The organism is Planomonospora antibiotica (assembly GCF_014647955.1).
Classification (GTDB): Bacteria; Actinomycetota; Actinomycetes; order Streptosporangiales; family Streptosporangiaceae; genus Planomonospora; species Planomonospora parontospora.
The window spans coordinates 1-55,043 of sequence record NZ_BMQE01000022.1 but is presented as its reverse complement, the minus strand read 5'-3'; the positions used below and the strand labels follow the sequence as shown (position 1 = coordinate 55,043).

Below are 55,043 nucleotides of genomic sequence, written 5' to 3'. Positions count from 1 at the left end.
TGCCCCGCCTGTCGCCGTCGGAGGACGTGCGGATCTGGGCCAAGCTCGAGGACCGCAACCCCACGGGGTCGATCAAGGACCGTCCGGCGCTGTGGATGATCGAGCAGGCCGAGAAGGACGGGCTGCTCACGCCCGGCTGCACGATCCTTGAGCCCACCAGCGGCAACACCGGCATCTCGCTGGCCATGTCCGCCCGGCTCAAGGGCTACAGGCTGATCTGCGTGATGCCGGAGAACACCTCCGAGGAGCGCCGCCAGCTGCTGCGCATGTGGGGAGCGGAGATCATCTCCTCCCCGGCGGCGGGCGGCTCCAACGAGGCGGTCCGGGTCGCCAAGGGGCTGGCGGCCGAGAACCCCTCCTGGGTGATGCTCTACCAGTACGGCAACCCCGCCAACTGGCGCTCCCACTACGAGACGACCGGCCCGGAGATCCTCGAGGACCTGCCGTCCGTCACCCACTTCGTCGCGGGCCTGGGCACCACGGGCACGCTGATGGGCGTGGGCCGGTTCCTGCGCGAGCGCGTGCCCGGCGTGCGGATCGTCGCCGCCGAGCCGCGCTACGGCGAGCTGGTGTACGGCCTGCGCAACGTGGACGAGGGCTTCATCCCCGAGCTCTACGATCCCGAGGTGCTGACCACCCGGTTCTCCGTCTCCTCGGGCGACGCCCTGCGCCGGACCAGGGAGCTGCTGGCCGCCGAGGGCATCTTCGCCGGGGTCTCGACCGGCGCCGCCCTGCACGCGGCCCTGGGCATGGCCGCCAAGGCGGTCAAGGCCGGAGAGCGCGCGGATATCGTGTTCGTGGTGGCGGACGGCGGCTGGAAGTACCTGTCCACCGGAGCCTACGAGGGCACGCTGGACGAGGCCGAGGAGCGCCTGGAGGGCCAGCTCTGGGCCTGACCTCCGGTCGGTCGGCCGCCCGCGGGGCGGCACCGGGAAACGGAGGAGGGGCGGGCGTCCTGTCCTGGACGCCCGCCCCTCCGCATGTGCCCTCAGCCGGATCCGTCGGGGATCCGTCGGGGATCAGTCGAACAGGACCCGCACGGAGAAGTCCGCGTCGCCGCCGGACTGCGTGCCGCTGACGCCGACGGCGCGCAGGACCTTGAGGTTGGCCTGCTCGTCGCCCTGCACGTTCTGCAGGTAGAGCTTCTCGAGCTTGTTGAGGTCGACGTACGCGGCGAAGGTCGCGTCGCCGGCGTTCGGGATGGCGAGCTGGAAGCTCTCGCTGTCGGCCAGGGTGCCGTCCTTGGCGAGCTCGGCCGCGTAGTCCTGGGCGCTGGCCAGGACGAGGAAGCCGTCGCCGGGGACCTTGGCGATCTGCGGGGCGGCGGTGCCGGAGTCGGCGAGGAACCGCTCCAGCTTGCCGACGACCTCCTGGGCCTTGGCCGGGTCGGTGGTGATCCGGGCGCCGACCTTGGGCGAGTTGGCCTCCAGGCCGTTCTCGTCCAGGGCGACGGTGAGGTTCTTGCCGAGCAGCGTCACCAGGTCGGCGGGGAGCGCCAGCCCGTACTTCTGCTGGGCCTGGTCGACGAACTGCTGGAAGGACTGGCCGCCGCCGGCCTGGTCGGCCGCCTTCATGAGCTCGGTCCACTGCTTGCCGATCGCGTCGCCGAGACCGGAGACCGAGATCGCCGCGGCGGTGGAGGCGGGGAGCTTGCCGATCTGGGAGGGCTCGGCGTCGCCCATGCCCACGTCCTTGGCGCCGCGGACGATGGCGGCCAGCTCGACGTAGCCGCTGTCGAAGCGGAGCGCGCCGGCCACGCGGGCGTTCTTGAGCTGCGCGAGGGTGGCGGGGTCCTGGGTGGCCAGCTCCGGAGCGAGCTCGGCGACCTTCCCGGCGTCCATCCAGAAGGACATGACGCCGGTCTCGCCGAGGTCGCCCTGGTCGGCGGAGAAGTTGGCGTTCTGCGACAGCGGGGCCGCGGCGGCGGCCTGGTCGGCCTGCTCCTGCTTCTCGGCGAGCAGCGCGTAGTCCTCGCGGAACGCGATGCCGAACTTGCCCTCGCCGGCCAGCTTGGCGATGCCGGCCTTGGCCTTGTCCTGGTCGGTGACCTGGACGGCCACCACGACGCCGGGCTCCTCGCCGCCCTGCGCGGGGGGCAGCACGGCCACGCCGACGCGGGAGCCGAGCCAGGGCTCGACGTCGGCGGCGTAGTCCAGTTTGCTCAGGCTCTGGTCGTCCTTCTTGATCATGTCGAAGAGGGACTTGCGCGGGTCGTCGCCGGTGAAGGAGTCCTTGGTGACGGTGAACTTCTTGGCGATGTCGAACAGCGCCAGCTTCTGGTTGGCGGCCGGGTCGAGGTCGACGCGGACGTAACCGAGGGCGTTGCCGGGCAGCACCTCGTACGGCTGGGTGCCGCCGCCGCTGAGCAGGCTGACCGCGGCGTAGCCGCCGCCGCCGAGGAGGGCCACGACCAGCGCCGCGATCAGCGCCACCAACCAGCCCTTGCCGCCCTTGCGGGCCGGCGGGACGGGCGGCTGCCCGGCGCCCAGGAACTCGGGGCCCTGCTGCTGCCAGCCGGGCTGGCCGTACGCCTGCTGCTGGCCGTACGCCTGCTGACCATAAGCCTGCTGGCCGTGGGCCTGCTGGCCGTACGGCGGCGGCTGCTGGCCGTACGCCTGCTGCTGGCCGTAGGGCTGCTGGGGCGCCGCCTGCTGCGGGTAGGGAGGAGGAGCCTGCTGGTACCCGCCCGGGTTCTGGGGGTGTCCGCCGCTCTGCGGGGGGTGGCCGGGCTGACCCTGCTGCGGGTAGGCGCCGCCCGGCTGGGGGTACCCGCCCGGCTGGGGATAGGCCTGGGTGTGGGGCTGGTCGTGCTGCTGAGGACGGTATGCGATCGTCCTGTCCGGACTCTCATTCGGATCAGGGAACTGTCCCGGAGGGGTGTTGGCAGACATGCTCACTCACAAGGTGGACTTCGGGGATATGTAGAAGTTAGTGCATCTTCCTAGCGAACCGCTTGCATTGAACTAACTGCGTCTTTGCTGCGTCTAAGGATGAATTGCTGCGCACAGTGCTTCTGACCGGTGCTCTTGTCCCTCTGTCGGAGGCCTCACGTCAAGGGCCGTGGAAATCGCCCATACGGGCGACCCGGGAACGATCGGCCCAAAAACAATCTTCCAACGGCCGGTCCGATGAAGTCCTCCGTCCCGCCGCTCGAAAGCCGGCCGGAAGTCGTCCGGAGGCCGTCCGGAGTGCGCCGGGGCCGGTCGGGCGGGATCGGGGAAGGGCGGGGGCCGCGCGGGATAGTAGAGTGAGCCCACTAGAACAAGGTTCGGGAGGCTGATCCGGCGGACGCCGCCGGACCGGACGTCAGGAGCGAGGGAACGCGACGGCCCGGCGCCGGCCGCGGACGCCCGAGCCGCCGGGTGAAGCGAGGTAGTGGACACAGATGACGAAGTTCGACGAGGCGACGCAGGCCATCCGGGTGGACGAGAACACCTACGACGTGTGCCTGGACCCCGGATACTCGATCGGCGGCCCCCTCAACGGCGGCTACCTGATGGCGGTGGTCCTGCGCGCCGTCGTCGACGCCTCCGCGCACGAGCACCCGGTGACCACCAGCGCCCAGTTCCTGCGCGCGGCCCGCCCCGGCCCCGCCCGGGTACGGCTGGAGCGGATCAAGACCGGCCGCACCGCGGAGATGACCCGCGCCACCCTGCTCCAGGACGGCCGGGCGTTCATCGAGACCCTCGTCACCACCGCCACCCTCACCGCCGGCGCGGTCCCCGACTGGACGGACGGCCCCTCGGCCGCCATGCCGCCCGTCGAGCGGTGCGTCAAGCTGCCCGACCCCAGGCCCGAGTCGAACATGACGCTCAACGCCCAGGTGGACATGCTCTTCGATCCGCCCACCGTCGGCTGGCTCGACGGCGCCCCCAGCGGCCGGCCGGAGTCACGCGCCTACTTCCGGATGGCCGAGCCGCAGGACCCCGACCCCTTCGTGCTGGCCTTCGCCGTGGACGCCCTCCCGCCGGTGGTCTTCTCCGCCGGAGCCCGCGGCTGGGCTCCGACCGTCGACCTCACCTGGCACCTGCGGGCGCTGCCCGCCCCCGGCTGGCTCACCGTGCTCGGCAGCGGCCGCATGATCGGCGACGGCTGGTTCGACGAGGACGTCGAGGTCTGGGACTCCGCCGGGCGGCTCGTCGCCCAGTCCCGCCAGCTCGCCCGCGTCGGCCGCGGCTGACGCGGGGCCCCTCCGCGCGCGGTCCCGCACGCGGCGCGGCACGCGGTCGTTGTGAGGATTCTTACCGTGAGCGGTAGTCCCAGGTCGCCTAACCTTGGGAACCGTGTCGCAAGCGAGCATTGGAATCTTCGACAGCGGTGTCGGCGGCCTCACGGTGGCCAGGGCGATCATCGATCAGCTGCCCGGCGAATCGGTCCTCTACGTGGCCGACACCGCGCGGCAGCCGTACGGCCCCCTACCGATCGCCCAGGTCCGGTCCTATGCGCTGGAGGTGATGGACCACCTCGTCGAGCACGAGGTCAAGATGCTGGTGATCGCGTGCAACAGCGCGAGCGCGGCGGTGCTGCGCGACGCCCGCGAACGCTACGACGTGCCCGTCGTGGAGGTGATCCAGCCGGCCACCCGGCGGGCCGTGCGGGCCACCCGCAACGGCAGGGTCGGGGTCATCGCGACCCGCGCCACCATCCAGTCGATGGCCTACCACGACGCGTTCGCCGCGGCCCCCGACGTCCGGCTGACCGGGGTGGCCGCACCCCGGCTGGTGGAGTTCGTGGAGCGCGGCGAGACGATGAGCGAGGAGCTCATCGAGGTCATCCGCGGCTACCTGGAGCCCGTGCTCGACGACGGCTGCGACACGCTCATCCTGGGATGCACCCACTACCCGCTGCTGACCGGCGCCATCTCCTACGTCGCCGGGGACGGCGTCACGCTGGTCTCCAGCGCCGACGAGACGGCCAAGGACGTCTTCAGGATCCTGCACGACCAGGGTCTGGCCGCCCTCCCCGGCACGCTGCCCCGCCACCGGTTCCGCGCCACCGGCGAGACCGGGCTGTTCGCCAGGCTCGGCCGGCGGTTCCTCGGCCCGGAGATCGAGGCGGTCGAGGCCGCCCCGGTGGGGGCACCGGTGTCAGCACCCGCCCGCGACGCCGGCGTCGCGATGACCACGCGGTCGGGGACCCCGGCCTGAGGGCCGGACCCCATGCCGGAGGCAATCGATGAAACAGGAGGCCGCGTTGAAACTGACGATCGTCGGATGCTCGGGAAGCTTCCCCGGGCCGGACAGCCCCTCGTCCTGCTACCTGCTGGAGGCGGAGGGCTACCGGATGCTGCTGGACTTCGGCAACGGCGCGCTGGGCGCCCTCCAGCGGCACATCGGCCTGTACGACGTGGACGCGATCTGCCTGTCCCACCTGCACGCCGACCACTGCCTGGACCTGTGCCCCTACCACGTGGTGCGCACCTACTCCCCGGACGGCCCGCGGCCGAGGATCCCGGTCCACGCCCCCGCCGACGCGCCCAGGCGCCTGGCCGCCGCCTACGGCATGCCCGACGAACCCGGCCTGGAGACCGCCTTCGACTTCACCGCGCTCGCCCCCGGCACCTTCGAGGTCGGGCCGTTCGAGGTGACCGCCGCCCGCATGAACCACCCGGTCGAGACCTTCGGCTTCCGCGTCTCGTACGGCGGGCGCTCGATCGCCTACTCCGCCGACACCGGCGAATCCGCCGAACTGGTCAAACTGGCCGCCGACGCGGACCTGCTGCTGTGCGAGGCGTCGTTCCTGGACCGGCCCGACCTCCCCGCGGCCCTGCACCTGTCCGGCCGCCAGGCCGCCGAGCACGCGGCGAAGGCCGGAGCGGGCACGCTCGTGCTGACCCACCTCGTCCCCTGGTACGACCCCGCGGACATCCTCCGGGACGCCTCCCGCGGCGGCTTCGGCGGGCGGATGGAGCTCGCGCGGAGCGGGGCCGTGTATGACCTAGGGTGATGTCCATGGCTCGTGCAGACGGACGCAATCCCGATCAACTCCGCCCGGTGACCATCACCCGGGGCTGGCTCGCACACGCGGAAGGCTCGGTGCTCGTCGAGTTCGGCGGCACCCGGGTGCTGTGCGCCGCCTCCGTGCAGGAAGGCGTGCCGCGCTGGCGCAAGGGGAGCGGCCAGGGCTGGGTCACCGCCGAATACTCCATGCTGCCCCGGGCCACGAACACCCGCAACGACCGCGAGTCGGTGCGCGGCAGGATCGGCGGCCGGACGCACGAGATCTCCCGTCTGATCGGCCGCTCCCTGCGGGCCTGCGTCGACTACAAGATCCTCGGCGAGAACTCCGTGGTGATCGACTGCGACGTGCTCCAGGCCGACGGCGGCACCCGCACTGCCGCCATCACCGGCGCGTACGTCGCGCTGGCCGACGCGGTGAGCTGGATGCGCGAGCGCAAGATGTGCAAGGGCGACCCCCTGGTCGACTCGGTCGCGGCCGTCTCGGTCGGCGTCGTGAAGTCCACCCCGCTGCTCGACCTCTGCTACACCGAGGACGTCGCCGCCGAGACCGACATGAACGTCGTCATGACCGGGGCCGGCGAGTTCGTCGAGGTCCAGGGCACCGCCGAGGGCAGGCCGTTCGACCGCGCCGCGCTCGACCGGCTGCTCGACCTGGGCGTCGCCGGCTGCGCCGAGCTCACCCGCCTGCAGAAGGCGGCGCTGGCGTGAGGCGGGTCGTCCTGGCGACGCGGAACACCGGGAAGATCGTCGAGCTCCGCCGCATCCTGGCCGAGGCCGCGCTGCCGGTCGAGATCGTCGGCCTGGAGGAGTTCCCGCAGATCGGCGACGTCCCGGAGACCGGCCTGACCTTCGCGGAGAACGCCCTGCTCAAGGCCCACGCCGTCGCACGGGCGTCCGGCCTGCCGGCCGTCGCCGACGACTCCGGGCTGTGCGTGGACGCGCTCAACGGCATGCCCGGCATCTTCTCCGCCCGCTGGTCCGGGACCCACGGCGACGACAGGGCCAACCTGGACCTGCTGCTCGCCCAGGTCTCCGACGTGCCGGACGGCCGGCGGGGAGCGCACTTCGCGTGCGCCGCGGCCCTGGCCCTGCCGTCGGGGCAGGAGCGGGTGGCCGAGGGCGCGCTGCACGGCTCGATCATCCGCGCCCCGCGCGGGACCGGGGGGTTCGGCTACGACCCGGTCTTCGTGCCGGAGGGCGGGACCCGGACGACCGCCGAGCTGACCCCGGAGGAGAAGGACGCGATCAGCCACCGGGGGCGGGCCTTCCGCGCGCTGGCCCCGATCCTGGCCGAGGTGCTCGCATCAGCGTAAGCGGCGGGTAAGGACTCCGGCCCTCCGGCGGGCGTAGCGTCGAGCCATGGAGAGCAACGGGCGCGCACCCGCATGGGCCGCGGCACTGATCGGGCTGGTCGCCGGCGCGGTGGCGGTCGGGGTGTCCCTGCCGGTCGCCGCGCTGGTCAAGGCCTCGGCCTTCCCCGTCGTCGCGGTCGGGGACGCCGCCGTGGACCTGGCCCCCGCGTGGTTGAAGGAGTGGGCGATCCGCGCCTTCGGCGAGAACGACAAGGCCGTCCTGCTCGCCGGCGTCCTCGCGGTCCTCGCCGCCGTCGCCGCCGGCACGGGAGCGCTGGCGGTCCGCGGCCTGCGGTACGGCCTGGCCTGCCTGGCCGCGTTCGGCGCCGTCGGCCTCCTGGCGGTCCTCACCCGCCCCGGCGCGGGGCCCGGTGACGCCGTCCCCACGCTGCTGGGAGTCGCCGCCGGGATGTCCGCCCTGTCCCGGCTGCTCCGCCGCGCCCGCCTCGGTCCCCCGCCCCGCCTCGCATCCCTCCCCGCGGCCCGCGGTGGGGCCCACGGTGAGGCCCGCGGTGAGGCCGGGCCGCGGCCGGAACCCGGAACGGCCCCGGGGGCCGAGGCGGGCCCGGAGACGGTGGAGCGGCACGGCGTCCCCGGCGGCGTCCCCGGCCCGGCGGTCATGCGCGCGGGGGAGGACCTGCGCTCCTTCGACCGGCGCGGACTGCTGACCGCGGCGCTCGGCGGAGTGGCCGTGGCCGGGATCGGCGGCGCGGCCGGGCGGCTGCTGTCCGGAGGGGCCGAGGCGGACGCGGCCCGCAACGGAGTGGCGCTCCCGCGTCCCGCGGTCCCCGCCCGGCCGGTCCCCGCCGGCAGCGATCTCAAGATCAGCGGGCTGTCGCCGTTCTTCACCCCCAACCACGACTTCTACCGGGTGGACACCGCCCTGCTCGTCCCCAAGGTCGACCCGCGCGACTGGACCCTCACGATCACCGGCATGGTCGACCGGCCGGTCGAGCTGACCTTCGCCGACCTGCTGGGGCGGCCCCTGGTGGAGGCCGACGTCACGCTCTGCTGCGTGTCCAACGAGGTCGGCGGGCCGTACATCGGCAACGCCCGCTGGCTCGGCGTCCGCCTGGCCGACGTCCTGCGCGAGGCCGGCGTGCACGCCGGCGCCGACATGCTGCTCAGCACCTCCACCGACGGCTGGACCTGCGGCACCCCGGCCGACGTCGTCCTCGACGGCCGAGAGGCGCTCCTGGCCGTCGCGATGAACGGCGAGACGCTCTCCGCCGACCACGGCTTCCCCGCCCGGCTGGTCGTCCCGGGTCTGTACGGCTACGTCTCCGCGACCAAGTGGGTGACGGAGATCAAGGTCACCCGGTTCGACCGGGACGAGGCCTACTGGACGCCGCGGGGCTGGTCGGCGAAGGGCCCGGTCAAGACGCAGTCGCGCATCGACCTCCCCAGGCCCGGAGAGGTCCTCCCGCCCGGCCGCACCGTGATCGCCGGGGTGGCGTGGGCGCAGCACAAAGGGGTGGACGCGGTCGAGGTGCGCGTCGACGGCGGGCCGTGGCGGCGGGCCCGGCTGGCCGAGGCGCCCACGGCCGACACCTGGCGCCAGTGGGTCCTCGATGACTGGGACGCCACGGCGGGCGAGCACACCATCGAGGTGCGGGCCACCGACGCCACCGGCCGCACGCAGACCGCCGAGCGGGCCCCGGTGGCCCCGGACGGCGCCACCGGCCTGCACGCGGTCACCGTCAGGGTCGGCTGAACCTCGGGCCTGCGCGCGGTCACCGCCGGGACCGCCCGAACCCCCGGCCTGCGCGCGGTCACCGTCAGGGCCGGCTGAACCTCGGGCCTGCGCGCGGTCACCGCCGGGACCGCCCGAACCCCCGGCTGAGCCCTCGGCCCGGAGGAAGTCCACCGGCCCGGATCTGGTCAACTCACCCGCACCGCCGCGGTGACCGCCCTACGATCGGGGCTGCGAAACGTGGAGCGAGGGGGGATTCATGTGACGCGATGGTCCGTGCCCGCAGGTGTCTACAACCCGGTCGTGACCGCCGACGGGAAACGGTGGCGCGACTTCGAGCTGGACGGAGCCGTCTCGGTCGTCGTGGCCGCGCCCCGGGAGCCCGAACGGGAACCCTGGAGGCCGCCCCGGCTGGACCGGTGCAGGCCGTACGGCACGGCGGGCGGGCTGTCGAGGCCGGAGCCGCAGGCCCAGGCCGACATCGAACAGGCCGTCCCGGTCGACGAACGGGGCGCGCCGCGGCGCTTCCCCGATCCCCGGGGCATGTGGATCCGGCTGATCAACGCCACCGGCCCGGCCGACGACCCGTTCCGCGCGACCAACGCGATGGACTGCGCGATGGCGGTCCTCGCCACCTGGTACGGCATGCCGACCGTCGCCGCCCCCCGGCACGCCGAATACGACCGGATCGGCAAGCCCGTGCTCACCGGCGAGACCGGGGGACCGGCCCGCGCCGAGCGCTGGCTGGGCCACCGCTTCCAGCTCGTCGGCCAGGGCCGCGGCGCCTACGCCCTGGTCGCCCAGCGGCTGCTGGCCGGGGGACACGGCTCCGCCGCGCTCCTGGTGACCCGCTGGCCGACCGGCGGCAGCCACGCGTGGAACGCCGTCAACTCCGGAGGAGAGGTGATCTGGATCGACGCCCAGCGGGGCCACATGGCGGTCGAACCGCCGTACGACGCGGTGACCGGCGTCTTCTGCGTGGCGCTCGACCGCGAGGGACGGCCGCTGTGAACCTGGACCAGGCAAGGGCCGTGGCGGAGGAGTACTTCAACGGCGTCCGCCCCCTCGACGCCGCCCTGGAGGTCAGGGTCCACGCCTTCAAGGAGGGCTACGTCGCCTGGACCAGGGAACCCGGGGAGGACGACCCGGCCGCACTGCCCGAGACCGTCGGCGCCGGCTGCATCGTGATCGACAGGGCCACCGGCGAGGTCTTCATCCGCCCGCTCCTCAACCCCGAGACCGTGGCCGAGCAGTGGCCGGGGCGCCGCCCCCGCTAGTGCGCTGAGTCGGTAGTCCGCCTCCGTTCGCCCGTCAGCTCCGCGAACCACCGCTCGACCAGGTCGAGCCAGGACGTGCCGCTCACCCCGGCGTGTGAATCCGGCCGGTACCGGTCCGGAGAGAAGGCTCAGAGGCCTGTCTCCACCCGCGTATCGAAAGCGTCGCGTGCGCGCTCGATGGCGGGCATGTGCTCCGAGGCCCACGTCAGCAGTACGTCAATGGGCTGCCGAAGGGTCTTGCCGAGCGGCGTGATCCGGTACCTGACCGCCACCGGGCGCGTGGAGACGACCTCGCGTTCGATCACCCCGTTGCGCTCAAGGCGGCGAAGAGTGGCGGTCAGCGACTTCTGAGTGACCGCAGGAATGGCCCGGCGGAGCTCGTTGAAGCGGCAGGGGCGTTCGCAGAGCTCGTTGAGCACGCCGAGGGACCACTTGTCGAGCACCTGATCGAGGAGCTCGCGGTGCGGGGCGTCGATGTGGAGCCGGCCCTCGGTATCCATGGTGAAACCTGGTCTCGTTGAAGTGTCCTTTATGTACTAGATATCTTACGGGTACCTACTTTGAGAAGGAGAAACGGCCATGACTGTTCAGCACTTCACGCCGGAAGGCATGATGCAGCCCGTCCCCTACCATCACGTGGCCGTCGGCAAGGGCACCACTCAGGTACATGTCAGCGGGCAGATCGCCCGCCGGGCGGACGGAACCCCGGTGGCCCCCGGCGATCTCGCCGGGCAGGTCGCCCAGGCCTTGCGGAACACCGCCCTCGGCCTGGCGGGCGCGGGCGCCTCGTTCGCGGACGTGCTGCGCCTGACGTTCTACGTGACCCGGTGGAGCCCGGAGAAGATCGGCGACTTCATGGCCGGAGTGGAGGCCGTCGCCGAAGAGATCGGCCTCCCGCTTCCCATGCCGCCGGCCAGCCTCATCGGTGTCGACTACCTCTTCGAGCCGGATGTGCTCGTCGAGGTCGAGGCGACCGCACTGCTCGACTGATGCGGTACACGTGGCCCGGGTCACGTCCGAACTCTCCCGTGCGCGTCCGGGAGAGCCGCCCGCCGGGCGTCGCCGGCACCGGCCCGCCGGACGCGCCGGTGGGCCCGGCTGTGCCAGGCGAAGCAGAGCGCGGCCAGCACCTGGACGCCGGCCGCGGCCAGGAGCGCCCCGGGGAGCGACCGGTCCGCGACCGGTCCGGCGACGCCCGCCCCCAGCGCGAAACCCGTGATCTTCAGGCTCGCGCCCGTCGTGAAGACCTGACCGCGCAGCCGCCCGGGCGCTTCACGGTGGCGCACCGCGAACAGCGCGGTGAGCTGGGGGCCCTCCGCGATGCCGACGATCACCATCGCGGCGATGAGCAGGGCCGGCCGGCCGGTCGCGAGGAGGACGAGCGCGACGGCGAGGACGATCGTGCTGCACCAGATGACGGTGTCCGGGGCCAGGAGCCGGGGGTGGCGGGCGAGCACCGCGTTGGCGGCGAGCGCGGAGGCGGCGGCGACGGAGAGAAGGATCGCTCCGTGGCCGGCCGCGCCGAGGGACTCTCCGAGCAGCGGGACGCATGCGATCAGCATGCCCTGGCCCGCGCAGGAGACCACCGAGGTGGTCGTCGCTCTGGCCAGTCCCCGGCTGCGGAGGATGACGCGGACTCCGGCGACGAGATCGGAGGTGATCGGGGGGCCCGACCGGCGCTCCGCATCGGAGGCGATCGAGGGGCCCGACCGGCGCTCCGCCGGCTCGGGGACCGCGGGGAGCGTCAGCGCCGAGGGCAGCGCGGCACAGATCAGCGCCGCGGACGCGACGACGCCGGCCGGGGCGCCCCACACCCCCGCGACGACCCCGGCCAGCGCCGGGCCCACCAGGCTCGCGAGGTCGAACGTCATCGCGTCGAGCGCGCCGGCGCGGGGGAGCCGCCCGCCGGTCGCGACGCGGGGCAGCTGGGAGGTCCATCCGCCGGACAGGGCCGGTCCCAGCAGTCCGGCGCACACGGCGATGAGGATCGTGGCGACGAGCGGGACGCGCCCCAGGCCGGCCAGGACGGCCGCGAGCCCCGCCGCGTAGAGGCCGAGCGCCCAGGCGAGCAGGCGGCCCGGCCTGGCCGCCCTGTCGATCAGTACGCCGAAGACGGGACCGCCGACCGCCGCCGAGACCGTGATGCCCGCCAGCAGCCAGGAGGCCGTGGAAGCGGATCCGGTCACCGCCAGTCCGGCGAGCAGCAGGGCCGGTCCCGACATCTCGTCTCCCGTGCGGGCGGTGACCGCCCCGACGGCGTACCACCGCATGGCGTAACGCTTTTTCACGAGGGTCACGTTACGCAGGTAACTCAAAACTCGACCAGATGCGTTACATTCAACCGGTGACCGCTTCGAGTCGTGAATGGTCCACCCGTCATTCGGTGCAGGCCGTCGCCCGGCGGACCGCCGCCCTCCTCAACGCCCTGTCCGGCGAGGACCCGGCCCCGGGTGCGATCGCCGACCTGCTCCGGGAGCACGGAGAGGCCGGCTCCATCGATCTCTCGCCGAGCGATGTCGCCGAGCTGCGCGCCGCCGCCGTGCAGCTGCGGGAGGTCTTCGCCGCCGCCCACGTCGACGCCGCCGCGTCCCTGTTGAACCGGCTGCTACGGCAGAGCCCCGGAGCCCTCCGCCTCACCTCGCACGGCGGCCTCACCCCCTGGCACCCCCACCTCGACAGCGACGACGACGCCCCCTGGGGGGAGTGGTTCCTCGCCTCGTCGTGCATGGCCCTGATGGTCCTCATCTGGGATCGCCAACGTCCACCGGGCGGCCTGTGCGCATCGCCCGGCTGCCGGAACGTCTATCTCACACAGGGAAGCGGCCTGCCGCGCCGTTACTGCTCACGCCGCTGCGCGACGCGCGAACGGGTGGCCTCCCACAGGCGCTCGCGAGCCGCCGGCCCCGCTGCGCGAGGGTCGCGCCGGGAGCTCGACGACTAGGGTCTGTTTCAGAAGTCGATCACACTAGTACCTCAGCCGGAGACCGGCGGTGCCGGGAGGCAGGCCGCAGGCTTCGAGACCGTGTCGAGAGGTCCCGCCCCACGGCCGTGAAGCGGTCATGTCCGTGGTCGGGCGCGGGGATCCCGGTGCCCGTCGAGTCCGGCACACGGGGTTCTGTCGTCCGCCGGTGATATTCATGGCCTCCATTGCGATCTTCGAGACGTGTGAGGCGATGAAATGGCGACGGTCATCTTCCGTGACGAGACGGCAACCGGGAAACCGCTGACCGAGTTCGCCCTGCCGGATCTGCCGGAGAGCATCTCGGCCCGGGAACTGGTACGGCTGCGCGTGCGCGAGGAGGTGGCCCGCCACAACGCCGCGCCCTCCCATCACTTCCGCGGCCTGGTCAAGCCCACCGACGCCGAGGCCGAACTGAACGGCTACCGGATGCGGACCGCGCGCAGGCTCGACTGGGAGAGGCAGGCCGACGCGGCCGAGGCCGCCTTCGCCCGCAACGGCTTCCTGCTGCTCGTCGGCGACCGCCAGATCGAGGACCTGGACACCGAGATCGACCTGATCGCCGACCCGGTCGTGTCGTTCGTCAAGCTCGTGCCCCTGGTCGGCGGCTGACGTGGGGGTCATCGACGGCCTTCCGGTTGAGCTCCACGGCTGGCTCGACGAATTGGACGAGGCGACGCTGGCCGTGTTCCGCCGCCTCGACGCCACCCTCCGTCCCCAAGACGCCCACCGTTTCGTCGACGACGCGCTTCTGAGGGAGCTCTCCTCCGGGTGGGGCGAGGCCGAATGGCGGACAACGGCATTGTGGGCGCAGCTGCTCACGCGGACCACCGACGGCAGCGTCGCCGGTCAGGTGCTTCTCACCAGGCTGGCGCAGCGCAAGCTGCGCTGGACCCCGCAGGAGCGAGAACTGCTGTGGCGGACCACGCTCACCCCGCCGGCGCAGTACAGGACGGACGTGTACTACCGCATCCCGATCTCCTCGATCAGGGGGCTGCCGCCGAGCGAGCGCGAACCGCTCCTGCCCCACCTCATGCTGGCCCGGCAGGAGATGGAGGCGGTCCCGTTCTCGGCCGGGTGGGCGGCCAAGCGGCTGCTGGACGACCTCCTCGCCGAGCACCTGGCCGGCGACCCCGCCGAGGCCACGCGTTCCCTGGTGCCCGAGTGCGACGGCTTCGCCGTGCTGCTGCGCGAGGAGTACGGCGAGCGCCTGGGCGAGGCCGACGCCCTCCCGCTCCTGAGGCACTGGACCACCGCGACATCCGCCACCCCGGCGCCGCAGTGGACGGCACGCGCAGCCGAGCTGCTCACACCCCGTACGATCGAACTGATACGGGAGATCTTGGGCCGCGTGCCGGCGTACCGTGAAGGACCCTGGCACAACGGCTACCGGGAGGTCGTCACCTATCTCCGGGAGCGCACCGCCGAGCTCCTGCGCGGCATGATCTGGACCTGCGAGCTGATCGACGAGCCCTGGGTGACCGGGCTCCTGGGCGACGTGGCCCTGGCCACCGGCACCGGGATCGGCGGATCAGGCCCGAACTCACGAAGCGAGCGCATGGCCAACGCGGCCCTCGGCGTGCTGGCCCGGCGAGGGGGCACGGAAGCGGTCGCCCAACTGGCCCGCGTCCAGGCCAAGGTGCGGAGGAAGAGCATTCTGGCCAAGGTCGAGCAGATCCTCGAGTCGATCGCCGTACAGACGGGCCTGTCCCCGGAGCAGTTGCTCGAACGCACCGTCCCCACCTTCGGCCTGGACCACGACGGCACGCGCACTGAGCAAGGACTGACCCTGTCACTGACCGGCGCGATCACCTACAACGGCCGCAAGACCATTCCCAGGAGCGTCGAGCGGGAGTTGCTGGCCGACTTCAGGGCCACGGCCAAGGAGCTGAAGAAGGCGATCCTCGCCGAACGGTTCCGCGTCGAGCACGCCCTGGCGTCCGAGCGGACCTGGTCATGGCAGGAGGCGTGCGAGTTCTACCTCGACCACCCGATCACCGGCGCCTTCGCCCGGAACCTGATCTGGGAGATCCTCCAGGGCCCGGCCGGACTCCCCGTCCGCGTCGACGGAACCTGGGAGCTGACCGACCCGGCCGGACGCCGCACCCAACCGCGCCCTGACACCCCGGTTCGCCTGTGGCACCCCATCTCCCACACCGCCGACGAGGTCCGCGCCTGGCGGGACCACCTCCTGGCGATCGGTCTGCGCCAGCCGTTCAAGCAGGCCTTCCGCGAGGTCTACCTGCTCACTCCCGCCGAGGAGGAGACACACGACCACTCACGCCGGTTCTCCGATCACCTGCTCCGCTACGGCCAGGCCAAGGCCCTGCTCACCGAGACCGCCCGCACCCGGCGCGACGCGCTGGCCCGCCTCCTGCCCCGGCTGAAGATCGCCGACCGGGCCGAGCTGACCGACCGGTTCCTGCGCGTCCGCGGCGACCTGCGCACCTACCGGATCCATCTCGGCTCGGGCAACATCCTGATGGAACCCAACGACGCCCACCTGTGCATCGTCCCCGGCCGCGACCGCGACACCGGCTCCGTCTTCCTGCCGTTCGAAGAAGACGGCGGCATGCTCTCGGTCATCCTGTCCAAGGCGTTCCTGCTCGCCGCCGACACCGCCATCACCGACCCGTCCATCACCCGGCAGCTCACCGGATGAGACACGCCCCGCCGGTGACGGGCCCCTCGCGGGACCCCCACCGGCGGGCACGCCCCCAGCGGCGGGACCGGGGCACCGCCCCCGTCGAGGGTGCCCCGGTCTCCGTCTCGGCCCGGCCTCCGTCTCGGCCCGGCCTCCGTCTCGGCCCGGCCTCCGTCTCGGCCCGGCCTCCGCCTCGGCGCCGGACCGCGCCCCGATCAGCCGCTCGCCAGCGAACCGACGATGGACGCCCGCGCCGCCCTGCGCGCGGGCAGCACCGCGGCGACCACCCCGGCCAGCCCGGACAGCGCCACGAACGCCAGGATCTGCAGGACCGGCACCTGGAAGGAGACGTCCGTCGTCATCGTCCGGGCCGCCGCCCAGGCGTAGGCCACCCCCAGCACGACGCCCACCAGAGCACCGATGAGCCCCAGGATCAACGCCTCCACCGAGAGCATCCGCCGCAGCTGAGGCCGGGTCAGCCCCAGCGCCCGCAGCAGCGCCGACTCCCGGGTCCGCTCGTGGACCGAGAGGGACAACGTGTTCGCGATGCCCAGCAGCGAGATGAGGACCGACAGCCCCAGCAGACCCGTGATGATCATCAGCATCATGTCGAGCGACTCGTCGAACTCGCTCCGGACCTCCGTCGAACTGGCGACCTTCGCCGTCGGGTACGGATCCGCCGCCGCGTCCACGGCCGCCCGAGCCCGGTCGAAAGCGACACCGTCCCGGGCGTTGACCATGATCGACGAGTCGCCGACCTTCCCGAAGTAGCGGTCGAACTCCGCCTCCGGCACCGTCACCCCCGACAGGCTCGCCCGCTGCGGATCGAACAGCGCCACGACCGTGAGCTCGACCGTGCCGGCCTCGGCCGTCTTCACCGGCACCCGGTCCCCGACCCCGATCCCGAGATCCTCCGCCACGTAGTTCGCCACCACCGCCGTACCCGGCCTGAGCAGGTCGATCGACCCCGACTCCAGACTCGGCCGGAAATCCCGCGACGCGGTGAAGGTCCCAACCTCGTACTCCGCGCCCTTCCCCCCGACCTCGGCGACCGCCCCGCGCATCGCCACCACCGACGTCAGCTCCGGCCGGGACCGCAGATCCTCCGCCAGCGCCCGCGACAGCTCCGACCCCCGGTCCTGCGGCTGGACCATGTAGTCGACCGGGAACTGCTCGTCCAGCTTCGCCGAGTACGTCACCCGCAGCGTGCCCGTCAGCACCGCGATCAACGTCATCAGCGTCACACCCACCGTCAGCGCCACCGTGGTGGTCGCCGACCGCTTCGGATTGCGGCGCGAGTTGTCCGTGGCCAGCCTGCCCGGCACCCCGAACAGCCTCCCCGGTACCCAGCCCACGAACGACGACAGCGGCCTGACCAGCACCGGACCCAGGATCAGCAGCGCGAAGAAGACCAGCGAACCACCGGCCATCACCACCACCAGCGCCGCCTGGCCGACCGGCATGCTCAACGCCGCCACCGTGGCGCCCACACCCGCCACCAGGAACAACGCGGCCGCCACCACCCGCACCGCCCCGGTCCGGAAGACCCGCTCCTCCACCTGCGCACGCAGCGCCGCGATCGGCGCCACCCGCGTCGCCGAACGCGCCGGCAGCAGCGCCGACCCCACCGTCACCACGAGCCCGATGACCAGACCCAGCGCGATCGTGCGCGGCGCCAGCGACGGCGTCACCACCGGCAACGGCACGTCCAGCGACGACAGCACCGCCAGCGCCCCCGCGCCCAGCCCGTAACCGAGCAGCAGACCCAGCCCCGAGGAGAGCAGGCCCACCACGACCGACTCCAGCACGATCGAACCGAACACCTGCCCCCGGGTCGCGCCGATGCACCGCAGCAACGCCATCTCCCGCGTCCGCTGGGCCACCAGGATGTTGAAGGTGTTGTAGATCACCAGCGCGGCCACGAACATCGCCACCAGGCCGAACATCAGCAGGCCCATCGTGATCACGTCGTCGTCGGCGCCGTTGACCCGCGCCATGTCCGCGGCATAGGCCTCACCGGTCTTGACCGTGACACCGCTCCCGAGCGCCGCCGCGACCGAGGCCCGCAACTCCTCCTGGCCCACCCCCTCGGCCGCCAGCGCGTCGATCTCGTGGAACCCCTCCGCCCCGGTCATCGACCAGGCCGTCTCGGTGGTGAAACCGACCGCGCCGGTGTAGACCAGCTCCTGGTCCAGACTCAGATCCACCAGCCCGACGAGCCTGAACTCGTGCCGGGCCTCCTCCGCGTCCAGCACCGCGATCGTGTCGCCCACCTTGAAACCGTGCCGCTCGGCGGTGCCCTCGTCCAGCACCGCCTCCCCGCCGTTCCGCGGCGCCGCACCACTGGAGATCACCGTACGGTTCAACCGGCCCTCGGGGACCGAGATGCCGCTCGTCGGCCGGTCCCCGGCGGCCTTCCCGTCCTTGCCGAGCAGCGCCGCCGTACCGCGCACCAGCCCCTGCGCGTCGGCGAGCCCGTCCACCCCCCGGACCTTCTCCAGCACCGAGGCCGGCAGGGACGGCTCCTCCTCACCGCGCCGCCCGGAGTCCGGGAACACCGCGACGTCGATCTTGTCGCCCGCCGCCGCGAACTTCTGCGTGAACCCCGCCTGGATGGTGTCGGTGAGCACGAACGTGCCCGCGATGAAACCCACCCCCAGCGCGATCGCCAGAGACGTGAGCAGCAGACGCAGCCTGTGCGCCCGCAACCCGGCCAGAGTCGTCCTGAGCACCGTCACGCCTCCAGCTTCATCAGCGTGTCCAGCACCGTCTGCGGCGTCGGCCGCTCCAGCTCGCTGACCAGCCCGCCGTCCCGCAGGAAGACCACCCGATCGGCGTACGACGCTGCGACCGGGTCATGCGTGACCATCACGATCGTCTGCCCCAGCTCCCGGACCGACGAACGCAGGAACGACAGCACCTCGGCACCGCTGCGCGAGTCCAGGTTCCCGGTCGGCTCGTCGGCGAAGATGACCTGCGGCTTGCTGATCAACGCCCGGGCCACCGCCACCCGCTGCTGCTGACCACCCGACAACTCGGTCGGCTTGTGCCCCAGCCGATCGCGCAGCCCCACCGTCTCCACCACCCGGTCGAACAGGACCCGGTCGGCCTGCCGACCGGCGATCTCCAGCGGGAGCAGGATGTTCTGCTCGGCCGTCAGCGTCGGCAGCAGGTTGAACGCCTGGAAGATGAACCCGATCCGCTCCCGCCGCAACAGCGTCAGCTGCTTGTCGCCCAGCCCCGTCAGCTCCACGTCCCCGATGCGGACCCGCCCGCCGCTGACCGTGTCCAACCCCGCCAGGCAGTGCATCAGCGTGGACTTACCGGACCCCGAAGGACCCATGATCGCGGTGAAGGCGCCCGTCGCGAAGGAGACGTCCACCCCGCGCAGCGCGTGCACGGCCGCGTCCCCCTGCCCGTACACCTTGGTCAGGCCCTCGGCCACCACGGCCGGCGCCCCGCTCTCCCGCGCGCTCCACGCGCCGATCTCTCCGGTGACGGTCACGTCGACCCCTCCTCGGCATAGATGCGTTATGACGGGCAAAACGCTATTGCCGAGAAAGCCGGGATCCATCGGACGAGCGGCCGGACTTCCCCTCCACCGAAGAGGCACGACGACACCACCGGTGCGACCTCCGGCGTACCGGCCCCATCGGCCATTCGGCCGATGGAACCCACCGCCGCCTGACTACCCCGCCGAATGCGGGACGACCAGCCCCGCCTCATAGGCGAACACCACCACCTGCGCCCGATCCCGCAACCCCAGCTTCGCCAGCACCCGCCCCAGATGCGTCTTCACCGTCGCCTCCGCCAGCTCCAACCGCCCCGCGATCTCCGCATTCGACAACCCCCGCGCCACCAGCACCAGCACCTCCCGCTCCCGCGCCGTCAACCCCGACACCGCCTCCGGCTCCACCCCGCCCGGCGAAGGAAGGTGCACCGCGAACCGCTCCAGCAACCGCCGCGTCGCACTCGGCGCCACCACCGCGTCCCCACCGTGCACCGCCCGGATCGCACTCACCAGATCCACCGGCGGCACATCCTTCAACAGGAACCCCGACGCCCCCGCCTTCAACGCCGCGAACACGTACTCGTCCAGATCGAACGTCGTCAGGATCAACACCCGCGGAGCCCCCTCCACCGCACGGATCAACCGGGTCGCCTCCACCCCGTCCATCACCGGCATCCGCACGTCCATCAGCACCACATCCACCTCGACCCCGCGCAGCACCTCCACCGCCGCCCGCCCGTCGGCCGCCTCCGCCACCACCTCGATGTCCGGCTGCGCCCCCAGCACCATCCGGAACCCCGTCCGCAGCAGCTCCTGATCGTCGACCAGCATCACCCGGATCACGCCGCCCGACTCCCGCCCACCTCACCGAACGGCAACCGCACCACCACCTGGAACCCGCCCCCCGGCCGCGGCCCCGCCTCCACACTCCCGCCGAACATCGCCACCCGCTCCCGCATCCCCACCAGCCCATGACCCCCAGACCGGCCCGGCGCCGCAGCCCCCCGGCCGTCATCGGCCACCCGCACCACCAGCTCCCGCACGCCGTACTCCATCTCCACCTCGGCCCTGCTCGCCGGACCACCGTGCTTGAGCGTATTGGTCAACGCCTCCTGGACGATCCGGTACACCGTCAGCTGCTCGCCCTCCGGCAACTCCCGCACCGTCCCCGAGACCCGCAATCCCACCGGCAACCCCGACGAACGCACCTGCTCCACCAGATCGTCCAACTGCGACAACCCCGGCTGCGGAGCATAATCCCCCCGGTCCTCCCCACCCTCCGCCCCCGCGTCCGCCCGCAGCACCCCCACCATCCGGCGCATCTCCGCCAGCGCCCGCCGCCCCGTCGCCGAGATCGCCTGCACCGCCAGCCGCGCCTGCTCCGGATCACCGTCGATCGCGTACCCCGCGCCGTCCGCCTGAACGATCATCACGCTCACGTTGTGCGCCACCACGTCGTGCAACTCCCGCGCGATCCGCGCCCGCTCCGCGGCCGCCGCCAGCCGGGCCTGCTGATCGCGCTCCCGCTCCGCCCGCTCCGCCCGCTCCTCCAGACCCTCCAGATAACGACGCCGCGTGTTCGCGTAGATCCCCGCGATCCAGACCGCCACCACGAACACCGACGTGCTCGCCCACGACCTCGGATCGGGCCGCTCCGTGATCCGCCCGTACGAGAGCGCCAACCCCAGCTCCGCCACCAGCCCCGCCGCCACCGCCCAGCGCAACGGGCGGTACGACGCCACCGCGTACATCGCGATCAGCACCGACAGGTTGACCGGCAGCGGCTCCACCCCGAACGACCACTGCACGAAACTGGCCAGCGCGACGACCGCGAACACGCCCACCGGCCACCGCCGCCGCCAGAACAACGGCACCAGCAGCACCACGCCCAGCACCCCGTGCACCACCAGCGGAGGACCCCCCGGCAGGAAAGCCGGATCCCTCGCCAGGACCACGAGATTGGACGCACAGAACAACACGAACGGCGCCAGCCACAACGCGTCCACGACCCTCGGATGGCGCCCGCTCCAGGCGTGAAGTCTGCCGAACATGCCACCACCCTACGTATCCCCAGCTCAGCGCCCTTCCCCCGAAAGGGGGAGACCCGCCTACGACTCAGGTCGCACACCCACCACCCCCGCGCCGCCCCTTACATCCCGCTTACGCCCCCTCCGGCACCATGGTTTCCGGGAGCACCCCCTCGGGGGTGAGTAAAGGGAGAGATTGCCTGTGACGGCGGATCGCAACAACCCCGGGTCGCGCGACGACGAGAACACGCCACGCGACCCGGGGCCCCGGGACGGAGACACCCGGAACCTCCCCGCCCAGGACGACGCGCCCACCGCGCACACCCCCACCGACGCGTACGGCGCCCCCGCCGCATACGGGCCCGGCGGCACCGGGGCCCCGGCCGCATATGGGCCCCATGGATCCGGCGCCCCCGCCGCGTACGGGCTCCACGGCCCCGGCGACACCGGCTGGAACGTCCCGGGCCCGCACACCCCCACCGACGAACGACCCCGCCCCGGCCGCTACGCCAGGATCGCCCGCGCCACCCGCGGCAAACCCTTCCAGGTCGCCGCCGCAGCCGTCATCGGCGCCGTCCTCGGCGGCGGAACCGTCGCCGTCGTGGACACCATCGGCGACCGCCACCGCGCCGGAAACGCCTCCAACCGCGTGGACGACCACCGCACCCCGCCCGGCGACGGCTTCGACCGCCTGCTCGAAGGACGCGGAGACGAAGGGTACGGAGCCGGCGAACGCGGGAACGGCGAAACGCGCATCTTCCAGGGCGGAAGCGACGAGTGGAACCCCGGCGACGGCTTCCGGATGCCCGACCAGTGCGAATCCACCCAGGACGGCTTCCGCTGCGCCGCCCCCACCTCGGCGCCCTTCACGCCCTGACCCGCGACTATCGCCCCGAAAAGGTCCGCGGCCGATCAGAGCGTGAACAAAACGGCGGCTCAGGCTGTCTGGTGGCGTCCGCTGTCTGAGTCGTAACTCATCAGCCAGTCCCGTTGCGTACTGGTGCTCTTTCGTCAGAGCGTGAGGTGCATACGAAGCGCCTTATTCAGGCGGTGAAGCGCGCCAGCTGGGATTCTGTCGATCCTGGTATGAACGCGCTCTATGGAGACCGCACGGATCTGTTCCGGCTGTGCTTTGGAATCGTTGGCTAGTCCGCATTCGTCTGCTGTGAGCAAGACGTGGAAAGAGAGCACACGCTGCGTATTGGAGGTGATGGGTACCACGGTCACGACGCCTCGGCCCTTGCGCTCCGCGGTACGGTTGGCCGCGTCGTTGCTGACGATCACGGCCGGTCGTGTCTTGTTCGCCTCTGAGCCTCTGACCGGTTCGAGGTCTATCCAATAGATGTCACCTCGACGCAACAGGGGCCCCATCACCTGCGGTGGCCTCCCACAGCGCGGCGTCTTCACTGCCTTCCCACTCGCTGAAGGCGAAGTCGTACTCTTCTTCCAGTTTGGCCGTGCGAAGCAGGGCTATCGCTGCATGGAGCGCGGCCGATCGAGAGGCGGTGCCGGTCTGATCGATGTATTCATCGAGAAAGGCCACGTCTTCTTCGGGCAAGCTGACGCTTAGCTCCATGACATCGATGCTACCTGGGGTGCTACCAGCGTGGCTACCGCTTCTCGGTTGTGGGGCCGGCGGGATTCGAACCCGCACTGTCATGATCCTAAGTCATGCGTCTCCTGCCGTTGGACTACGGCCCCGCCGATACGGCCGGTGCCATCCTAGTTCAGGTAAAGGCACCAACCGCACCTCATTAGCCGAGACCGAGTTCGCGGCGGAGGCGGGCCACGTGGCCGGTGGCCTTCACGTTGTAGAGGGCCTTCTCCACCTTTCCGTCGGCGTCGATGACGAAGGTGGAGCGGATGACGCCGACGGTGGTCCTGCCGTACATCGTCTTCTCGCCGTAGACGCCGTAGGCCTTGTGCACCTCCAGCTCGGGGTCGGAGAGCAGGGGGAAGGTCAGCGCGTCGTGCTCGGCGAACTTCGCGAGCTTGGCGGGGGTGTCCTTGGAGACGCCGAGTACGGCGAAGCCCGCGGCGGTGAGGGAGTCGAGGCTGTCGCGGAAGTCGCAGGCCTGCTTGGTGCAGCCGGGGGTCATGGCGGCGGGGTAGAAGTACAGGATGACGCGCCTGCCGCGGTGGGCGTCGAGGGAGACGGTGGTGCCGTCGGCGGCCGGTAGGGCGAACTCCGGGGCGGCGTCGCCTGGTTCGAGTTTCGTCACGTTTCCTCCGAGGAATGGTTCTCCCTGGTCAACTTACCGGCCTGCCCGAAGTGTCAGGGGAGCGTCGGACCTGAGAGACTGATCGTCGTCGAGGGCGACGAGAGGAGAGCCATGGCGGAGACCGATCCGGCTGAGCTGGAGCGGCGGATCGAGCGCACGCGGGCGGAGTTGGCCGAGACGGTCGACGCCATCGCGGACCGGGTGCGCCCGAAGAACGTCGCGCGGCGGACGGTGGCCAGGGTGGAGGCGAACGCGAAGCAGTTCGTCGCGTCCGTCGGGGACAGGATCGGTGACGCGGTGGGGGTCTCGCCGCGTCCGGTGAAACCGGCGGGTGAGCCCGGGGACGACCTGTGGGCGGACGAGGCGCCGGGTCTGGCGCCGGTGCTGATCGGCGTGGGGGCGGTCCTGGTGGTCGGGGCGGCGGTCCTGCTGGTGAGGCGGCGCCGCCGGAGGTGACGTGCCGCCGGAGGCGGCGTGCGGGGCGGGGCCGCGGGTGCGGCCCCGTGCTCCGGTGGGTGGGATGCGTGGTCCTTCGCGGGGCCCGGTGTGGTTCCGTGCTCCGGTGGGCGGTGGTGCGCGGCCCTCTCGGGGCGAGGCCCGGTGGGGCCGGTGCTCCGGTGGGCGGCGGGGTCAGAGGAAGGTGCGGCCCTCGCCCCGGTAGGTGGGGACCTCGTCGACGATCTCGTCGCCGTCGATGAGGTGGAGGGTGGCGAAGCGTTCGCAGAGTTCGCCGGCCTTGGCGTGGCGGAACCATACGCGGTCGCCGAGGCGGAGGTCTTCGGCGGGCTGGCCGATGAGCGGGGTCTGGACTTCGCCGGCGCCTTCGCGGGGGTCGTAGCGCAGGCCGCAGGGCAGGTAGGGCTGAGGGAGCCGGTCGGGTCCGGGTGTGCCGGAGGCGGTGTAGCCGCCGCCGAGGACGGTGGCGACGCCGGGGGCGGGGCGGCGGACGACGGGCAGGGCGAAGAGGGCGGCGGGGCGGCCGGTGAAGCCGCGGTAGAAGTCGAACAGGCGCGGGTGGTAGAAGCCGGAGCCGGCGGTGAGTTCGGTGACGGCTTTCTCGCGGGTGGTGGTGGCGAGGCTGCCGGTGCCGCCGCCGTTGACGAATTCGAGGTCGGCGAACTGGCGGACGGCCTGGACGATGCGGCCTCTGCGGAGGATGAGTTCGCGGCGGGAGCGGGCCTGCATCCAGCGGATGGCGCGGGCGGTGAGGGGGTGGCCGGGCGGGTCGTCGCCGACTCCGGCGATCTGGGCTTCGTAGGCCATGACGCCGGTGAGGCGGAGGCCGGGGCGTTTGGCGATGTCGGCGGCGAGGTCGGCGGCCTGGTCGGCGTCGCGGACGGGGGAGCGGAGGGCTCCGGCGCGCAGGCGGCCGCCGAGGGCGGTGTAGCCGGCGTCGACGTCGAGGCAGAGGCGGATCTCGTGGCGGTCGCGGAGTCCGGCGGTGGCGGTCTCGATGAGGTCGAGGTGGTCGGTGCGGTCGACCATGAGGGTGATCTCGCGGGCGGCGCGGGGGTCGGTGGTGAGCCGGGTCATGGCGGTGCGGTCGGCGGTGGGGTAGGCGACGAGGATGTCGCGCAGGCCGGTGGAGGCGAGCCAGAGGGCTTCGGGGAGGGTGTAGGCCATGGTGCCGGTGTAGCCGTCCATGGCGAGGATGCGTTGGAGGACGGGGCGGGAGCGGATGGACTTGCTGGCGACGCGGATGGGTTTGCCGCGGGCGCGCCGGGTCATGTCGGCGGCGTTGGCGCGCAGGGCGGCGAGGTCGAGCACGGCGAACGGGGGTTCGAGGTGCGCGGTGGCCCGGTCGTAGCGCTGGCGGTCGTCCATGGGGGCAGGATAACTCCGCCCGACCATACATGAGTAGCTCTCATGTTAACCGGCCGCGGGTAAATTCTTCCTCCGGATCGGGTCAGCAATCGCGTGGGCCGGTGCGTCGTGCCGTACCGGGGCGGGGGTGGGCGCCGTAGACCTGGCCGGGTGATGACTACTCTCCAGGAGATCCTGGCGGGCCCGGGAGGCGCGCCGGAGGCGCCCGAGGGGCCGCGGCCGCAGGCGGGCGGGCGCAGGGCGGCGCGGTTGCTGCGGCCGAGCCGGGGCCCGGCGGGCGCGGTGGTCGCGCTGGCGGCCGCGGTGGTGCTGTCCGCGCTGGCGGCGGGCACGGTGACGCTGCTGAGCGGGTCGTCCTCGGCGCTGGCGGTGTACGGCCGGCTCGCGGCCGGGCCGGGTGCGCTGAGCTGGTCGGACCCGGTGGTGCTGGGGGCGGCGTTGGGCGTGGTGGCGGTGGGTGCGGCGCTGGTGGCGGTGGCGGTCGTGCCCGGGCGGCCCCGGCTGGTGCCGCTGGAGACGGGGGATCCCCTGGCGGTGATCGGCCTGACCCGGTCGGGGCTGCGCCGTACGCTGCGGGCCGCGGCGGAGTCGGTGGACGGGGTGGGCCGGGCGCGGGTGCGGCTGGGCCGCGGCGGCGTGGAGGTCCTGGTGGTCGCGGAGACGGACGGGACGGGGCGGTTGCTGCGCCGGGTGGGGGCGGAGGTCGGGGACCGGCTGGCCGCTCTGGGCGCGGTGTGCGGTGACGAGGTCGTGGTGCGGTTGCGCGGCCGGGGGATCGGATGAGGGTCTTTCCGGACGGTCTGCGCGGCCGGGGGTCCGATGAGGGCGTTTCCGGGCGGTCTCCGGGGTCGGGGGTCCGATGAGGGTGTTTCCGGGTGGTCCGGGCGGGCGGAGGGGCTGATGAGGGCGTATCTGGGCAATCGCATCGGTCTGACCGTCACCGGGCTGGTGCTGGCCGGGGCGGGGGCGTACGGCGTGCTGCGCGGGCTGGGGGAGGTCCCGGGGCACGCGGCGGAGGCGCCGGTGCTGGACCCCGGACTGCCGGCGCGGCTGGCGGAGGACCCCGGGGCGGGGTGGCTGGCGGCGCTAGTACTTGTAGTACTGGGGCTTGTCGCGGTCCGCTGGCTGCTGCGGTCCCTGGGCTGGGGGCGGCGGGGCCGCCGCAGTGAGACCGGGATCGCGATGCTGGGGGTCGCGCTTAAAGAAGTCGAAGGGCTGAGCCGGGTCCGGGTCCGGACGGTCGAGGGGGACCGGATCCGGATCGGGGTACGCTGCGGGCCCGCGACCGACGTCGGCGAGCTCGTAGCGCGGATGAACGAGGACGCCGTCGACAGGGTTCGGCGGGCGGTAGGGGACGATGCGCTGGGGGTCTCCGTCCGGGTGCACGTCCGCCGTCGCTGAGGCCCGCCGGGCGGCCTGGTCCGGGGGGCTCACGGGGTCCTCGGCGGGGGCGCCGGGGGTGTCGGCGGCGGTCTCGGAGTCGCGCCCGCCGAAGGCCAGTCCGGCGGCCAGACAGGCGAGGGGTGCGGCGACCGCCGCGTGGCGGTGGTCGAAGGCCGAGGTGAACTGCGGCAGCGCGATCAGGGCGGCGGCCGCGGTCCAGGGCGGGAGGAGGGCGCCGCCGAGGCGCCGCCAGCGGGTCAGGACGCCGATCAGGCCGATGGCCAGGACGACGCCGAGGAAGGGTCCGCGCAGGAAGCCGTGTTCCTGGTAGGCGCGCAGCCAGCTCGCGTAGGGGTCGACGAGGCGCGGTTCGCCGGGGTCCGCCTGGTAGGCGGTGGCGAGCTCGGCGGCGGTGCGGCCGCCGGCGGCGGGGGTGTCGGGTAGCGAGGCGGCGGCGTCGGGGAAGACGTGGGCGCTCTGGTCCTCCGTGGTGGGGTAGACGCGCCGGTCCCAGTCGAAGACGTGGGCGAGGTCGGTGAGTCCGGTGCGCAGGAAGTCGGCGGGCTGGGCTCTGACGGCCTGCAGGGCGAAGTCGCCGGCGAGCGCGTCGCGTTCGGCGGGGGAGCCCTGGAACCTGTTCAGCGGCGAGCCGCCGTCCGAGAGGTAGGCGGGGGGCGGCTTGCGCTCGCCGGGCGGTTCGGCGGGGCAGAGGGCGGCGGCGGGGCCGGTGGGCCTGATCCGGGCGCAGTCGGCGAAGGTCGTCGTGCGGGCCCAGAGGTGGGCGTTGCCGCGGGTCAGGCCGTGGTCGCCGAACTCGGTCCTGAACCAGGCGGCGTGCGCGCCGAGGGTCAGGGCGGCGGCCGCGGCGGCGGCGGTGACGGCTTTCCAGCCGGCGCGGCGGACGGCCAGGCAGACGAGGACCAGCAGGAGCAGCGGCAGGCCGATGACGCGGGTGGCGGCGGCCGCGGCCAGGAGGGTGCCGGCGAGCAGGGCGGTCCGGGCGGACGGGCGGCGGTTCCACAGCAGCAGGGTGAGGGCGAGCACGGTGAGGGTCTGGAAGAGCGCGTCCGCCGTGACGAGGTGTTCGAGCTGGATCTGGTGGGCGTCGAGCAGGGCGGGGAGCGCGGCGAGGGTGGCGCCCCAGCCGGGGAGCCCGGCCAGGCGGCGCAGGAGGAGGTAGACGCAGCAGGCGGTGGCGAGGCCGAGCAGGTGCTGGGCGACGACCACGGCCTGCACGCTCTGCAGCGGGCTCAGCAGCCGCAGGAAGAGGGGGTAGCCGGAGGAGTGCGACTCGGTGGGGCGGAGGGCGAGGGCGGCGTCGAGGTGGGTGAAGGAGTCGGGCCAGAACCACAGGGCGGGGCGGTAGCCGAGTACGGCGAGGGCCCGCAGGGCGCCGCCCGCCGGCAGCGCGACCAGGAACAGCCAGTGGGCGCGGAGGAAGCGGCCCGCCGGTTGGGCTTCCGTCGTCACGCGACCTCCCTGACCTTCACGAACAGGTTGACCACGATAGTCCCAGGGACGGGCGGTCTCGTCCGCGATGACGGACTTGGCGGTGCTTGAGGGTGTTCGCAGCGTCCGCCCGGATGTCCGCCCGGCCGGCCTGCCGGGCGGACGTCCGCCGTCAGCACTCGATGACGTTGACGGCGAGGCCGCCGCGGCTGGTCTCCTTGTACTTGTCGAGCATGTCGCGGCCGGTGTCGCGCATGGTCTTGATGGCCTTGTCGAGGGCGACGAAGTGCCGGCCGTCGCCGCGCAGCGCGATGCGGGCGGCGGTGATGGCCTTGATGGAGGCGACGGCGTTGCGCTCGATGCACGGGATCTGGACCAGGCCGCCGACGGGGTCGCAGGTCAGGCCGAGGTTGTGCTCGATGCCGATCTCGGCGGCGTTCTCCACCTGCTCGGGGGTGCCGCCGAGCACCTCGGTGAGTCCGGCGGCGGCCATCGAGCAGGCCGAGCCGACCTCGCCCTGGCAGCCGACCTCGGCGCCGGAGATGGAGGCGTTCTCCTTGAACAGCACGCCGATGGCCCCGGCGGTGAGCAGGAAGCGGACGACGCCGTCGTCGTCCGCGCCGCCGCCCGGCCGGCCGTCCGCGCCGTCGGCTCTGCGGACGAAGCGGTCGTAGTAGGTGAGGACGGCGGGGATGATGCCGGCGGCGCCGTTGGTGGGGGCGGTGACGATGCGGCCGCCGGCGGCGTTCTCCTCGTTGACGGCGAGGGCGAACAGGGAGACCCAGTCCATCGTCTGGAGGGGGTCGCTGCCGGGGTCCTCGGCCTGCAACTGCCGGTGGAGCTGGTGGGCGCGCCTGCGGACCTTGAGGCCGCCGGGGAGCATGCCCTCCTTGGCGATGCCGCGCCGTACGCACTCGGACATGACGCGCCACAGGTCGAGCAGGCGGGCGCGGATCTCGTCCTCGGTGCGGCCGAAGGCCTTCTCGTTCTCCAGCATCAGGCCGGAGACGGACAGGCCCGTCTCGCGGCACCGGGCCAGCAGTTCGGCGGCGGTGGTGAAGGGGTGCGGCAGTTCGGTGTCGTCGGCCTTGATGCGGTCGGCGCCGGTGGCGTTCTCGTCGACGACGAAGCCGCCGCCGACGGAGTAGTAGACCTTCTCGCGGAGGGTCTCGCCGTTCTCGTCGAAGGCGGTGAAGCGCATGCCGTTGGGGTGGCCGGGCAGTGAGATCTTCCGTTCGAAGACGAGGTCCTCGCCGACGACGAAGGGGATCTCGCGGGAGCGGTACAGCCGGATGGTCCCGGAGGACCTCATGGCGGCCAGCCGCTCGTCGACGGTGTCGACGTCGACGAGTTCGGGTTTCTCGCCGGACAGGCCGAGCAGGACGGCCTTGTCGCTGCCGTGGCCCTTGCCGGTCAGGCCGAGGGAGCCGTACAGCACGGCCTCGACGCGGGCGGTCTTGTCCAGCAGGCCGTCGCGGTCGAGGCCGCGGGCGAAGCGGTGGGCGGCGGCCATCGGTCCGCCGGTGTGGGAGCTGGAGGGGCCGATGCCGATTTTGAAGAGGTCGAAGACGCTGATCGCCATTGATCGGTCCTTGTCCTTACGTCACCGGGACCGCGCGCGCCGGGCGGCGCGCGCGATCACGGCGCGGGAGAGAAGATTTCAGGATTCGCCGGAGGTGAGGGCGGTGTACTCCTCGGCGGAGAGCAGGTCGGCGGCGTCGCCTTCGAGGCGGACGCGGAACAGCCAGCCCTCGCCGTACGGGTCGCCGTTGACCAGGGAGGGGTCGTCGACGACGGCGGTGTTGACCTCGACGACCTCGCCGCCGACGGGGGCGTAGATGTCGCTGACCGACTTGGTCGACTCGACCTCGCCGACCGCGTCGCCGGCGGCGACGGTCGCGCCGACCTCGGGGACCTGCACGTAGACCACGTCACCGAGGGCCTCGGCGGCGTAGGCGGTGATGCCCACGGTGAGGACCAGGCCGTCGTCGACGCCCGCGATCCACTCGTGTTCCTTGGTGTAGTGCAGTTCGTCGGGAATGCTGCTCACTTGTTCCTCCTGTAGAAAGGCAGGTCGACGACCTCGACCGGCTCGTGGCGGCCCCGGATGTCCACCGCCAGCTCTTCCCCCGTCGCGGCGGTGTCCACGTAGGCCATGGCGACGGGCCTGCCGAGCGACTGCGAGGGGGCCCCGCTGGTGACCTCGCCGACGACGGTGCTGCCGCCGGAGGCCAGCACCACCGGGTAGCCGTGGCGGGGCACGCGGCGGCCGGCCGCGACCAGGCCCGTCAGACGGCGGGCCGGGGGGACGTCCTTGAGGGGTTCGAGGGCCGCCCGGCCGACGAAGTCGCCCGGTTTGTCAAACTTCACCACACGGCCGAGGCCGGCGTCGAACGGGGTGAGGGCGGTGGACAGCTCGTTGCCGTACAGCGGCATGCCCGCCTCCAGGCGGAGGGTGTCGCGGGCGGACAGGCCGGCGGGGAGCAGGCCGTGCGGCTCGCCCGCCTCGGTGAGCGCGGTCCACAGCGGCTCGGCGTCGTCATTGGCGACGAACAGCTCGAAGCCGTCCTCGCCGGTGTAGCCGGTGCGGGCGATGAGCGCCTCGCGGCCGGCGACGGTGGCGGGCAGCCCGGCGTAGTACTTGAGGCCGCCGAGGTCGGCGTCGGTGAGCGCGGCGAGGATCTCCTGGGACCTGGGGCCCTGGACGGCGACGAGAGCGTACTGCTCGGAGCGGTCCTCGACGACGGCGTCGAAGCCCTTGGCCCGTTCGGCGAGCCTGGCGGCCACGGCGGGGTAGTTGGAGGCGTTGGCGACGACCATGAACTCCTCGGGGGCGAGGCGGTAGACGATCAGGTCGTCCAGCACGCCACCGCGGGAGTTGACGATCATGGTGTAGCGGGCGCGGCCGGGCTCCAGCACGGACAGGTGGCCGACGAGCGCGTAGTCGAGGGCCTGGCCGGCCTGCGGCCCGGTCACGAAGATCTCGCCCATGTGGGAGAGGTCGAACAGGCCCGCGGCCTGGCGGACCGCGTTGTGCTCGGCTGACTCGCTGCCGTAGCGGAGCGGCATGAGCCAGCCCGCGAAGTCGGTCAGGGTCGCGCCGAGAGACGTGTGGACGCCGCGCAGTGGCGTGGGTCGGGGCATGATCGCACCTCAGGCATGGGTCGGATGAGAGCATCCTCCCCCTCTGTCGTGGATGCCTGAGAGTTTCGCCCGGTTTTTACCGGACTTTCACCTTCGGCGAGACCTCGGGGGCCTGCTTTCCAGAGGGCACCTACCCGCACGGTCCTTTGCCTTGAGAGGTTCGCGGGGAGGGCTTGCTCCTTCAGGGGTCCTGGCCTGGATGTCAGGACGCTCTCCCGCACGGGGTTCACATCGGTGTCGCGGCCAGCCTAACGGCCCGGGACCGCCGAGCGAAATCCCCCGCCGGGACCTCTCCGCCGCCCCGCCACCACCGCCGTCGTGCCCCCCTGCCCCGGCCGCCGGCGCGCTCAGCGGCGGGCGTGCCCGACGAGCGCCTCGAACAGGGCCGATTCGTCGTCGGCCTCGGGGTGCCACTGGACCGCCAGGGCGAAGGGGTGGTCCGCCAGCTCCACGGCCTCGACGGTGCCGTCCTGGCTCCGGGCGGTCACGGTCAGGCCGTCGCCCAGCCGGTCGGCGGCCTGGTGGTGGTAGTGGGCCACGTCGTCGGTCTCCACCCCGAGGATCGCCGCGATCCGGCTGCCGGGGGAGAGCCGTACCGGCATGCGTCCGAAGGCGCCCGGCGCGGGGGCGTGCCCGGTGTGGCCGACCGCGTCGGGCAGGTGCTGGCAGAGGGTGCCGCCCAGGGCCGTGTTGAGGATCTGCAGGCCGCGGCAGACGCCCAGGAACGGCAGGCCGCGGTCCAGGGCCGTCCGGACCAGCCCCAGCTCGGCGTCGTCGCGGAAGCCCCGGACATGGCTCGTGCGCTCGTGCGGGCGCTCGCCGTACCGGGCCGGGTCGATGTCGCCGCCGCCGACCAGGATCAGCCCGTCCAGGCGGTCGGCCAGGACGGAGGGGTCGCCGGCCGGGGGCAGGATCACCGGCTGGCCGCCCGCCCGGACGACGTGGTCGACGTAGTCGTACGGCAGGAGCGCCGCGGGCGTCTCCCAGACGGTGAAGCGGGCGGGCTCGACGTAGCAGGTGACGCCGATGACGGGACGGGGCACGGCTACAGCGGGGTGACGTAGGCGCCGGAGATGCCGCCGTCGACCAGGAACTGCGAGGCGGTGACGAAGCTCGCGTCGTCGGAGGCCAGGAACGCCACCGCGGCGGCGATCTCGGCGGCCTCGGCGAACCGGCCGAGCGGGACGTGCACCAGGCGGCGCCGCGCCCGCTCGGGGTCGGCGGCGAACAGCTCCTGCAGCAGCGGGGTGTTCACCGGTCCCGGGCACAGCGCGTTGACCCGGATGCCCTCGCGGGCGAACTGCACGCCCAGCTCCCGCGACATCGCCAGCACGCCGCCCTTGGAGGCGGTGTAGGAGATCTGGCTGGTCGCCGAGCCCATCACCGCGACGAACGACGCGGTGTTGACGATCGAGCCCCCGCCGCGCCGCCGCATGTGCGGGATGACGTGCTTGCAGCACAGGTAGACGCTGGTCAGGTTGACCTCCTGGACCCGGCGCCAGGCCTCCAGGCCGGTCTCCAGGATCGAGTCGTCGTCCGGCGGGGAGATGCCGGCGTTGTTGAAGGCGATGTCCACGCCGCCGTAGGCGTCGGCCGCCGCCTGGTACATCCGGACCACGTCGCCCTCGTCGGTGACGTCGGCGCGCACGAACAGGCCGCCCACCTCGGCGGCGGCCTTCGCGCCTGCGGTCTCGTCGACGTCGGCGCAGACCACCTTCGCGCCCTCCTGGGCGAACCGGCGCGCGGTGGCCAGCCCGATCCCGCTCGCCGCGCCGGTGATGACGGCCACCCGGTCCTGCAGGCGCTGCATCGGTCCTCCCTGCATCAATCCTCCGAAATGAAGACGTTCTTGGTCTCGGTGAACGCGGACAGGGCGTCCGCCCCCAGTTCGCGGCCGAGCCCCGACTGCTTGAACCCGCCGAACGGCGTCCAGTAGCGCACCGACGAGTGGGAGTTGACGGAGAGGTTGCCCGCCTCGACGGCGCGGGCCGTGCGCAGCGCCCGCCCCACGTCGCGGGTCCAGATCGAGCCGCTGAGGCCGTACCGGGTGTCGTTGGCGATCCGTACGGCGTCGGCCTCGCCGTCGAACGGGACGACCGACACCACCGGGCCGAAGATCTCCTCGGTGAACGCCGGGTCGGTGACCTCGGGCGTCAGGACGGTGGGCGGGAACCAGAAGCCGGGTCCGGACGGGCAGGAGCCCTGCAGGTAGGGGGTGCCGGTGACGAAGGAGGCGACCCTCTCCCGGTGGGCGGCGCTGATCAGCGGTCCCATCTCGGTGTCGGCGGCGCGCGGGTCGCCGACCTTCACCGCGAGCACCGCCTCCGCCAGCAGGCCGAGGAACTCGTCGTAGACCGGCCGTTCCACGAGGACGCGGGAGCGGGCGCAGCAGTCCTGGCCGGCGTTGTCGAAGACCGCGTACGGCGCGGTGGCGGCGGCCTTCGCCAGGTCGGCGTCGGCGAAGACGATGTTGGCGCTCTTGCCGCCCAGCTCCAGGGTGAGCCGCTTGACCCGCCGGGCGCACACGGCGCCGATCTCCTTGCCGACCTCGGTCGAGCCGGTGAACACGATCTTCGCGACGTCCGGGTGCTCGACGAGGCGGGCGCCGGCCGTCTCCCCCTCGCCGGGCACGACCTGGAGCACGCCCTCGGGCAGGCCGGCCGCGAGGGCCAGCTCGGCCAGGCGCAGCGCGGTCAGCGGGGTCTGCTCGGCGGGTTTGACGATCACGGTGTTGCCCGCCGCCAGCGCCGGGGCGGCCCCCCAGGTCATGACGACCATGGGGAAGTTCCACGGCACGATCACCCCGACGACGCCCAGGGGCTCGGCGAAGGTGACGTCCCAGCCGCCGGGCACCGGGATCTGCCGGCCGTGGTCGCGCTCGGGCGCGCCGGCGTAGAAGTCCAGCACGTCGCGGACGTTGCCCGCCTCCCAGCGGGCGTTGTCGGCGGTGTGCCCGGCGTTGGCGGTCTCCAGGGCGGCCAGCTCGGCGGCGTGGGAGTCGACCAGCGCGGCGAAGCGGCGCAGCAGCCGGGCGCGGTCGCCGGGGGCGACCCGCCGCCAGGCGGGGAAGGCGGCCTTCGCGCGCTCCACGGCGTGGTCCACCTCGGCGGCGCCGGAGAGCTCGACCTCGGCGAGGACCTCCTCGGTCGCCGGATTGACGATCTTCATGTTCACATCCGTTCGAATCCGCGCACCAGCTCCCAGTCGGTGACGGCCGCGTCGAAGGCGGCCAGCTCGACCCGGGCGGCGTTGGCGTAGTGCGCCGCGACCTCCTCGCCGAAGGCGTCGCGGGCGAGTCCGGAGCCCTCCCACAGGGCCAGGGCGTCGCGCAGCGTGCCCGGGACCGTTTCGGAGCCGGAGGCGTAGGCGTTGCCGGCGAACGGCTCGCCCGGCTCCAGCCCGTTCTCGACGCCGTGCAGCCCGGCCGCGATCATCGCGGCGACCGCCAGGTAGGGGTTGACGTCGCCGCCGGGCACCCGGTTCTCGACCCGCAGCGACGCGCCGTGGCCGCCGACCAGGCGCAGCGCGCAGGTCCGGTTGTCCACGCCCCACCGGACGGCGGTGGGGGCGAAGCTGCCCGGCGCGTACCGCTTGTAGGAGTTGACGTTCGGCGCGTAGAGCAGGGTGAACTCCCGCAGGCAGGCGAGCTGCCCGGCGATGAAGCGCCGCCCGGTCTCCGACAGTCCGTACGGCCCCGGCCCGGCCATGACCGGGTCGCCGTCCGGCGAGCGCAGCGACAGGTGGATGTGGCAGGAGTTGCCCTCGCGGGCGTTCGGCTTGGCCATGAAGGTCAGCGACATGCCCTCCTGGGCGGCGATCTCCTTGGCGCCGTTCTTGTAGACCGCGTGGTTGTCGCAGGTGGCCAGGGCGTCGGTGTAGCGGAAGGCGATCTCGTGCTGGCCGAGGTTGCACTCGCCCTTGGCCGACTCGACGTACATCCCGGCGCCCTCCATGCCGAGCCGGATCCGGCGCAGCAGCGGCTCGATCCGGGCGGTGCCGAGCAGCGAGTAGTCGACGTTGTAGAGGTTGGCCGGGGTCAGGTCGCGGTAGCCGCGGCGCCAGGCCTCCTCGTAGGTGTCGCCGTAGACGACGAACTCCAGCTCGGTGCCGGCGAAAGCGTCCCAGCCGTGCTCGGCCAGCCGGGCGAGCTGGCGGCGCAGGACCTGCCGGGGCGAGGCCGCGACGTCCGAGCCGTCCTCCCAGACGAGGTCGGCCATGAGCATGGCCGTGCCCTCCTGCCAGGGCACCCGGCGCAGGGTGGACAGGTCGGGCCGCATCACGAAGTCCCCGTACCCGCTGTCCCACGACGACATGGCGTAGCCGTCCACGGTGTTCATGTCGACGTCCACCGCGAGCAGGTAGCTGCAGCCCTCGGCGGCGTGCTCGGCGACCTCCTCCAGGAAGTAGCGCGCGGACAGCCGCTTGCCCTGCAGGCGGCCCTGCATGTCGGCGACCGCCAGCAGCACCGTGTCGATCCGCCTGGCCGCCACCTCGCTGCGCAGTTCGCTGAGGTCCACGCGCCCTCCTCGCCGGAATCTCATTGGGCTACTATCAGACCATTGATGTGCACCGAGGACGGGGTTGTCAAGAGCCGGAGGTGATGTTTGGACGAGTCGCCGCTGACGGCGGTGCTGCGGCCGGTGCGGTCGGGCAACGCCTTCGAGGAGACGGTGGAGCGGCTGCTCCAGGCGGTCAAGCTCGGGCTCGTCGTGGAGAAGCTGCCGCCCGAGCGGGAGCTCGCCGCGCGGCTGGGGATCAGCCGGGTCACGCTGCGCGAGGCCATCCGCGCGCTGGCCGAGGCGGGCTACCTGGAGGTGCGCCGGGGCCGGTACGGCGGCGCGTTCGTCACCTACGCCCCGCCCCCGCCCCGGCGGGGGGACCTGCGCCGGGCCGTGGCCGACATGGGCACCGGCCACCTGGCCGACGCGCTCACCTTCCGCACGGCCGTCGAGTGCGGCGCGGCCCAGGTGCTGGCCACCGCCGAGCCGGCCGGGGAGTGGCGCGAGACGCTCCGCCGCCGCCTGGCGGAGGTCAACTCCGCCGGGCCCGACGACTACCGCCGCCTGGACACCGCCTTCCACCTGTCCATCGCCGAGCTGACCGGCTCCCCGCTGCTCGCCGCCGCCTGCGCCGACGCGCGCCTGCGGGTCACCGACCTGCTGAACGCGATCCCGGTGCTCCAGCGCAACATCGAGCACGCCGCGGTCCAGCACGAGGCGATCGTCGCCGCGATCCTGGCCGGCGACCCGGACGCCGCCCGCCGCGCCGTGGCCGAGCACCTGGAGGGCACCGCGGCGCTCCTGCGGGGGTTCCTGGCATAACCTGGACGGACTGTGGGGGAGTGGTTCCAGCAACGGATCATCGAGACAGGACGGCTGCCGCTGTTCTGCTTCTTCGTCGCGCTGATCGTCGCCTTCGTGTTCACCCGCGTCAACGTCCGGCTCATCCGGGCGAAGATCGGCTGGTTCCGCAACGTCAGCGTCGGTGAGATGCACATCCACCACGTGGTGTTCGGCGTGGTGCTCACCCTGCTGAGCGGGGTCGCGGGGCTGCTCGTGTCGGGCGTCTCCGACACCTGGTACGCCGTGACGGCCGCCCTCTTCGGCGTCGGCGCGGCCCTGATCCTGGACGAGTTCGCGCTGATCCTGCACCTGCACGACGTCTACTGGGAGGAGGAGGGCCGCACCTCCGTCGACGCCGTGTTCGTCGCGGTCGCGGTCACCGGCCTGCTCCTGCTCGGCCTGCGCCCGCTGGGCTGGGAGGACTCCGGAGAGACCCCGCAGGGCCCCTGGACGGCGGTCGGCCTCATCGTCGCCAACCTGCTGCTGGCGGTCGTCACGCTGCTCAAGGGCAAGATCTGGACCGGCCTGGTCGGCCTGTTCGTCCCGGTCCTGCTGATCTTCGGTGCGCTGCGGCTGGCCCGACCCGGCTCGCCCTGGGCCCACTGGTTCTACGCGCCGGCCGCGCGCCGTCCCCGGCCCGGCCTGATGGCCCGCGCGGTGCGGCGGGAGAAGCGCTGGCGCCGCCCGGTCATCCAGGCCAAGATCGCCTTCCAGGAGTTCGTCTCCGGCCGCCACGACCTGCCCTCCACCCGGCTGCGCCCCCGCCGCTGAATCTCCGGTTCGGCGGGCATGCTGCAGTCATGAGCATGTTCCCACCCGGCACGGTGCCGGACGAGATCCCGGACGAGACCGTCGGATCGATGATGCGCGCCCTGCACGAGCGCGGCCTCGCCGGTGACGTCGCCGCGGTCGCGGGCGTGTGGGAGTCGTACGGCTTCCGCGAACTGGAGCGTCTCGGCCGGCTCCGCACCGGCGACTTCTCGCTCGCCGAGCTGATGATGCGGCTGGAGTTCGTCGACCTGATCGCCGACGAGGACTTCGAGGCGTGCGGGGCGGACACCGGCCGGATCAGGGAGATCCGGCTGTTCGCCACGGCGTGGGTGGAGGACATCAAGCTCCGCCGGGCCGAGGAGGGCGACGCCGACTACGACTTCGACGTTCCCGACATCGATTGATGACAAGCGGAGAAACGACCGTGATCCTGAAAGGCCGTCGGCCGGACTCTGTTGCCTATAATTATGTACATGACAGTTCTTCCTTTGGCTGACGCCCGGGCGCGGTTGTCGGGCATCGTGGAGTCCGCCGTGAGCACGCACGAGAGATTCGAGATCACACGTAACGGGGTGCCCGCTGCGGTGTTGATGGCGGCCGACGACTACGAGACGATGCGTGAAATGATCGAGATCCTCTCCTCCTCCGAGGCCGTGGCGGCGATCCATGAAGGGCTCGCCGATCTGGAGGCCGGACGCACCCACTCCCAGGCCGAGGTGGAGGCCGAGCTTCGTCGGGCCGGCCGGTTGTGAGCGGACGATACGAACTTCACCTCACCCGCAGAGCCAGGCAGGACCTCGCCGAACGGCTACCGGCCAAGGTGGTGCCCGCAGTCTGGGAGTTCATCACCGGGCCACTGCTGGACAATCCTCGCCGAGTGGGAAAACCGCTGGACGAGCCTCTCGCCCCGCAGTGGTCTGCGCGCCGAGGAGAGTATCGCGTGCTGTATCTGATCGATGACGATCGCGTCGTGGTCCAAGTGGTCACCATCCAGCACCGGGCGGATGCCTACCGATCGCATTAGTGATTCCTCCGAGCCGGAGGCCGGGTCAGCGGCAGGCGATCGGAGTTCTCGCTCATGCAGGGAAGGGAGCAAGGGCGTGAGGGCTGCCCGAAACCCGTTCGGAAACGCATGGCCGAGCGGGGCCCGGGTAGGTGGTCGGCCAGCCTGACGAAGGAGTGAGCCTCGTGGAGAAGTTCGGTCTGCGTGAACTGAAGGCCCGGGCCAAGCGCGCGCTGGGCAGGAGCACCGGGAACCGCCGGCTGGCCGCCGAGGGGCGGACCGAGGAGGCCGAGGCCAAGCTGCTGCGGACCCAGGAGGAGATCCTGGAGACCGTGGCCGAGGCGCGCCGCGAGCACGCCGCCCGCCGCGCTCACTGATCCGCTTCAGACCTGCCCGGCGAGCTCCAGGAGCCGAGCGGTCTCGTCGTCGTGACGGCCGCGGGCGAGGCGGGGGACCGCGACGACGGCCGCCAGCGCCCGGCACCAGGCCGTGACGCGGTCGGCGTCCTCCAGATCGAGCCGGGCGGCGGTCTCCTCCGCGTGGGCCGCGCCGCCGCCGAGGACCCAGTCCACCGCGTCGAAGGCCGGGTCGCCCACGCTGGGGCGGGGGTCGATGGCGACCAGGCCGCGTGCCCCGCCGTCGAGGACGTTGCCCGGGTGCAGGTCACCGTGGACCAGGCCGGCGGGGCCGCCGTCGGTCAGGGCGAGCGCGGCGGGCAGCGAGCGGTCGAGCAGGCGCTCGGCGGTCCTGAGGAGTCCGCCGGTCTCCGCGGCATCGATGCCTCCAGTCGTGGGGCCGGATCGCAGCCTGCGCCGGGTGAGCTCGAAGAGGAACTCCACCCGCTCCCGCAGCGGCGGCAGCTCCGTGGGGGCCTCCTTCACCCGGAGTGAGCGCAGCAGGGCCGACACCTGCTCCGGGGAGGGCGGTACGGCGAGCTCGTTGACGCGCGTGCCGGGCTCCACGGCTTCCAGGAGCAGCGCTCCGGCCCTTTCGTCGGCGTCGATCAGTCGGACGACGTGCGGACTGCTCGTCCAGACTCGCAGGGCGAGGGCCTCGGCGGCGCAGATCTCCGGCTCCGGAGTCAGCTTCAGGAAGGCGGCCGAGCCGTCCGCCCGCCGTACCCGGAAGGTGCGTGAGGTGCTCCCGTGCGGGACGGCCTCGGTGACCTCCAGGTCCCACCGTACGGCGAGTCGCCCGACGAGTTCGGGCAGGGCGGCCAGCCAGCCGCGCACCTCAGAGCCGAACCGGGTCACGAGACGGGCCTCGGCATCGGGCCCGGTGCTCGGCCCGGTGCCCGGTACGGCATCCAGTGGTCTGTTCGGCGCGGTATCCGGTACGGCGTTCGACATGGTGTGAGTCTGCCACCTCCGTCAATTTCCGTTGACGCCGCCCATCTCGTCAACCTATGTTGACTGCGTCGCCTTTGATTGGCGAAAGACGACTTTGGTCTATGGAAACGGGCGAAACGCTCGAGGAGACGGCATGGGCGGTAGACAGGAAGGACGGCGGCCGGGGGACGGTCACGCCGGTGCGGAAGGGATGAGGGTGGCCGAGACCGAAGCGACCAAGGGGATCGGGGAAGCCGGATCGGGAGAGGATCCCGGACCGCTCGGCGGGGCCGGGCGGGTCGGGTCCTGGAGGCTGCTGCTGGGCTATGTCCGGCCGTACCGGGGGGTGCTCGCGCTCGGCGGGGTGCTCAGCCTGGTCAGCTCGCTGGCCGGGCTGGCGATGCCGCTGCTGGCCAAGACGGTGATCGACGCGTTCGGCGAGCAGCGGTCCCTGGCCGGGCCGGTGATCGGGCTGACCGCCGCGGTGATCCTGGGGGCGGCCGTCGGCGCGTTCGGCAGGTACATGCTGGAGCGCATGGGCGAGGGCATCGTCTTCTCCGCCCGGCGGAGCCTGGTGGACCGGATGCTCCGGCTGCGCGTCTCGGAGGTGGACCGGCTCAAGCCGGGCGACCTGCTCTCCCGGGTCACCTCCGACACCACCCTGCTGCGCGCGGTGTTCACCGACGGGATCGTCGAGTCGGTGAGCGCGGTGTTCATGCTGGTGGGCGCGATCGTGATGATGGCGCTCATGGACGGGTTCCTGCTGCTGGTCACGTTGGTGATCCTGGTTCTGGTCGGCGGGCTGGTGGGACTGGTCATGCCGCGCATCCAGCGGGCCTCGGTCGAGGCGCAGGCCTCGGTGGGCGAGATGGGCGCGGTGCTGGACCGGGTGCTGCAGGCCTTCCGCACGGTCAAGGCCAGCGGCGCCGAGGACCGGGAGATCGCGGCGGTGGGGGAGGCGGCCCGCCAGGCCCGGGACCGGGGCGTCGCGGTCGCCTGGTGGACCTCGATGGCGGGCATCTCCGCGTGGGTCGCCGCGCAGCTGGCCTTCGTGGCGGTGCTCGGCATCGGCGGGGCGCGGGTCGCCTCCGGCACGCTGGAGGTGTCGTCGCTGATCGCCTTCCTGCTCTACCTGTTCTACCTGGTCGCGCCGGTCGGCCAGCTGGTCCAGGGGGCCACCCAGGTGCAGGGCGGCCTGGCGGCGGTGCGGCGGATCCGGGAGGTCGAGGAGCTCCCGGTCGAGGAGGCGGCCGCACAGCGGGGGCCCGGAGCCGCGGCGCCGGGCACGGAGGCGGGGCCGGACACGGGGATCGGGACGGCGCCGGGCACGGGGATGGAGGCAGGCACGGGCACGGGGGCGAAGACGGGGACGGGGACGGGGATCGGCGCGGCATCCGGCGCAGCGGCCCCGTCCGCCGCCGAGCCGGCCGGGCGGGCGGCTCCCGCCGGGGTGGTGTTCGAGAACGTCGCCTTCCGTTACGGTGACGACCGGCCGGTGGTCCACCACGACGTGTCCTTCGAGGTCCCGGCGGGCGGGATGACCGCGCTGGTCGGCCCGTCGGGGGCGGGCAAGTCCACGGTGTTCGCCCTGCTGGAGCGGTTCTACGACCACCAGGCCGGGACGATCGCCGTCGACGGCCGGGACGTCCGGGAGTGGCCGCTGGCCGAGCTGCGGGCCGCCCTCGGCTACGTGGAGCAGGACGCGCCGGTGCTGGACGGCACGCTCCGGGAGAACCTCGTCTTCGCCGCGCCGGACGTGACGGAGGCGGACCTGCACCGGGTGCTCGGGCTGACCCGCCTGGAGGACCTCGTCACACGATTCCCCGAAGGGCTGGAGACCAAGGTGGGCCACCGCGGCGTCATGCTCTCCGGGGGAGAGCGCCAGCGGGTGGCCATCGCGCGGGCGCTGCTGCGCCGCCCCCGGCTGCTCCTGCTGGACGAGGCGACCTCCCAGCTCGACGCGGTCAACGAGCTGCGCCTGCGCGAGGTGATCGCCGAGGTGGCGCGGGAGACGACCGTGCTGGTGATCGCGCACCGGCTGTCCACGGTGACCCGCGCCGAACGGATCGTGGTGATGGAGGCGGGCCGGGTCAGGGCCGCCGGCACCCACGAGGAGCTGCTCGCCGGTGACGGGCTCTACCGGGAGCTCGCCGCGACCCAGTTCCTGGTCGCCGCCGAGGACACCGCCGTGCCCGTCGCCGTGCCTGGTGCTGGGGGCACCGCCGGGGAGGCCGCGGTGTCCGCCGCGGAAGGCGCCGCCGTACCTGATGCGGAAGTCGGTCAGGAAGCCGTCTCCGTGGACTCCTGACAAAATCTCAGTTCTGATGAGGGTGTGACCTGGGAAAATAGTGCTAAAAGTCGGTTTTTTCGGGTGGGTGGGGGCATCCCGCCTCCTACGGAGTCTCTCCTCCGTTCAGGGCGCCTCCGGGCGCCCGCCGCGCCGATCCCCCGGCCCCGTCCGTGCGGGGCGGGTCCGGGACGGTGGCCGGCAGTGAGAAGGCACCCCGGGGAGTCACTCCCCGGGGTGCTTCCCTTCCCGGGTTGACCCGTGGCCTGCGAGTGACAAATATGAATGCGTTCATTCATGTCATCAGGGAGGCTCGGCCATGACCGGCAGCCGAACCGTCCGCGCGCCGCGCGGCACCACGCTCACCGCCAAGGGGTGGCCGCAGGAGGCGGCGCTCCGCATGCTCCAGAACAACCTGGACCCCGAGGTGGCCGAGCATCCGGAGCAGCTCGTCGTCTACGGCGGCTCGGGCAGGGCGGCCCGCGACTGGCGCTCCTTCGACGCGATCACCCGCACGCTCACCACGCTGGAGGGCGACGAGACGCTGCTCGTGCAGTCCGGCCGCCCGGTCGGCGTCTTCCGCACCCACGAGTGGGCGCCCCGCGTGCTCATCGCCAACTCCAACCTGGTGCCCGACTGGGCCGACTGGGAGGAGTTCCGCCGCCTGGAGGCCGCGGGCCTGACCATGTACGGGCAGATGACCGCCGGGTCGTGGATCTACATCGGCACGCAGGGCATCCTGCAGGGCACCTACGAGACCTTCGCGGCCGTGGCGGCCAAGCGCTTCGGCGGCTCCCTGAGCGGGACGATCACGCTGACCGCCGGGCTCGGCGGCATGGGCGGCGCCCAGCCGCTGGCCGTCACCATGAACGGCGGCGTGGCGATCTGCGTCGACTGCGACCCCCGCAGCATCGAGCGGCGCATCGAGCACCGCTACCTCGACGTCCGCGCCGCCGACCTCGACGAGGCGCTCCGCCTCGCCTACGAGGCCCGCGACGCGCGCCGCCCGCTCAGCATCGGCGTCGAGGCCAACGCCGCCGAGGCCGTCCCCGAACTGCTCCGCCGGGGCGCGGAGATCGACATCGTCACCGACCAGACCTCGGCCCACGACCCGCTGATGTACCTGCCGCTCGGCGTGGCCTTCGCCGACATGGCCGCCGAACGGGACAAGGACCCGGTGGCCTTCACCGCGCGGGCGCGCGAGTCGATGGCCCGGCACGTGGAGGCCATGGTCGGCTTCGCCGACGCGGGCGCCGAGGTCTTCGACTACGGCAACTCGATCCGCGGCGAGGCCAGGCTGGCCGGCTACGGGCGCGCCTTCGACTTCCCCGGCTTCGTGCCCGCCTACATCCGGCCGCTGTTCTGCGAGGGCAAGGGCCCGTTCCGCTGGGCCGCGCTGTCGGGGAACCCGGCCGACATCGCCAGGACCGACCGGGCGATCCTGGAGCTGTTCCCCGACAACGAGCCGCTGGCCCGGTGGATCCGGATGGCCGGAGAGCGGGTGCACTTCCAGGGGCTGCCCGCCCGCATCTGCTGGCTCGGGTACGGCGAGCGCCACCTGGCCGGGGAGCGGTTCAACGACATGGTGGCCTCCGGCGAGATCGAGGCCCCGCTGGTGATCGGCCGCGACCACCTGGACTGCGGCTCCGTGGCGAGCCCGTACCGCGAGACCGAGGCGATGCTCGACGGCTCCGACGCGATCGCCGACTGGCCGCTGCTGAACGCCATGCTCAACGTGGCCTCCGGGGCCGCCTGGGTCTCCATCCACCACGGCGGCGGCGTCGGGATCGGCCGGTCGATCCACGCCGGACAGGTCACGGTCGCCGACGGCACGGCGCTGGGCGCGGAGAAGCTCCGCCGGGTCCTCGTCAACGACCCGGGCACGGGTGTGATCCGCCACGTCGACGCCGGCTACGAGGAGGCCGCCGCGGTCGCGGACGAGCGCGGCGTCCGGGTGCCGATGCGCGAGTCGCCGGAGACCCGGGACTGAGGGCGGTGCCGGGAGGAGGCGAGGGTCCCGGGAACGACGGCGGTGCCGGGAACGACGGCGGTGCCGGGAGGCGGCGGGATCGCGGGAATGACCGCGGGACCCGGCCGGTTGGAGGGGGCGTGGGCGACGGACTCGAGCGACTTCTGGAGGGCCGGAGGCTCTCGCCGGCGCAGCGGCGGATCGCGCGCTACCTGGACGGCCACCTCGCGGAGGCGATCTTCCTGTCGAGCGTGGAGCTGGCGGACCGGGCCGGGGTGAGCCAGCCGTCGGTGACCAGGTTCGCCATGGCGCTCGGCTTCGCCGGCTATCCCGAGCTCCGGCAGGCGCTGCGCCCCCTCGTCGTCGGCGGGGACGACGGCGCGGCGGACCCGCACGCGCCCGCCGGTGCGGGAGCGGGCGGCCGGGCCGCCCCGCGCGCCAACGGCCTGCAGGCCGCGATCGACGCGGAGGTCGGCAACCTCCGCGCCGTCCGGGAGGGGCTGGCCGACCCGTCGGCGATCACGGAGCTGGGCGCCGCACTGGCCGGGTGCGAGCCGCTGCCGGTGCTGGGACTGCGCGTCTCCAGCGGCCTGGCCACCACGTTCGCCTACTACGCCCGGCGGATCCACCCGGACGTGCGGCTGCTGGTCCACGGCGGGTCGGAGCTGGCCGACGGGCTGCACGCCGCCCGCCGGGCGGGGGCGGCCTGGCTGCTCGCGGTGGTCCTGCCGCGCTACCCGGCCGAGGCCGTGCGGGCCCTGGCGGACGCCCGCGGGATCGGCCTGCGGACGGCCGTGATCACCGACCGGCGGGACGTGCCGTTCGACGCCGACGTGGTCCTGGCCGCGCCGGTGGGCGAGCGGCTGGTGTTCGACTCGCACGCGGCGCCGCTCGCCCTGGCCATGGTGCTGGTGGAGGCCATGGCGGACGCGGCGCCGCTGCGCACGCAGGCCCGGCTGGAGGAGTACGAACGCATGACCGACCGGGCCGGGGTCTTCGTCTGCTGACCGGCACCCCGGCTCCCGGGAGGTCGGCCCCTGCCCGTCTCCGAGGGCCCTGCCCGTCCTCCGGGGGTCCGTGCCCCGTTTTCCCCGGCGGCGGACGGAGGCCCGGCCGCCGGGGGCGGGTCTAGCCGGCCAGCTTCCGCAGGGAGCGGACCGACCAGGTCAGGGTGAGCACGCCCAGGACCAGGAAGAGGCCGAAGGCGATCGGGATGGTGCCGTCGGAGTAGTCCCCGGCGAACATGGCGCGGCCGGCCTCGACCGCGTAGTAGAGCGGGTTGAACCTCGCCACGGTCTGCATCCAGTCGGGGGCGACCGACATCGGCAGCATCAGGCCGGACAGCAGCATCAGTGGGAGCAGGAAGAACTGCACGATCTGCGACATGCCGTTCTCGTCGCGCACCGCCAGCGCCAGGCCGTACGACAGGTTGGCGGCGAACAGGCCGGTCACCGCCATGAGCAGCAGCATGAGGCCCATCGCGGGCAGGCCGATCCGCAGGCCCATCAGCGCGGCCACGCCCAGGATGACCAGCGACTGGAGGACCAGCATGATCATGTCCTTGGCCACCCGGCCGAGGATGATGGCCGGCCGCCAGGCCTGGCTGACGGCGAGCCGCTCCAGCACCCCGTTGCGGGTCTCGTTGATCATGCCGAACCCGGCGAACATCGAACCGAACAGGGCGATCATCATCAGCGCGGCGGGCGTGAACACGACCAGCGCCTCTTCGAGCGTGCCGTTCGGGGTGATGCTGGTCAGCAGCGGGGCGAACAGCAGCAGGTAGAGGACGGGCTGCATGATGCCGAGGATGGGCCAGGCCGGGTTGCGGCGCAGGTTCCCGAGCTCGTAGCCCAGGAACAGCATCGTGTGGCGGAACATCGGAGGGTCGTTCCTCTCGGGGGTCAGGCGGCGTCGCGCAGGGAGCGGCCGGTGTGCTTCAGGAAGACGTCGTCGAGGGTGGCCCGGTCGAGGGAGATGGACCGGATGGCCAGGCCGCCCGCCTCCAGGGCGCGCAGCAGCGCCGGCAGGTTGTGCTCGCCGTCGTCGAGGTAGGCCCGCAGGGACCCGCCCTCCTCCTGCGTCTCCTTGATGTACGGCTCGGCGTCCAGCAGCGCGCGGGCCGCGGCCTGGTCGTCGAGCCGGAGGGTGACGACGTCGCCGGCGACCTCCTTCTTGAGCTCGGCCGCGGTGCCCTCGGCGACGATCCGGCCGTGGTCGACGATGACCAGCCGGTCGCAGAGCGCATCGGCCTCGTCCAGGTAGTGGGTGGTCAGCAGGACGCTGGTGCCCTGGTCGCGCAGCGCGCGGATCTCGTCCCAGAGGTTGGCGCGGTTCTGCGGGTCCAGGCCGGTGGTGGGCTCGTCCAGGAAGACCAGCGGCGGCCGGTTGACCAGCCCGATGGCCAGGCTGAAGCGCCGCTTCTGCCCGCCGGAGAGGGTCTTCACCGGCCGGTCGGCGATCTCGGCCAGGCTGAAGGCGGCCATCAGCTCGTCGGCGCGGCCCAGGGCCTGCCCGCGGGAGAGCCCGGCGATCCGCGCGGCCATGACGAGGCTCTCGCGGCCGGGGGCGTTGTCGTCGATCCCGCCGGCCTGGCCGACGTAACCGATCTTCTCCCGGACCTTGGCGGCCTCCTTCACCACGTCGAACCCGGCCACCCGTGCGGTGCCCGAGGTGGGCACGGTGAAGGTGGCGAGCATGCGGACCGTGGTGGTCTTGCCCGCGCCGTTGGGGCCGAGGCAGGCGAAGATCTCGCCCTCGCCGACGGACAGGTCGATGCCCCGCACGGCCTCGACCTCCTCCGTCTTGCCGCGCCCGCGTCTGGCGACGAAGGTCTTGCGCAGGTCGTGCGCTTCGATGATCATCTGGTCTCCGTTCACGATGGGGTGCCGAGCATGGTGCCTCTCCCGGGGGGAGGGGCAACAGGTTTTCCAGGTGTTCTCCGGACGTTCCGGACGCGGGGCCGTACGGGAAGGGCGAGCCGCTCCGCAGGGCGCCGCGTGTCCCGCTGCGTCCCCGCTGCGTCTCCGCCGTGCCCCCGTGGTGCCCCGCGGTGTCCCCGCTGTGTCCGGCGGGCTCCTCAGGGGAGCTCGCCGTCCCTGACCCTGCCGAGGGCCTCCTCGATCCAGGTCAGCTGGGCCTGGAGCTGGGCCGCGTTGAGGCGGAGGGTCTCGTCGATGTGCCGGGGCGCTCCATGGCCGCGCTTGGCCTGGATCGCCCGCCCGAACATCCCGATCGCGGCCCGCAGCTGCACCGCCCTCGCCTCCATCGCGCCGGTCAGATCGGCGGGGGAGAGGCGGTCCATGAAGGTCAGCGCCACCTGGAAGGGGTCCACGATGGGCTTGATCTCCCACCAGTGGCTCATCAGCCGCGCCATGAACTCGGCCCGGCCCGTCTCGGTGATCTCATAGAGCGTCTTGCCGCCCTTCCCCTCCTCCACGCGGTGGAGGAGGCCTTCGTCCGCCATCTTGCCGAGGCCGTGGTAGATCGAGCCGTAGGCCACGTTGGCCCAGGTGTCGGCGGCCCACATCTCCAGGCGGCGCCGTACCTCGTAGCCGTGCAGGGGTCCGTCGAGGAGCACACCGAGAAGGAGAACACGAGTGGAGGACATACTCAAGTTTTTATTCAAATTTGTATACCTGTCAAGTGGAGAGCAAGGAGGAGAGCCCCCGCCCGGGCGGCTCCGCCGGCCCGGCTAGGGTTGGCCGCATGTCAGCACGCCCGACCGCACTGGTCACCGGAGCTTCCCGAGGGGTGGGGGCCGCCGTGGCCCGCGCCCTGGCCCCCACCCACGACCTGCTGCTCGGCGGGCGCGACCGCGACGCGCTGGACGGCGTGGCCGCGCAGCTGCCCGGCGCGCGGCCCTGGCCGGTCGAGCTGACCGCCGTGACCGCGGCCGACGTCGCCGGGATCGACCGGCTCGGCGTGCTGGTCCACAGCGCGGGCGTGGTGACGCTGGGGCGGATCGAGGAGACCCCGGCCGAGGTGTGGCGGCGCACGATGGAGGTCAACGTGGTCGCGGTGGCCGAGCTGACGCGGCTGCTGCTGCCCGCCCTGCGGGCCGGCGGCGGGCACGTCGTGCTGGTCAACTCCGGCGCCGGGCAGCGGGCCAACCCGACCTGGGGCTCCTACGCCGCGAGCAAGTTCGCGCTGCGGGCCTTCGCCGACGCGCTCCGGCTGGAGGAGCCGGGGCTGCGGGTGACCACGGTCTACCCGGGGCGGGTGGACACCGACATGCAGCGCGGGGTGCGCGAGCAGGAGAACGGCGCCTACGAGCCGGACAAGTACCTGCGGGCGGACTCGGTGGCGCGGGCCGTGCTGGCGGCGGTGACCGCCTCCCCGGACGCCCACGTCACCGAGATCACGGTCCGCCCCTCGGCGGGACCCGCGAACTGACCGTCAGAGGTCCCGGGGACCGGTCGGCGGTGGGGCCCGTGAACCGACCGGCGGTGGGTCCGGTGGACCGGTGCCGATGGGGTCCGCGAACCGGCCGGAGACGCGAGAGGGGCACGGCCCGCCCGGCCGTGCCCCTCTCCTCCATGCCGCGGTCCCGCCGCGTCAGCAGCTCAGGTTGCCGCCCGGGGTGACGCCCAGGATCTGGGCGAACCTCTGGTAGGAGTTGATCCGGCTCTGCACCTGCGCGGGGTTGCGGCCGCCGCACTCCAGGCTGCCGTTGATGCTGCGGATCGTTTCACCGAAGCCGCGGCCGTTCACCATCGCGTTGTGCGGCGTCATCGTGCCGGGGCCGCTCTGGGTGTTCCAGTACCACAGGGCGGTCTTCCAGGCGATCGCCGCGTCGGTCTGCACCAGGTTCGGGTTGGCCAGCAGGTTGACGCCGAGCGCGTCGCCCGCCGCCTTGTAGTTGAAGTTCCAGCTCAGCTGGACCGGGCCGCGGCCGTAGTACGCCGACTGGCCGGCCGGGCAGCCGTACGGCTGGCTCCGGTCGCAGTAGTGCGAGTAGTTCGCGGTGTTCTGCTCCACCACGTGGACCAGGCCGCCGGTCTCGTGGTTGACGTTGGCCAGGAAGGCCGCGGCCTCCTGCTTCTTCACCGTGTCGCCGCCCGTCCTGGCGAAGCCCGGGTAGGCGCTCAGGGCCGCGGTCAGGCCCTTGTAGGTGTAGAAGGAGTTCCGGTTCGGGAACATCTGGTTGAACTGCGCCTCGCTGACGACGAAGCCCGACGGGTCCGACGGGTTCGACGGGGGCGGGGTCGAGGGGCCGGGGTTCGAGCCGCCGCAGGCGTGCGGCTCCCAGTACCACGTGCTGATCACCGGGTCGTAGCCCGGGTTGTCGTGCTCGGCCCGGTAGTACTTCCCGTCGGTGTACCTGACGATCGAACCGGCGGGATACCACTTGCCGGCCGCCCAGGCGGGGTGGCTGCACGTCCCGGTCGCGGGCGGCTGCGCGGGGGTGGTGGAGCCGCCGCACGCTCCCTTGTCGGCCCAGACGCCGGAGGAGGCGGCTCCGGGGGTCTCGTTCTGGGTCCACCACTTGGCCGACCAGTTGCGCCCCTTGTAGGAGACGTTCGCACCACCCGTGTAGGCCGTCGCCGAGTTCCACGCGGCCGCGCAGTCGGCGGCGGAGGCGGGGGACGCCGGCCCGGTGACCGTGAGCGCGCCCGCGGCGGCCGCCGCGACGGCGAGGGACGACATGATGCGCTGTCTCGACACCTGATCAACTCCTTGGCGCGGCCCCGGGCCGCGCGCGATCGACGATGGTGGACCGGCCCGTCCGCGCGCGCCGCACCGTGGCTTCCGCCGGACGGGCCGGAGACGGGAGGCCCGTGTGCCGGGAATGCTGGCAGACGTCGCCTTAACGGCGCCTTAAGTGATCCTTTCGGGCTCCATATCGGTCCGCCGTATCGCCAATGAATGGATTCATTCACATAATGGGAGGGTGTTCGACGAGATGTGGGGCGCCATCGAGCGCCTCGGACGCGACGGCCGGACCGGCGGCTACCTGCGCGACGCGTGGTCGCCCGCCGACCTGGAACTGCGGGAGTGGTTCCGGCAGGAGGCCGCCCGGCGCGGCCTGGACCTGCGCGAGGACCGCAACGGCAACCTCTGGGCCTGGCGGGGCGACCCGTCGCGGCGCCCCGGGGTGGTCACCGGCAGCCACCTCGACTCGGTACGGCAGGGCGGCGCCTTCGACGGCCCCCTGGGGATCGTGTCGGCCTTCGCCGCCCTCGACCTGCTCGACGCCCGGGGCTTCCGGCCGGACCGGCCGCTGGGGATCGCCTGCTTCACCGACGAGGAGGGGGCCAGGTTCGGCGTCCCGTGCACCGGCTCCCGGCTGCTCACCGGCGTCCTCGACCCCGACCGGGCCCGCGGCCTGACCGATGACGACGGCTCCTCCCTGGCCGACGTGCTCCGCCGGGCCGGGCGGGACCCCGGCGCGCTCGGCCGGGACGACGAGACCCTCGGGCACGTCGGCGTCTTCGTCGAACTCCACGTCGAGCAGGGCCGCGGGCTGGTGCACGCCGGGGCCCCGGTCGGCGTCGCGAGCGCGATCTGGCCGCACGGCCGCTGGCGGTTCGACTTCCGCGGCCGGGCCGACCACGCGGGCACCACCCGGCTGGAGGACCGCGACGACCCCATGCTGCCCTTCGCCCGGACCGTGCTGCAGGCCCGCGAGGCCGCCCGGCGCCGCGGCGTGGTCGCCACCTTCGGCAGGCTGCGCGTCTCGCCCGGCAGCGCCAACGCCATCCCCGGCCTGGTCACCGCCTGGCTGGACGCCCGGGGCGGGGACACCGGCGCGGTCCGGGCCCTGGTCGCCGAGCTGGCCGAGTCCTCCGGGGCGGAGGTGGGCGAGGAGTCGTGGACCCCGGCCGTGGACTTCGACGCCGCCCTGCGCGACCGCCTGGCGTCGGCCGCCGGGGCCGCCGTCGCCGCGGCCCGGTCCGCCGCGCACCGTACGGCCGCCGGGCCGCATCCGGAGGACGTCCGGGACACGGTCTCCGAAGCGCCCGCCGGACCCGTGCCGGTGCTGCCCACCGGCGCCGGGCACGACGCCGGGATCCTCGCCGCCGCCGGGGTTCCCAGCGCGATGGTGTTCGTACGCAATCCAACGGGCATCTCACACTCTCCGGAAGAACACGCGGAGGCGTCCGACTGCCACCTGGGCGTCGCCGCCCTCGCCGCCACCTTGGAGGAGCTGTGTCGGAGCTGACCTACTGGTGCGAGCTGGCCTGGCTGCCGCCGGGGGAGGTCGCCGCGGGCGTCGTCGTCACGGTCGGGGGCTCCCGGATCACGGCGGTCACGCCCGGCGTGGCCGAACCGCCGGCCGGGGCGGTCCGCCTGCGCGGCCTGACCCTCCCCGGTCTCGCCAACGCCCACTCCCACGCCTTCCACCGGGCCCTGCGCGGGGTGACCCAGGCGGAGAGGGGCAGCTTCTGGACCTGGCGAGAGCAGATGTACGGCGTGGCCCGCGCCCTGGACCCCGACTCCTACCTCCGGCTGGCCAGGGCGGCGTTCGCCGAGATGGCGCTCGCCGGGATCACCTGCGTCGGCGAGTTCCACTACCTGCACCACGGACCGGACGGCACGCCGTACGACGACCCCAACGCCATGGGGCACGCGCTCGTGGCGGCGGCGCGCGAGGCGGGGCTGCGGATCTCCCTGCTGGACGCCTGCTACCTGAGCGGCGGGATGGGCGTCGCGCTGGACGGGGTCCAGCACCGGTTCACCGACGGGGACGCCGAGCGGTGGGCCGCGCGCGCCGAGGCCCTGTGCGCCGCCTACGACGGCGCGCCGGACGTGGAGGTCGGCGCGGCCGTGCACTCGGTCCGGGCCGTCCCGCCCGAGCACATGCGCACGGTCGCGGCCTTCTCCCACCACCACGGGGTCCCGCTGCACGTCCACGTCTCCGAGCAGCGGGCCGAGAACACCGCCTGCGTCGAGATGTACTCCGCCACGCCCGTCCAGGTGCTGCACGAGCACGGCGTGCTCGGCCCGCGCACGACCGCGGTGCACGCCACCCACGTCTCCGAGGCGGACGTCTCGCTGCTCGGGCAGTCCACCACGTACGTGTGCATGTGCCCGACGACCGAGCGGGACCTGGCCGACGGCATCGGCCCGGCGCGGGCGATGTTCGAGGCGGGCTCGCCGATCACGCTCGGCTCCGACAGCCACGCGGTCGTCGACCTGTTCGAGGAGGCCCGCGCGGTCGAGCTGGACGAGCGGCTGGCCACCGAGCGGCGCGGCCACTGGCGGGCCGCCGAGCTGCTGACGGCCGCCACCGCCGCCGGGCACGCCTCGCTGGGCTTCCCCGACGCGGGCACGCTCTGCCCGGGGGCCTGGGCCGACCTGGTCTCCGTCCGGCTCGACTCGGTCCGTACGGCGGGCAGCGGCGCGTCCGCCGGAGGGCCGGGCGCGGCCGAGGCCGTGGTCTTCGCCGCCACGGCCGCCGACGTGCACTCGGTGGTCTCCGGGGGCCGCCAGGTCGTCGCCGAGGGGCGGCACGTCCTGGGGGACGTGGGCGCGCTGCTGGAGACCGCGATCGCCGAGGCGCGAGGGGTGGGCGTGTGACGAGCACGGTCTTCGACCGGATCGGCCTGCTGTACACCGGCGACCCCGAGCGGGAGGAGGTCGCCGGCGCCGCGCTGGTCGTCGAGGACGGCCGCGTGGTGTGGACGGGCCGGGCGGGGGACGACCCGGGAGCGGACGAGCGCGTGGACGTCGGCGGCCGCTGCGTGGTCCCCGGGTTCGTCGACAGCCACGCCCATCTGGTCTTCGCGGGCGACCGCACCGCCGAGTTCACCGCCCGCATGTCGGGGGAGCGCTACACCGCCGGGGGCATCCGCACCACGGTCGAGGCCACCCGCGCGGCCACCGTGCCCGAGCTCGCGGCCGGGACCGCCGCGCTGGTGGCGGAGATGCTCGCCCAGGGCACGACCACCGTCGAGATCAAGAGCGGCTACGGGCTCACCGTCGAGGACGAGCGGCGCTGCCTGGAGATCGCCCGGGGCTTCACCGAGGAGACGACGTACCTGGGCGCGCACGTCGTGCCCTCCGACGCCGCCTCCGCCGACGACTACGTGCGCACGGTGACCGGGGAGATGCTCGCGGCCTGCGCGCCGTACGCGCGCTGGGTGGACGTCTTCTGCGAGCGCGGCGCGTTCGACGCCGACCAGAGCAGGGAGATCCTCACCGCCGGGGTGAAGGCCGGGCTGCTGCCGCGCGTGCACGCCAACCAGCTGGGGGAGGGGCCGGGCGCGCTGCTCGCGGCCGAGCTGGGCGCCGCCTCCGCCGACCACTGCACCCACCTGACCGACGCCGACGTCGAGGCGCTGGCCTCCGCCGGGGTGGTGGCGACCCTGCTGCCCGGGGCGGAGTTCTCCACCCGCTCGCCGTACCCGGACGCCCGCCGCCTGCTGGAGGCCGGGGTGACCGTGGCGCTGGCCACCGACTGCAACCCGGGCTCCTCCTTCACCTCGTCCATGCCGTTCTGCGTGGCGCTGGCCGTACGGGAGATGGGGCTGACGCCGCTGGAGGCGGTCCGGGCCGCCACGGGCGGCGGCGCGGCGGCGCTGCGCCGCACCGACGTCGGCGCGCTCACGGTGGGGGCCCGTGCGGACCTGGTGATCCTGGACGCGCCCTCCTACGTCCACCTCGCCTACCGCCCGGGGGTACCCCTGGTGCTGCAGGTGTGGAAAGAAGGCCGCCGGGCCGTTTGAAAGGGGAAAGCCCGGGTAGCCCGCACCGCTCATGTCGTGGAACCCGGAGGCATCCTCCTTGAGGAGGAAAGCGAAACCGTCCTCCGGGCGTAGTTCTTTAGGGAATCTTTGCCCTGATCCGTGCGTTGATTAGGCAAGCGACGTGTCCGTGCGCGCGGGGCGTATGAGCGAGCGGGCGGGCACGCCATAAGCAGGCGGAGCGAGGTGCCATCGAATGGCAAGGCCGACGGGGAATCGGACGCAGGACCAGCACGTCTCGGATCGGGACCTGCTCGGGACCTACCTGGCGGAGATCGGGCGGGTCCCGCTGCTGACCGCGGAGGAGGAGGTCGAGCTCGCGAAGCGGATCGAGGCGGGCCTCTTCGCGGAGCAGTTGCTGGACGGCGGGTCGACGGAGCCGAGGATCGGCGACGCCGCCGACGAGGAGCTCGAGCGGCTGGCCGTTTCGGGGCGGCGGGCCAAGGACGAGTTCATCCAGGCCAATCTACGTCTTGTGGTGGCGGTCGCGCGCAAATACTCCGGGCGCGGAATGCCGTTGATCGATCTGGTCCAGGAGGGGAACCTCGGGCTGGTCCGCGCGGTGGAGAAATTCGACTACCGGCGCGGTTACAAGTTCTCGACCTACGCCACCTGGTGGATCCGCCAGTCCGTGGGCCGGGCGATCCACGAGCAGGCCCGCCCGGTCCGGCTGCCCACCCACGCCGGGGAGCAGATGACCCGGCTGATGCGGGTCCGCCGCGACATGCTGGCCGAGTTCGACGCCGAGCCGACGGACGCCGACCTGGCGGCGGTGCTGGAGCTGCCGATCGAGCGGGTCCGCGAGCTGCGCCGCTGGGCCTCCGACCCGGTCTCGCTCCAGCTCGGGGTGGGCGACGAGGACGAGACGGAGCTCGGCGACATGATCGCCGACGAGACGTGGGCGGACCCCGAGCAGCAGGCCATGGACATCCTGGAGCGCGAGCGCCTGGACCAGTGGCTGACCGGGCTGGAGGGGCAGACGCGCGAGATGCTCCGCTGGCGCTACGGCCTGATCGACGGGCGCGAGCACACGCTCACCGAGGTCGGCGAGCGCTACGGCATCGGCCGCGACCGCGCCCGCCGCATCGAGCGCGACGCCCTGGCCCGCCTCCGCAAGATGGCCACCGCCGCCTGACCTTTTCCCGGGTCTCGTTCGGCCGGGTCCCGTTCGTGCGGTGGTTCGGCCGGGTCCCGTTCGTGCGGTGGTTTTTC

At 72.9% G+C, this 55,043-nt stretch carries 54 protein-coding genes, 1 tRNA gene and 2 riboswitches (1 of these 57 running past the window's edge); of the genes, 30 read left to right on the top strand and 25 right to left on the bottom strand.

Translation table 11 applies throughout. The features are described from left to right. Window positions 1-896: the 3' portion of a PLP-dependent cysteine synthase family protein gene (locus IEZ06_RS20355; protein ID WP_068894919.1), read on the top strand. 52 nt of this gene lie to the left of the window's left edge; the window shows 896 of its 948 coding nt (coding positions 53-948); its start codon lies beyond the left edge, outside the window; the stop codon is at window positions 894-896. 123 nt (window positions 897-1,019) lie between these two features. Here IEZ06_RS20355 and IEZ06_RS20350 read toward each other — a convergent pair whose 3' ends face one another. Continuing rightward, complete coding sequence (locus IEZ06_RS20350) at window positions 1,020-2,891, bottom strand: DUF3352 domain-containing protein (RefSeq protein ID WP_189238292.1); 1,872 nt, start codon at window positions 2,889-2,891, stop codon at window positions 1,020-1,022. Between the two features lie 494 nt (window positions 2,892-3,385). Here IEZ06_RS20350 and IEZ06_RS20345 point away from each other — a divergent pair, with 494 nt between their 5' ends. The 8 genes from IEZ06_RS20345 (at window position 3,386) to IEZ06_RS20310 (ending at window position 10,282) form a co-directional block, all read left to right on the top strand. Continuing rightward, on the top strand, window positions 3,386-4,180 hold the full coding sequence (locus IEZ06_RS20345; RefSeq protein ID WP_189238291.1) for a thioesterase family protein: 795 nt from the start codon (window positions 3,386-3,388) through the stop codon (window positions 4,178-4,180). Between the two features lie 103 nt (window positions 4,181-4,283). Beyond that, window positions 4,284-5,147, top strand: a complete 864-nt coding sequence (gene murI / locus IEZ06_RS20340; protein WP_189238290.1) for a glutamate racemase — start codon at window positions 4,284-4,286, stop codon at window positions 5,145-5,147. Window positions 5,148-5,193: 46 nt separating this feature from the next. Next, window positions 5,194-5,946 carry an MBL fold metallo-hydrolase gene (locus tag IEZ06_RS20335; RefSeq protein WP_189238289.1) on the top strand — a complete coding sequence of 251 codons (753 nt, stop codon included), beginning with the start codon at window positions 5,194-5,196 and terminating at the stop codon, window positions 5,944-5,946. Between the two features lie 5 nt (window positions 5,947-5,951). Continuing rightward, entirely contained in the window at window positions 5,952-6,668 is a 717-nt protein-coding gene (gene rph / locus IEZ06_RS20330) for a ribonuclease PH (protein ID WP_068895296.1), read from the top strand. Next, window positions 6,665-7,273 (top strand): RdgB/HAM1 family non-canonical purine NTP pyrophosphatase, encoded by a 609-nt coding sequence (gene rdgB, locus IEZ06_RS20325; RefSeq protein WP_189238288.1) that lies wholly within the window; start codon window positions 6,665-6,667, stop codon window positions 7,271-7,273. The genes rph and rdgB overlap by 4 nt, the downstream gene beginning before the upstream one ends. A 46-nt stretch (window positions 7,274-7,319) precedes the next feature. Further along, a complete protein-coding gene (locus tag IEZ06_RS20320; RefSeq protein WP_189238287.1) occupies window positions 7,320-9,026 on the top strand; it encodes a molybdopterin-dependent oxidoreductase in 1,707 nt (568 codons plus the stop codon). A gap of 240 nt (window positions 9,027-9,266) precedes the next feature. Continuing rightward, complete coding sequence (locus IEZ06_RS20315) at window positions 9,267-10,016, top strand: toxin glutamine deamidase domain-containing protein (RefSeq protein ID WP_229798441.1); 750 nt, start codon at window positions 9,267-9,269, stop codon at window positions 10,014-10,016. Then, window positions 10,013-10,282 (top strand): SUKH-4 family immunity protein, encoded by a 270-nt coding sequence (locus IEZ06_RS20310; protein WP_189238286.1) that lies wholly within the window; start codon window positions 10,013-10,015, stop codon window positions 10,280-10,282. Before IEZ06_RS20315 ends, IEZ06_RS20310 begins: the two co-directional genes overlap by 4 nt. Window positions 10,283-10,410: 128 nt before the next feature. Here the strand turns inward: IEZ06_RS20310 and IEZ06_RS20305 are convergent, their stop codons facing one another. Continuing rightward, complete coding sequence (locus tag IEZ06_RS20305) at window positions 10,411-10,782, bottom strand: winged helix-turn-helix transcriptional regulator (RefSeq protein ID WP_189238285.1); 372 nt, start codon at window positions 10,780-10,782, stop codon at window positions 10,411-10,413. 79 nt (window positions 10,783-10,861) lie between these two features. Here IEZ06_RS20305 and IEZ06_RS20300 point away from each other — a divergent pair, with 79 nt between their 5' ends. Continuing rightward, the gene (locus tag IEZ06_RS20300; protein WP_189238284.1) at window positions 10,862-11,272 is read left to right on the top strand and encodes a RidA family protein; all 411 of its coding nucleotides are present in this window, start codon (window positions 10,862-10,864) and stop codon (window positions 11,270-11,272) included. Window positions 11,273-11,292: 20 nt separating this feature from the next. Here IEZ06_RS20300 and IEZ06_RS20295 read toward each other — a convergent pair whose 3' ends face one another. After that, window positions 11,293-12,570, bottom strand: a complete 1,278-nt coding sequence (locus IEZ06_RS20295; protein ID WP_229798439.1) for an MFS transporter — start codon at window positions 12,568-12,570, stop codon at window positions 11,293-11,295. A gap of 56 nt (window positions 12,571-12,626) precedes the next feature. Here IEZ06_RS20295 and IEZ06_RS20290 point away from each other — a divergent pair, with 56 nt between their 5' ends. The 3 genes from IEZ06_RS20290 to IEZ06_RS20280 all read left to right on the top strand — a co-directional run bounded on the left by IEZ06_RS20290 (window position 12,627) and on the right by IEZ06_RS20280 (window position 15,903). Next, the gene (locus tag IEZ06_RS20290) at window positions 12,627-13,223 is read left to right on the top strand and encodes a CGNR zinc finger domain-containing protein (protein ID WP_307811730.1); all 597 of its coding nucleotides are present in this window, start codon (window positions 12,627-12,629) and stop codon (window positions 13,221-13,223) included. Window positions 13,224-13,460: 237 nt separating this feature from the next. Continuing rightward, window positions 13,461-13,853, top strand: coding sequence for a hypothetical protein (locus IEZ06_RS20285; protein ID WP_189238282.1), 393 nt, complete (start codon window positions 13,461-13,463; stop codon window positions 13,851-13,853). A 1-nt stretch (window position 13,854) separates the two neighbouring features. Continuing rightward, window positions 13,855-15,903: a DUF4132 domain-containing protein gene (locus IEZ06_RS20280; RefSeq protein WP_189238281.1), complete on the top strand. Its 2,049-nt coding sequence runs from the start codon at window positions 13,855-13,857 to the stop codon at window positions 15,901-15,903. 197 nt (window positions 15,904-16,100) lie between these two features. On the opposite strand, the gene IEZ06_RS20275 is transcribed toward IEZ06_RS20280, so the two are convergent. The 4 genes from IEZ06_RS20275 to IEZ06_RS37245 form a co-directional block, all read right to left on the bottom strand. Then, complete coding sequence (locus IEZ06_RS20275) at window positions 16,101-18,623, bottom strand: ABC transporter permease (RefSeq protein ID WP_307811731.1); 2,523 nt, start codon at window positions 18,621-18,623, stop codon at window positions 16,101-16,103. Next, a complete protein-coding gene (locus IEZ06_RS20270) occupies window positions 18,620-19,390 on the bottom strand; it encodes an ABC transporter ATP-binding protein (RefSeq protein ID WP_189238280.1) in 771 nt (256 codons plus the stop codon). Before IEZ06_RS20270 ends, IEZ06_RS20275 begins: the two co-directional genes overlap by 4 nt. Window positions 19,391-19,573: 183 nt before the next feature. Further along, window positions 19,574-20,239 carry a response regulator gene (locus tag IEZ06_RS20265; RefSeq protein ID WP_229798437.1) on the bottom strand — a complete coding sequence of 222 codons (666 nt, stop codon included), beginning with the start codon at window positions 20,237-20,239 and terminating at the stop codon, window positions 19,574-19,576. Then, entirely contained in the window at window positions 20,236-21,447 is a 1,212-nt protein-coding gene (locus IEZ06_RS37245) for a sensor histidine kinase (protein ID WP_189238279.1), read from the bottom strand. The genes IEZ06_RS20265 and IEZ06_RS37245 overlap by 4 nt, the downstream gene beginning before the upstream one ends. A gap of 178 nt (window positions 21,448-21,625) precedes the next feature. Here IEZ06_RS37245 and IEZ06_RS20255 point away from each other — a divergent pair, with 178 nt between their 5' ends. Then, window positions 21,626-22,300 (top strand): hypothetical protein, encoded by a 675-nt coding sequence (locus tag IEZ06_RS20255; protein ID WP_189238278.1) that lies wholly within the window; start codon window positions 21,626-21,628, stop codon window positions 22,298-22,300. Window positions 22,301-22,434: 134 nt separating this feature from the next. On the opposite strand, the gene IEZ06_RS20250 is transcribed toward IEZ06_RS20255, so the two are convergent. From IEZ06_RS20250 to bcp, 4 genes are all read right to left on the bottom strand, one after another. Further along, a complete protein-coding gene (locus tag IEZ06_RS20250; RefSeq protein WP_229798459.1) occupies window positions 22,435-22,794 on the bottom strand; it encodes a type II toxin-antitoxin system PemK/MazF family toxin in 360 nt (119 codons plus the stop codon). Continuing rightward, window positions 22,769-22,999, bottom strand: coding sequence for a DUF8778 family protein (locus tag IEZ06_RS20245; protein WP_189238277.1), 231 nt, complete (start codon window positions 22,997-22,999; stop codon window positions 22,769-22,771). Before IEZ06_RS20245 ends, IEZ06_RS20250 begins: the two co-directional genes overlap by 26 nt. 51 nt (window positions 23,000-23,050) lie before the next feature. Continuing rightward, window positions 23,051-23,124, bottom strand: a tRNA-Leu gene (locus IEZ06_RS20240). A gap of 53 nt (window positions 23,125-23,177) precedes the next feature. Beyond that, complete coding sequence (bcp, locus tag IEZ06_RS20235; protein ID WP_189238276.1) at window positions 23,178-23,645, bottom strand: thioredoxin-dependent thiol peroxidase; 468 nt, start codon at window positions 23,643-23,645, stop codon at window positions 23,178-23,180. 111 nt (window positions 23,646-23,756) lie between these two features. Between bcp and IEZ06_RS20230 the strand changes: the two genes are divergently transcribed. Next, complete coding sequence (locus IEZ06_RS20230) at window positions 23,757-24,101, top strand: DUF3618 domain-containing protein (RefSeq protein WP_068894955.1); 345 nt, start codon at window positions 23,757-23,759, stop codon at window positions 24,099-24,101. A 174-nt stretch (window positions 24,102-24,275) separates the two neighbouring features. Here the strand turns inward: IEZ06_RS20230 and IEZ06_RS20225 are convergent, their stop codons facing one another. Further along, complete coding sequence (locus tag IEZ06_RS20225) at window positions 24,276-25,469, bottom strand: amino acid deaminase/aldolase (protein ID WP_189238275.1); 1,194 nt, start codon at window positions 25,467-25,469, stop codon at window positions 24,276-24,278. A 153-nt stretch (window positions 25,470-25,622) separates the two neighbouring features. Between IEZ06_RS20225 and IEZ06_RS20220 the strand changes: the two genes are divergently transcribed. Beyond that, complete coding sequence (locus tag IEZ06_RS20220) at window positions 25,623-26,252, top strand: DUF6286 domain-containing protein (RefSeq protein ID WP_189238274.1); 630 nt, start codon at window positions 25,623-25,625, stop codon at window positions 26,250-26,252. 303 nt (window positions 26,253-26,555) lie between these two features. Here the strand turns inward: IEZ06_RS20220 and IEZ06_RS20215 are convergent, their stop codons facing one another. From IEZ06_RS20215 to IEZ06_RS20180, 8 genes are all read right to left on the bottom strand, one after another. Beyond that, on the bottom strand, window positions 26,556-28,322 hold the full coding sequence (locus IEZ06_RS20215) for a hypothetical protein (RefSeq protein ID WP_189238273.1): 1,767 nt from the start codon (window positions 28,320-28,322) through the stop codon (window positions 26,556-26,558). A 151-nt stretch (window positions 28,323-28,473) separates the two neighbouring features. After that, window positions 28,474-29,883, bottom strand: a complete 1,410-nt coding sequence (locus IEZ06_RS20210) for an L-serine ammonia-lyase (RefSeq protein WP_189238272.1) — start codon at window positions 29,881-29,883, stop codon at window positions 28,474-28,476. Window positions 29,884-29,961: 78 nt separating this feature from the next. Then, window positions 29,962-30,351 carry a glycine cleavage system protein GcvH gene (gene gcvH, locus IEZ06_RS20205; protein ID WP_189238271.1) on the bottom strand — a complete coding sequence of 130 codons (390 nt, stop codon included), beginning with the start codon at window positions 30,349-30,351 and terminating at the stop codon, window positions 29,962-29,964. Continuing rightward, window positions 30,348-31,445: a glycine cleavage system aminomethyltransferase GcvT gene (gene gcvT, locus IEZ06_RS20200; protein ID WP_189238270.1), complete on the bottom strand. Its 1,098-nt coding sequence runs from the start codon at window positions 31,443-31,445 to the stop codon at window positions 30,348-30,350. The genes gcvH and gcvT overlap by 4 nt, the downstream gene beginning before the upstream one ends. 33 nt (window positions 31,446-31,478) lie before the next feature. Beyond that, window positions 31,479-31,574: riboswitch (glycine riboswitch) on the bottom strand. Then, window positions 31,575-31,673: riboswitch (glycine riboswitch) on the bottom strand. Window positions 31,674-31,792: 119 nt separating this feature from the next. Next, window positions 31,793-32,488 (bottom strand): gamma-glutamyl-gamma-aminobutyrate hydrolase family protein, encoded by a 696-nt coding sequence (locus tag IEZ06_RS20195; RefSeq protein ID WP_189238269.1) that lies wholly within the window; start codon window positions 32,486-32,488, stop codon window positions 31,793-31,795. 2 nt (window positions 32,489-32,490) lie between these two features. Continuing rightward, a complete protein-coding gene (locus IEZ06_RS20190; protein ID WP_189238268.1) occupies window positions 32,491-33,255 on the bottom strand; it encodes a 3-oxoacyl-ACP reductase in 765 nt (254 codons plus the stop codon). 14 nt (window positions 33,256-33,269) lie between these two features. After that, a complete protein-coding gene (locus IEZ06_RS20185) occupies window positions 33,270-34,613 on the bottom strand; it encodes an aldehyde dehydrogenase family protein (protein WP_189238267.1) in 1,344 nt (447 codons plus the stop codon). Window positions 34,614-34,615: 2 nt separating this feature from the next. Then, window positions 34,616-35,986, bottom strand: a complete 1,371-nt coding sequence (locus IEZ06_RS20180; protein WP_189238266.1) for a glutamine synthetase family protein — start codon at window positions 35,984-35,986, stop codon at window positions 34,616-34,618. A gap of 63 nt (window positions 35,987-36,049) precedes the next feature. On the opposite strand from IEZ06_RS20180, the gene IEZ06_RS20175 reads away from it, so the two are divergent. The 6 genes from IEZ06_RS20175 (at window position 36,050) to IEZ06_RS20150 (ending at window position 38,938) form a co-directional block, all read left to right on the top strand. Continuing rightward, on the top strand, window positions 36,050-36,766 hold the full coding sequence (locus tag IEZ06_RS20175; protein WP_189238265.1) for a FadR/GntR family transcriptional regulator: 717 nt from the start codon (window positions 36,050-36,052) through the stop codon (window positions 36,764-36,766). Between the two features lie 12 nt (window positions 36,767-36,778). Beyond that, window positions 36,779-37,558 (top strand): hypothetical protein, encoded by a 780-nt coding sequence (locus IEZ06_RS20170; RefSeq protein ID WP_189238264.1) that lies wholly within the window; start codon window positions 36,779-36,781, stop codon window positions 37,556-37,558. Window positions 37,559-37,587: 29 nt separating this feature from the next. Beyond that, entirely contained in the window at window positions 37,588-37,962 is a 375-nt protein-coding gene (locus IEZ06_RS20165) for a hypothetical protein (protein WP_189238263.1), read from the top strand. 69 nt (window positions 37,963-38,031) lie between these two features. Next, window positions 38,032-38,310, top strand: a complete 279-nt coding sequence (locus IEZ06_RS20160) for a type II toxin-antitoxin system Phd/YefM family antitoxin (protein WP_229798435.1) — start codon at window positions 38,032-38,034, stop codon at window positions 38,308-38,310. Further along, window positions 38,307-38,582: a type II toxin-antitoxin system RelE family toxin gene (locus tag IEZ06_RS36480; protein WP_189238261.1), complete on the top strand. Its 276-nt coding sequence runs from the start codon at window positions 38,307-38,309 to the stop codon at window positions 38,580-38,582. Before IEZ06_RS20160 ends, IEZ06_RS36480 begins: the two co-directional genes overlap by 4 nt. A gap of 164 nt (window positions 38,583-38,746) precedes the next feature. Further along, entirely contained in the window at window positions 38,747-38,938 is a 192-nt protein-coding gene (locus IEZ06_RS20150) for a CsbD family protein (RefSeq protein ID WP_068894980.1), read from the top strand. Between the two features lie 6 nt (window positions 38,939-38,944). On the opposite strand, the gene IEZ06_RS20145 is transcribed toward IEZ06_RS20150, so the two are convergent. Continuing rightward, entirely contained in the window at window positions 38,945-39,910 is a 966-nt protein-coding gene (locus IEZ06_RS20145; protein WP_189238260.1) for an aminoglycoside phosphotransferase family protein, read from the bottom strand. A 298-nt stretch (window positions 39,911-40,208) separates the two neighbouring features. Here IEZ06_RS20145 and IEZ06_RS20140 point away from each other — a divergent pair, with 298 nt between their 5' ends. The 3 genes from IEZ06_RS20140 to IEZ06_RS20130 all read left to right on the top strand — a co-directional run bounded on the left by IEZ06_RS20140 (window position 40,209) and on the right by IEZ06_RS20130 (window position 45,152). After that, window positions 40,209-42,197: an ABC transporter ATP-binding protein gene (locus IEZ06_RS20140; protein ID WP_229798457.1), complete on the top strand. Its 1,989-nt coding sequence runs from the start codon at window positions 40,209-40,211 to the stop codon at window positions 42,195-42,197. 298 nt (window positions 42,198-42,495) lie between these two features. Continuing rightward, window positions 42,496-44,166, top strand: a complete 1,671-nt coding sequence (gene hutU / locus IEZ06_RS20135; protein WP_189238259.1) for a urocanate hydratase — start codon at window positions 42,496-42,498, stop codon at window positions 44,164-44,166. A 119-nt stretch (window positions 44,167-44,285) separates the two neighbouring features. After that, window positions 44,286-45,152 (top strand): MurR/RpiR family transcriptional regulator, encoded by an 867-nt coding sequence (locus tag IEZ06_RS20130; protein ID WP_189238258.1) that lies wholly within the window; start codon window positions 44,286-44,288, stop codon window positions 45,150-45,152. Between the two features lie 121 nt (window positions 45,153-45,273). Here IEZ06_RS20130 and IEZ06_RS20125 read toward each other — a convergent pair whose 3' ends face one another. From IEZ06_RS20125 to IEZ06_RS20115, 3 genes are all read right to left on the bottom strand, one after another. Beyond that, the gene (locus tag IEZ06_RS20125) at window positions 45,274-46,023 is read right to left on the bottom strand and encodes an ABC transporter permease (RefSeq protein ID WP_189238257.1); all 750 of its coding nucleotides are present in this window, start codon (window positions 46,021-46,023) and stop codon (window positions 45,274-45,276) included. A gap of 23 nt (window positions 46,024-46,046) precedes the next feature. Further along, a complete protein-coding gene (locus tag IEZ06_RS20120) occupies window positions 46,047-47,006 on the bottom strand; it encodes an ATP-binding cassette domain-containing protein (RefSeq protein WP_189238256.1) in 960 nt (319 codons plus the stop codon). Window positions 47,007-47,221: 215 nt separating this feature from the next. Next, on the bottom strand, window positions 47,222-47,752 hold the full coding sequence (locus IEZ06_RS20115) for a PadR family transcriptional regulator (protein ID WP_189238255.1): 531 nt from the start codon (window positions 47,750-47,752) through the stop codon (window positions 47,222-47,224). Window positions 47,753-47,850: 98 nt separating this feature from the next. Here IEZ06_RS20115 and IEZ06_RS20110 point away from each other — a divergent pair, with 98 nt between their 5' ends. Further along, the gene (locus IEZ06_RS20110; RefSeq protein WP_189238254.1) at window positions 47,851-48,537 is read left to right on the top strand and encodes an SDR family oxidoreductase; all 687 of its coding nucleotides are present in this window, start codon (window positions 47,851-47,853) and stop codon (window positions 48,535-48,537) included. Between the two features lie 162 nt (window positions 48,538-48,699). Here the strand turns inward: IEZ06_RS20110 and IEZ06_RS20105 are convergent, their stop codons facing one another. Beyond that, window positions 48,700-49,809: a glycoside hydrolase family 19 protein gene (locus IEZ06_RS20105; RefSeq protein WP_189238253.1), complete on the bottom strand. Its 1,110-nt coding sequence runs from the start codon at window positions 49,807-49,809 to the stop codon at window positions 48,700-48,702. 238 nt (window positions 49,810-50,047) lie between these two features. Between IEZ06_RS20105 and IEZ06_RS20100 the strand changes: the two genes are divergently transcribed. From IEZ06_RS20100 to IEZ06_RS20085, 4 genes are all read left to right on the top strand, one after another. Beyond that, window positions 50,048-51,307, top strand: a complete 1,260-nt coding sequence (locus IEZ06_RS20100; RefSeq protein ID WP_189238346.1) for an allantoate amidohydrolase — start codon at window positions 50,048-50,050, stop codon at window positions 51,305-51,307. Further along, window positions 51,295-52,665, top strand: a complete 1,371-nt coding sequence (locus tag IEZ06_RS20095; protein ID WP_189238252.1) for a formimidoylglutamate deiminase — start codon at window positions 51,295-51,297, stop codon at window positions 52,663-52,665. The genes IEZ06_RS20100 and IEZ06_RS20095 overlap by 13 nt, the downstream gene beginning before the upstream one ends. Further along, window positions 52,662-53,813 (top strand): imidazolonepropionase, encoded by a 1,152-nt coding sequence (gene hutI / locus IEZ06_RS20090; protein WP_189238251.1) that lies wholly within the window; start codon window positions 52,662-52,664, stop codon window positions 53,811-53,813. The genes IEZ06_RS20095 and hutI overlap by 4 nt, the downstream gene beginning before the upstream one ends. Window positions 53,814-54,027: 214 nt before the next feature. After that, window positions 54,028-54,966, top strand: a complete 939-nt coding sequence (locus IEZ06_RS20085) for a sigma-70 family RNA polymerase sigma factor (protein WP_068894996.1) — start codon at window positions 54,028-54,030, stop codon at window positions 54,964-54,966. Window positions 54,967-55,043 lie beyond the last annotated feature (77 nt).

Excerpts from the sequence above, each read along its gene's own strand:
- IEZ06_RS37245 (WP_189238279.1), bottom strand. The coding sequence starts at position 21,447 with ATGTTCGGCAGACTTCACGCCTGGAGCGGGCGCCATCCGAGGGTCGTG.
- IEZ06_RS20305 (WP_189238285.1), bottom strand. The coding sequence starts at position 10,782 with ATGGATACCGAGGGCCGGCTCCACATCGACGCCCCGCACCGCGAGCTC.
- IEZ06_RS20115 (WP_189238255.1), bottom strand. The coding sequence starts at position 47,752 with ATGTCCTCCACTCGTGTTCTCCTTCTCGGTGTGCTCCTCGACGGACCC.
- IEZ06_RS20225 (WP_189238275.1), bottom strand. The coding sequence starts at position 25,469 with ATGGACGACCGCCAGCGCTACGACCGGGCCACCGCGCACCTCGAACCC.
- IEZ06_RS20190 (WP_189238268.1), bottom strand. The coding sequence starts at position 33,255 with ATGCAGCGCCTGCAGGACCGGGTGGCCGTCATCACCGGCGCGGCGAGC.
- IEZ06_RS20345 (WP_189238291.1), top strand. The coding sequence starts at position 3,386 with ATGACGAAGTTCGACGAGGCGACGCAGGCCATCCGGGTGGACGAGAAC.
- IEZ06_RS20125 (WP_189238257.1), bottom strand. The coding sequence starts at position 46,023 with ATGTTCCGCCACACGATGCTGTTCCTGGGCTACGAGCTCGGGAACCTG.
- IEZ06_RS20210 (WP_189238272.1), bottom strand. The coding sequence starts at position 29,883 with ATGGCGATCAGCGTCTTCGACCTCTTCAAAATCGGCATCGGCCCCTCC.
- IEZ06_RS20220 (WP_189238274.1), top strand. The coding sequence starts at position 25,623 with ATGACTACTCTCCAGGAGATCCTGGCGGGCCCGGGAGGCGCGCCGGAG.
- rph (WP_068895296.1), top strand. The coding sequence starts at position 5,952 with ATGGCTCGTGCAGACGGACGCAATCCCGATCAACTCCGCCCGGTGACC.
- IEZ06_RS20145 (WP_189238260.1), bottom strand. The coding sequence starts at position 39,910 with ATGTCGAACGCCGTACCGGATACCGCGCCGAACAGACCACTGGATGCC.
- IEZ06_RS20120 (WP_189238256.1), bottom strand. The coding sequence starts at position 47,006 with ATGATCATCGAAGCGCACGACCTGCGCAAGACCTTCGTCGCCAGACGC.
- IEZ06_RS20285 (WP_189238282.1), top strand. The coding sequence starts at position 13,461 with ATGGCGACGGTCATCTTCCGTGACGAGACGGCAACCGGGAAACCGCTG.
- IEZ06_RS20100 (WP_189238346.1), top strand. The coding sequence starts at position 50,048 with ATGTGGGGCGCCATCGAGCGCCTCGGACGCGACGGCCGGACCGGCGGC.
- hutU (WP_189238259.1), top strand. The coding sequence starts at position 42,496 with ATGACCGGCAGCCGAACCGTCCGCGCGCCGCGCGGCACCACGCTCACC.
- IEZ06_RS20320 (WP_189238287.1), top strand. The coding sequence starts at position 7,320 with ATGGAGAGCAACGGGCGCGCACCCGCATGGGCCGCGGCACTGATCGGG.
- IEZ06_RS20300 (WP_189238284.1), top strand. The coding sequence starts at position 10,862 with ATGACTGTTCAGCACTTCACGCCGGAAGGCATGATGCAGCCCGTCCCC.
- gcvT (WP_189238270.1), bottom strand. The coding sequence starts at position 31,445 with ATGCCCCGACCCACGCCACTGCGCGGCGTCCACACGTCTCTCGGCGCG.
- IEZ06_RS20245 (WP_189238277.1), bottom strand. The coding sequence starts at position 22,999 with ATGGAGCTAAGCGTCAGCTTGCCCGAAGAAGACGTGGCCTTTCTCGAT.
- IEZ06_RS20250 (WP_229798459.1), bottom strand. The coding sequence starts at position 22,794 with ATGGGGCCCCTGTTGCGTCGAGGTGACATCTATTGGATAGACCTCGAA.
- IEZ06_RS20085 (WP_068894996.1), top strand. The coding sequence starts at position 54,028 with ATGGCAAGGCCGACGGGGAATCGGACGCAGGACCAGCACGTCTCGGAT.
- IEZ06_RS20165 (WP_189238263.1), top strand. The coding sequence starts at position 37,588 with ATGAGCATGTTCCCACCCGGCACGGTGCCGGACGAGATCCCGGACGAG.
- IEZ06_RS20350 (WP_189238292.1), bottom strand. The coding sequence starts at position 2,891 with ATGTCTGCCAACACCCCTCCGGGACAGTTCCCTGATCCGAATGAGAGT.
- IEZ06_RS20180 (WP_189238266.1), bottom strand. The coding sequence starts at position 35,986 with ATGAGATTCCGGCGAGGAGGGCGCGTGGACCTCAGCGAACTGCGCAGC.
- IEZ06_RS20230 (WP_068894955.1), top strand. The coding sequence starts at position 23,757 with ATGGCGGAGACCGATCCGGCTGAGCTGGAGCGGCGGATCGAGCGCACG.
- IEZ06_RS20160 (WP_229798435.1), top strand. The coding sequence starts at position 38,032 with ATGACAGTTCTTCCTTTGGCTGACGCCCGGGCGCGGTTGTCGGGCATC.
- IEZ06_RS20185 (WP_189238267.1), bottom strand. The coding sequence starts at position 34,613 with ATGAAGATCGTCAATCCGGCGACCGAGGAGGTCCTCGCCGAGGTCGAG.
- IEZ06_RS20110 (WP_189238254.1), top strand. The coding sequence starts at position 47,851 with ATGTCAGCACGCCCGACCGCACTGGTCACCGGAGCTTCCCGAGGGGTG.